A 57671-nucleotide genomic window follows, 5' to 3' on the forward strand; every position below is an offset into this window, starting at 1 on the left:
TGACAATGATGGCTGGAGTAATGTCGGTGCATAAACGCTCCATCCTAGAAATTTTCTCATTTTTCGAAAGCTCTTGGAAAAAAGACAATTCCGTTTTTCCTAAAAGCTGAATCCGTTCTGCCGGATAAAATTCGAAATAACCGGCCATTTCAATTCCTGGACGGGATATATCACTCGTGGTAATCGGACGGTTGATTCCTTCCTCACCACTCACCAATTCAAGATTAAATTTTTCCAATATATCTTTCGTACGTACTTTTGGCAAGAAGCTCACTCCTTCAACGGTTGAAAAATTCATTTCCCTCTATTTTAGCATTTTTTGTAGGATAACCATACTTTCGTTCACTAAAAAAAGTACGTACCCATTAAATGGCACGTACTCTATTTTTTAGAAGACCTTGATGGCTCAAGAATGGTTTTGTGAATGATGATATTAACCAGTGACATAATTACGGCAAAAAGGAGTGCCATACCAAAGCCATTAATCTCGAAAGCATCTCCCATCAAATAATCGGTTAGCTCCAGGGTGATAGCATTGATGACAAACAAAAACAACCCCATCGTGATTACCGTGACAGGCAAAGTAAACAAGATCAAGAGCGGTCGCACTAGAACATTTAAGATGGATAATAAAATGCTAGCCTGAATCGCAGCGGTAAACCCTGTTAATTCAAAGCTTTCTTTAAAATATCCTGCGAGCGCCATAAATAAAACTGCATTTATCAAACATCCAATTAGCCATCTCATGTTTAAAATCTCCTATTTACTCGGCAATTGATTTATTAATCGTAATCGAGCCTGTTTTTGTATCAGCATTTATTTTTAACATTGTATCAGGATGGTTGATCGATTGGAAGCGAAGCGATTTTTGAATCATTTCGCTTTTCTCTTCTAAAATTTGCACCCCGACCAGATTGACATGGAAGCCGCCAAGGTTGGTCCTCAATTCTCCGCTGACAGGAGTCCCATCTGGAATGTACAAGTCAATCGGACCGGTGGTCGCTTTCGTCCCGATGAATTCGCACCGGTTACCGGCCAGGGTAAGATTAATAGTGCCGCCAAAGGTCTGAGCTTCCACCTTTTTAAAATCACCATCTAATTTAATGGCACCTGAAATGGTTTCGGCCTCCAGCACTTCCAACTGGCTGTTCTTTACGTTAATTTTTCCGTTTGCCGTTTCCACTTCCGCCCTTTTTCCGTTTATATGGTCGAGCGTTATTTTTCCGTTGGCCGTTTTCATCCGAAGATCCTCGACCTTCAGTTCGCCGCCGGAAATCGAGCCATTGAACAGTCGGATGCGAACCCGCTCATATTGCGCTTTTGGCACGTATACTAACGCTTCGACCTTCATCCATTTTTGCTGGGTGGCAAAGCGCAGCTTATGACCTTCGACCGAAAAGATCACATCCCGTAAAAAGTTTTGCCTTGCCTGATCCTGGTTGTCGACACGGTAAACCTTTGCCTGACACTCTATCCGGACGTCCGGTTGGTCCCAGGGAGCGATTTTCACCGAGCCATTGGCCACATCAATATCCATATCCTTCAGCTCGGCATTGCCATGATGGAAAATGTGAGAAATATCAACGGATTGACCAAAATTCAAATCGAGATCAATTTCTTTAATTTTTTTCAAAGCCGAATCGACGAATTCAAAAATCTTTTCCTTAACTGATTGGTATTTCGCATTGACGGGGTCTTCTTTTTTCGCTTCTTCAAACTGAACGGCCGTAGATAGCTCGGTTATGATTTGTTCCTGCTTTTGCTCCATGGTTTGCTTGGCCTTTTCCAATTCTTCCAGCAAGGTTAACGCTTCATCCACCGACAGTTTGCCCTCTTCAACCATTTTTAAAATTCGCTTCCGTTCCTCTGTCATCGTTTTCCACCTCTTCATATTATTCTCTTTTAATCCTATTCAGCAATTAGGACCTTTACGCCTTTGACAACATTCCATATGAGAACCGCGACCCATAAAATGACTAGGATGGCAATACTAATAATCGTGAAGACAGGGACATCTCCTACCCCTTTTCCAACTTCGTAAACGACTGCAAAAAGGACAATCGGAGTTGGAATCAAAGGTATCAAGTGGGAAAGCAGCGCCTTCTTGGCATGCATTTTGGTCACTTTATCCGAGCTTGCAATTAGGACCACAAGCGGAAACAAAAAGCCCGCGAAAAAAATACTGAAATAACTCAAGCAGGAAAGAACCTTTCTCGAATCCATACTTTATCACCTCTAATCTTTATTTACGAAATTGGAGGTTGAAAGATTCAATATTTCATAAAATTAAAGGTCAGAGCGGAATGTTCGGTATTTTTTTTCAAAAAACTTTTGCAGGCCGTCGGCAAACATGTGACCATCGTGGCGATGAGCCACAAGAGCAATTGGTAGAGGATGGAACGGAAAATCATGGGTCCTTTAAATATTTAAATTTTCCAAATATTACACGAATTTATTGAGAAAAAGATGTAAATATTGGATTTGCGTGTCTGCGGGAGGGGTGTGATACTCGATTTCGCGGGTTTTGTGCATTTTTTCGCGGGTTTATGAATTTATTCCGCGGGTTTTCAAAATAATTCGGGAGCGCTTTCTGTTTTATTCCGCGCACTTTCCATTTTATTTCGCCAAATCAGAAACCCATGCTAACCTGAACAAAAAAAAGAGCCAAACCCAATGGGTTTAGCTCTGTACACTCATTTCTTTTTCTTCAATTTGCTGTTTCATTCGTAAACGGTCACGCTCGAGGATAGGCTTTAGGTATTTACCGGTATAAGACCCCGGAACTTCCGCAACCTTTTCCGGTGTTCCCGAAGCAATGATTGTTCCGCCTTTGTCACCGCCCTCTGGTCCAAGGTCGATAATATAATCGGCGGCTTTGATAACATCGAGGTTGTGCTCGATACATAAAACCGTATCGCCATTTTCGACCAAACGCTGCAGAACTACGAGCAGGCGTGAAATGTCATCGACATGAAGACCGGTCGTCGGTTCATCTAAAATATAGAATGATTTGCCGGTCGAACGGCGATGCAGTTCAGAAGCCAGCTTGACACGCTGGGCTTCCCCGCCTGAAAGAGTTGTCGCCGGCTGGCCAAGTGTGATGTAGCCCAGTCCGACATCTAAAATCGTCTGCAGTTTGCGGCTGATTTTTGGAATGTTTTCGAAAAATTCAACGGCTGCTTCGACAGTCATATCGAGAATATCCGAAATATTTTTCCCTTTATATTTCACTTCTAGTGTTTCACGATTATAGCGTTTGCCATGGCACACTTCACAAGGAACATACACATCAGGTAAAAAGTGCATTTCAATTTTGATGATGCCATCGCCGCGGCAGGCTTCACAGCGTCCGCCCTTGACATTAAAGCTGAAGCGTCCTTTCTTATAACCGCGGACCTTCGCCTCATTGGTGGTCGCAAACACATCGCGGATGTCATCAAAAACGCCTGTATAAGTAGCCGGATTAGAGCGCGGCGTTCTGCCAATCGGTGACTGGTCAATATCGATGACTTTTTCTAAATAGTCGATTCCTTTGATGCTCTTATGCACGCCTGGCCTCGTTTTGGCATGGTGAAGCTTTTGCGCCAGCGATTTATGAAGGATCTCATTAATCAGCGTACTTTTTCCAGAGCCAGATACACCCGTAACCGAAATAAACATGCCAAGTGGAATTTTCACATTCACATTTTTCAAGTTATTTTCCGATGCACCCTTGATTTCAATATAGCGTCCATCAGGCTTGCGGCGTTCAAGCGGCAAAGGAATGAACTTTTTACCGGATAAGTACTGGCCAGTAAGAGAGTTGGGATCCGCCATTACTTCTGATGGAGTTCCAGCTGAAACCACTTCCCCACCGTGGACCCCTGCACCTGGACCGATATCAATTAAATAGTCGGCAGCGAGCATCGTGTCTTCATCATGCTCGACGACAATCAAAGTATTCCCGATATCACGCATGCTTTGCAGCGTTCCAATCAACCGGTCGTTATCACGCTGATGCAGCCCGATCGATGGTTCGTCAAGAATGTATAACACACCTGTTAATCGTGAACCGATTTGTGTCGCCAAACGTATCCGTTGTGCTTCACCTCCAGAAAGCGTTCCCGCTGTTCGGCTCAGCGTTAAATAATCGAGGCCGACATTGATTAGGAAGCCCAGGCGCTCTAGGATTTCACGGAATATCAAATTAGCAATCTGCATTTCTTTTTCCGAAAGCTTTAGTTCAGAAAAAAATTGATGCGCTTCCTCAATCGAGAGGTCCGTTACTTGAGCAATATGGCTGCCATTAATGAGAACTGCCAACGTTTCTTTTTTCAGACGGTACCCTTTGCAGGTTGGACATGGCTGCTGGCCCATGTACTTTTCCATTTGTTCGCGAATGAAGTCAGAGCTTGTTTCTTTATAGCGGCGTTCGACATTACGGATAACGCCTTCGAATTCAATATGGCCCTCACGGATTTGCCCAAAATCGTTCTCGTAACGGAAATAAATTTTCTCCCGGCCGGAACCGTAAAGAACTTTTTCCAAAAGATTTTCGGGAATATCCTTTACAGGGATATCCATGTCGATGCCGAAATGGTTGCATACTGCCTCCAATAGCTGCGGATAATACTGCGAGCTCGTTGGCTCCCACGGGGCAATCGCATGCTGTTTCAAAGAAAGGTCACGGTTAGGAATAACCAGGTCCACATCGACCTCTAGCTTGGAGCCAAGGCCGTCACATTCCGGACAAGCGCCAAATGGGCTGTTAAAGGAAAACATCCGCGGCTCAAGCTCACCAATAGAAAAACCACAAAGGGGACAGGCATGGTTTTCACTGAATAAAAGCTCTTCTTCACCGATAACATCGACGATGACCTTACCTTCGCCAAGTTTCAACGCTGTCTCAAGGGAGTCAGCGATCCTTGCCGAAATCCCGTCTTTGACGACAATCCGATCGACAACCACTTCAATCGAGTGCTTTTTATTTTTCTCTAGTTCAATCTCATCACCAAGATCCATCATTTCTCCATCCACACGAACGCGGACAAAGCCTTGCTTTTTAATATCTTCGAATACCTTTACATGTGTACCTTTTCTCCCAGAAACAACGGGAGCAAGGATCTGCATCTTGGTGCGTTCTGGATATTCAAGAATCCGGTCAACCATCTGCTCAATCGTTTGCGAGGAGATTTCAATATTGTGATTAGGGCAGGTTGGATGCCCGACCCGCGCAAATAATAATCGTAAATAATCATAAATCTCTGTTACAGTTCCAACCGTGGAACGTGGGTTTCGGCTTGTTGTTTTTTGATCGATCGAAATTGCCGGGGAAAGCCCCTCTATCGCATCGACGTCCGGCTTATCCATCTGGCCAAGGAATTGGCGGGCATAGGCAGATAAAGATTCCACATAGCGGCGCTGTCCTTCTGCATATATCGTATCAAACGCGAGCGAGGACTTTCCTGAACCGGAAAGCCCCGTCAACACCACAAGTTTATCTCTAGGAATCGTAACATCAATATTTTTTAAATTGTGGGCTCTGGCGCCTTTCACAATCAATTTTTCCATTGCCATGTTAAAGTTATCCTTCCGCTTTTAGTTCTAATAATAGATCACGAAGCTCGGCAGCACGTTCGAAGTTGAGAGCCTTTGCTTCTTCCTTCATTTCTTTTTCCATTGTTGCAATCAACTTTTCTCTTTCCTTCTTGTTCATCTTGCTAAAGGATGCTGCTGGAGTGTACTCTTCCTGTTCTTCTGCTGCATGGGTGGCACGAATGACATCCCGAATCGCTTTTTGGATCGTCTGTGGTGTTATGCCATGCTTCATATTATATTCCTCTTGAATCGCTCGGCGCCGTTTCGTTTCACTAATCGCTAATTCCATCGAATTTGTGATCCGATCCGCATACATGATGACGTGTCCATTGGCATTACGGGCTGCCCGGCCGATTGTCTGGATTAAGGATCGTTCCGAACGGAGGAATCCTTCTTTATCGGCATCAAGAATGGTGACAAGCGACACCTCTGGAATATCAAGCCCCTCCCGCAGGAGGTTAATTCCGACAAGAACATCATATTTGCCAAGACGGAGCTCACGGATAATCTCAATCCGTTCAAGCGTTTTGACTTCGGAATGGAGGTATTGGACCTTTATCCCGATTTCCTTCAAATAGTCTGTTAAATCTTCGGACATTTTTTTCGTTAAGGTTGTCACGAGGACACGTTCATTCTTCTTAACACGGTCCTGAATTTCCCCAATCAGGTCATCGATTTGACCTTCAATTGGCCGTACGTCAATAGTTGGGTCAAGCAACCCTGTTGGACGGATGATTTGTTCGATCATTTCCGGTGTATGCTCAAGCTCGTATGGTCCAGGAGTTGCTGAAACAAAGATGGCATTGTGAACATGCTTTTCAAATTCATCGAAGGTTAATGGCCTGTTATCAAGCGCGGATGGCAGGCGGAAACCGTGGTCGACAAGCACTTGTTTCCGAGCTTTGTCACCATTAAACATTCCGCGAACCTGCGGCAGGGTCACGTGCGACTCATCGATGACCATCAGAAAATCGTCTGGAAAATAATCGAGCAGGGTATACGGTGTAGAACCTGCCGGCCTGAGTGTTAGATGGCGTGAGTAATTTTCGATTCCGGAGCAAAAGCCCATTTCCCTCATCATTTCGAGGTCGTACCGTGTGCGCTGTTCAATCCGCTGGGCCTCGAGTAATTTATTGTCTTCGCGCAATTCTTCGAGACGGACTTCAAGCTCTTTTTCGATATTCTCAATAGCTACCCGCATCTTTTCTTCTCTTGTGACGAAGTGGGAAGCTGGGAAAATCGCGACATGGTCACGTTCGCCAATAATTTCCCCTGTCAGGGCATCCACTTCACGGATCCGATCGATTTCATCGCCGAAAAATTCGACCCGCATGCAATGTTCATCACGGGAAACTGGGAAAATCTCGACAACATCTCCGCGGACACGGAAGGTTCCCCGCTTGAAATCAATATCGTTTCGCTCATATTGGATATCGACTAACCGATGAAGCAGCTGATTACGCTCGATTTCCATGCCGGTTCTTAATGAAAGTACCATCTCCCGGTACTCTTCCGGCGAACCGAGACCGTATATACAGGAAACACTGGCAATAATGATGACATCCTTGCGTTCGAATAGTGAAGATGTCGCCGAGTGTCTTAGTTTATCAATTTCGTCGTTGATACTGGCATCTTTTTCAATGAAGGTATCTGTTTGTGGAACATAGGCTTCCGGCTGATAGTAATCATAGTAACTAACAAAATATTCAACCGCATTGTTCGGGAAAAATTCCTTGAACTCACTATAAAGTTGGCCGGCCAGCGTTTTATTATGGGCAATCACCAAGGTCGGTTTGTTTACTTCTTTTATTACGTTTGAAACCGTAAAGGTCTTACCCGTTCCTGTCGCCCCGAGCAAAGTCTGGTGGCGCTTGTTGTTTTTGATGCCTTCGACAAGCTGCCGGATGGCTTCGGGCTGATCCCCTTGCGGCGAGTACTTCGAAACCAATTCAAATTGATCCTTCACAAATGTTCCCTCCCTTTTTTAATAATCTGAGTCTATTACCGTTATCACTTTCAGCATGAATCGCGTTACCGAATCGGGATGGTACTGGAAAGTGTATCCTCTAAATTTCATATTAACATTCTACCACAATCCCACAAAAACAAACCAACAATATGCGAACTAATATTCGTTTTTTTATTTAAATCTCTTATTTAAAAAGGTCTCACTGCACCTATGTAAAAAAGCCAATCCAAAAGGGTTGGCTTTCTCCACTTATTTAATAAAGCAAATATTTCTCACGTACGTCCATAAATTTTTCCAAGGATGGCTGCCATTCTGCTTTCATTTCTTCTATTGATTTGCCTGCTTCGATGCCCGCTCGGATGGAGCCATTCCCAGTAAGGTTATCGAAGAAGGAGATTCCGTTGCTTCCTGGTGTTCTAAACTGAAAGTCGTTTGGATACATATCATGGATGGTTTTGACAATATATAATCCTGTTTCAAACGGCTTATAGGAATTGCGGTCGGTCACGTGAATCTGAATTCCATTACTTAGTTTATTGACAAACTTCGAGGTTGAAGGCGTAAAGGAAGCTGCACGGAATGCGACCCCTGGCAAATGATACGAATTTAGCTTTGCTGCCAGGTCATCGCTATTAATAAATGGTGCGCCAATTAATTCAAATGGCCGTGTCGTACCGCGGCCCTCGGAAATATTTGTTCCTTCAATCAGGCAGGCACCCGGATAAACTAAAGCAGTATCCAAAGTTGGCATATTAGGTGATGGCATCACGAAATCTAATGGTGTTTCATCATAATACATGTTCCGTTTCCAGCCATCCATTTTCACAACCGTTAAATCGGCGCCGATCCCGAATTCCTTGTTAAATAACTGAGCCAATTCCCCTACCGTCATCCCATGTCGAACTGGAATGGCATATTCCCCTACAAAAGAAGAGTATTTATCTTCAAGAACCGGCCCTTCTACTTTTGTCCCACTGAGTGGATTCGGACGGTCTAAAACAATAATAGGGATATTGTTCTCCTTAGCCGCTTCCATCGCTAAGGCCATTGTGTAAATATAGGTGTAATAACGCGTCCCAACATCCTGGATATCAAATAATAATACATCGACATTGCTCAGCATTTCTGGTGTGGGCTTTTTTGTATTTCCATACAAGCTGTAAACCGGAACCCCCGTTTTTTCATCAATATAGGACTCAACATACTGTCCTGCCTGTGCGCTGCCCCGGACACCATGCTCCGGACCATATAAAGCAGTCAGATTGACATTCGGGTTGTTATCAAGCAAATCTACGATACTATTAAGCTTTTGGTCGACTCCGGTTGGATTGGTAATCAATCCTACCCGTTTACCTTTTATTAAATCGATTTTATCCTGTAATAGCACTTCCACACCCAAACGAAACTTTTCATTTTTCTTCTCTTTATCGTTTTTTGCAATGGCGGCCGTCACCGTCGAAAGGACCAGTATTAGAACAAGAATACTGGTAAACCATTTTTTCTTCATCCAAACCCCTCCCTTTCATTTTTTGAAAAATTAATACCCTAACCCATGGTCAAATCCGTATAATACACTTCCATCGTGGTTGTAGATGGTAACTGGAAGTTTCCCTGTCGGCGCATTATCCCCGAAAATAGTGTCTGCTGCTGCTTCAAAACTGGCTGGTCTGAATCCATATTGAACAAGTGAAGCATCCACATTTGGATAGGACATGACGTCATATGGATTTCTGATTCCTAGAGCGATTACCGGTGCATCAGTTTCATTAATCAGCTGGTTGGTCATTAGCATTTGACCTGCACCTGGTGCCCTGCCACTAACGGAGGATGTATAGGTTCCAACAATAATAAATTTTGCATCTTTTATTTGATTAAGCTGGTCGGCGGTTAGTGTTGTAGAAGTATTGATATACGTAACATTTTCATGATGCTTTTTCACCTCGGCAAAAAGGGAATCAACATAATAGCCTGAATAGCCGACTACAGCAATCTTATCTTCCTCCGCTGCATGTAACGGAAGAACTCCATCATTTTTCAATAGCGTAATGGATTTAGCTGCGGCTTTTTTTTCGACCTGTTTATGTTCAGCAGACCCAACAACATTGATCGCATTAGCCACCTTCTCATCCAGGCTTTTTTCAGACTCTGCCTTAACAATGCCTCGATTCAATTTCAGCGTTAAAATACGCTCAACCGATTGTTCAATCCTATTCACCGGAATATCATCGGATCTTACTGAATTGTAAAGACCACTTGCTACCTCTTGGATTCCAACCGGCATTAACAGAATATCAGCGCCTGCTTTCACAGCACGAATGGCTGCATCAACCGGACCAAAATGCTCAGCAATTGCTCCCATATTCATCGCATCCGTCACAATGACACCCTTATAGCCCATATCTTCACGCATAAGGCCAGTTAATATTTTGTGAGAAAGCGTCCCTGGGACTGCAATTTCAGTGCCGTCTTTTTTCGAAATGGCTTTCGTATCGTCAATTTTCGGGAAAGTTACATGGGCAGACATAATCGCATCAATTCCGGCATCCATTGCCTGTTGGAACGGATATAGTTCTACCCTTTTCAAACGATCCATATCATGTGGAACTTCTGGCAAGCCTAAATGCGAATCCACGGCTGTATCACCATGACCAGGAAAATGCTTCGCAGTAGCTGCTATACCAGCTTCGTGCAAGCCATTAAGATAGGCTTTTCCTAATTTGGCAACAAGCTCTGGATTTTCCCCGAAGGAGCGGACTCCAATAACCGGGTTATCAGGATTAATGTTTACATCCAATACAGGTCCAAAGTTCATGTTAATGCCCTCTGCCTTCAACTCTTCACCAATGGCCTTGCCTACTTTCTCAGCCAGTTCTTCAGACCGTGCAGCTCCAAGCGCCATGTTCCCTGGAAAATCTGTCCCCGTCTGCAGGCGTGTCACTATTCCGCCTTCTTGGTCAATGGAAACCAGCATTCCATATTTCTCGGAAGCTTCCTGATAGGCATTGACAAGTTTCGTTGTCTGTTCAGCAGTTACCGTATTTTCACGGAATAATATTACACCGCCAAGATGATAGTCTTTTACCAGCTGGGCAATTTCCGGCTGCATCTCGGTTACGTTTTGGCCCTTCCAAGTACGGAAGTCCGGCATCAGCATCTGACCGACTTTTTCTTCGAGTGACATATGATTTATGGCGTTGCCAATAAGGTCATAGCGGCTTCCTTTCTCTTTATTAACAACGATGTCCTTTTGATTTCCTTTGAATTGGATTGAAATCTTGTCACTATAGTGGCCATCCTCGACAGAAATGAACGTTTTACCGTTGTGGCCGGATAAAGTAACATGGCCTTCCTGATTGACGGATGCTACGTTTTTGTTTGATGATTTCCAATGAAGATTGTTAGATGCCAGCATGAAATGGCCATCATCATATAGATGGAGCGCATTCAAATCTAGTTTGTTATCTTTGACCTCCCTGGAAACCTGTGGAACATTAAGGTCAATGATGAGATCCTGAGTGCCTGAAACAGCCTCCGCTTTTCCTGCTCCTAAAAGGGGTGCTCCGGACAAAACCAGGACCAATATCAAAAGCGAGTGAAAAAAAATCTTTGGTACTTTACGCATGCAGCTCTCCCCTTTTTTAATAGTCTCTTAAATTCCAGTCATTGTTAGTAAGTTTCAGCGCCGCTGAATTAAGTTCAGGATTCAAGACATACCAGCCTCGACCGTTTGTCGTTGAATCGGTTTTGTAAATAAAACGTACTTTTTCAGCTTCTTTTGGGACGGTCAGGGCTTTTTTCTCCCAGCCGTTGCTGGCTCCGGTAAATTCCCCTATTTTTTCCCATGAACCATCTTTAAAAACCTCTACATTTCCGAAATCCCAGCCATCCTCAATCCTGTGCCAGGTTGAGAAAGTCAGTTTTGCATCCTCTTTGAGATGGAGATCAGCCTCCATTACTCTGCTTAGTTTATCGCCATATCCCGCAAACCAAGCTGATTGGTTACCAGAAATTGAAACAGGAATGGAGTCAGCTACCTGCCTCGCAAACAATCTTCTCGTTTGATTCGTTGACACAGTATTCCTTGATGGATGTACACGGTTTGTCAATAAAATCGCAATCGTTTTATTTTTCGGACTTACGACTATCGATGTACCGGTATAGCCTGTGTGTCCAAATGAATAGGTGCCTTCTGACAGGGCGTCCATGTACCAGCCTTGACCAAGCTCCCAACCAAGCCCGTGGTCATCTCCAGGAAACGCTTCGTTTTGATTTTCAAGTAAAAGTTTAACCGTTTCTGGCTTTAGGATTCTGGCTCCGCCATATTTTCCATCATTCAAGAAAAGATGGGCCAGTTTTGCAAGGTCCTCTGCGGTTGAAAATACCCCAGCATGTCCTGCCACCCCATCAAGCGACCAGGCATTTTCATCATGAACCTCGCCCCATACGAGACCGCGATTAGGAGTCGATTGGAATTCTGTAGCCGCAATCCGATTTTTCAAGGAGGCAGGCGGATTGTACATCGTATCTTTCATGCCTAATGGATCGGTAATATTCTCCTTGACGAAAACATCTTGACGCATTCCTGACAACCTCTCTACTAATGCTCCTACGGTAATCATGTTTAGATCACTGTATTCATAAGTGGTCCCAGGCAGATTCTTAAGTGGCTGTTGAAAAACGCTCTTCAACCGTTCTTCTCTTGAATTTCCTTGAGTATATAAAGGAATCCAAGCTGTAAAACCTGATGTATGCGTCAATAGCTGGCGGATTGTAACCTGCTCTTTTCCGTTTTGACCAAATTCTGGTATGTACTTGGCAACCGGATCATCTAGCTGGAATAATCCCTTTTCATAAAGAATCATGGCGGACACAGCCGTGAAAATTTTACTAATGGACGCGAGGTCAAAAATAGTGTCTGTTTTCATTGGAATTGGTTGTTCCATTTCCGTAAACTTGCCATCAGCGTATTGAGCTGAATAACCGTAGGCAGTTTGTTTAACGATTTTTCCTCCGCGTGCCACAAAGGCAACGGCACCCGGCATGACTTTGGATGCAATCGCTTGGTTCATCACTTGATCAATTTCCTCTAGTGGTGCTGAAACCATACCGGCTCCTCTAGCCGATCCAGGATGTAAGACACTTGAATTTGGGATGACATTGGAATCCCACGAAAAAACAGGATGTGGTTTCTGAGTTGGGGAAAGACTTTCTTTTTCTTGTTTTTCAATCGTTGGAACAGGGGTAGTGTCACCACTCGCAAAAACACTGGTAGTCCCCAAAAATACAGTACAGATCGATGAGATGATAAAAGTTTTTTTCGCCATACTTCCTCCCCTTATATGTTGTTTAATTTATTATTATAAGCGCTACCATTATATCTTTAGCAATGGATACGCTTACAATTAATTATAAAAATAAACATATAGGTATAGTTGTCTATACCACTAAAGGCCTATAAACCCCTTTTTCTGAACACTTAAAGTCATCCGTTTATCTATACATCAGTTCATATTTCCTAGTATTCTCTAAAATTAGTTGGATCTGGAAGGAAAATTAGCGAAGACCCTGATCCAAAATAGTCAGGATCTCGCATTCTTTTAAATTTGAGATTTCCGGCCTCCAGAATTTGGCTGTAGCAAAATTCTTAATTTTATTATATAAATTAAAATTTCAAAAAACAATGGATTTTTTTGAATTTTTATTCCAATATACTCTGACTGTTGGAATTTAATGCTTGTATGGCTTTTCCGAGTTTCTGAACTCCTGACTTAATTTCTTCCACACTTAACCCTCCAAAGCCGAGCATAATCGGCTGATCAAAATGAGACGGTCTTTTCAGCCAAAACTTTTCCGTTAAATAAATCCTAATCCCAAATTCTTCAGCCTTCTCCACCAGTTGTATGGCGTCGAGGTCTTTTAACTCAAGTAATAAATGAAGCCCTGCTTTTTGCCCGATGACGTTTACCTTATCACCTAAATGACATTCAATTGCTTTTATCAATGCAGCCTGTTTTCCCTGATAAATTTTTCTCATTTTTCGAATATGGCGTCCAAAATGACCTTCTTTCATGAAAAGATAAAGAGCCTCTTGGATGTGCGGCGACACGGTTTGACTCAAAAAGAAAAGCTTGGAATGATAGCTTTCAACCAGCGGCTCTGGTAAAACGATGTAGGTAACTCTAGCGGCCGGCAGGAATGCCTTTGAAAAAGTCCCTAAGTAGATCACTTTTTCATTTGTATCCAATGATTTTAATGAAGGAATCGGCTGGCCTGCATAACGGAATTCACCGTCATAATCGTCCTCAATAATATAGGTTTGGTTCTTCTCAGCCCATTGCAGCAGTTTCATTCGTTTTTGAATAGGCAAAATCATGCCGATTGGAAACTGATGAGAAGGAGTCACATAAACACATTGGGCTGAGCTTTTCTCCAGTTCGGTTATATTGATTCCATCCTCTTCTAAGGAAATCGGAATGACTTCACACTTTTGGCTTTCAAAAACATACCGAACTCCATCATAACCAGGATTTTCAAGGGCTACTTTAGAGTTTTGCAGCGAGAGCAGTTGAATCAACACATTAACCGCCGTTTGGGTTCCTGCAGAAAGAATGATCTGATCCGGTGAACACCGAACCCCTCTGCCCTGATATAAATAGGAAGCAATTTCAGTTCTTAAGCCATAATGACCTTTTTTATCACCATAGGAAAATACTTCATGGCTGGGAGCATCTATGGCGGCCATCAAACATTTTTTCCAGACCTTTAATGGAAACCGTTCGAGTTCAATATCCCCATATTGAAAATCGATTAAATGATTTGTTTTACCTTCCACATGGTGGAGCTTTAATTCGTGTTGAACCTCTTGTAACATGGGGATCTCATCTAACTCCAAAACATACAAGCCGCTTTTTTCCCTGCTCTCCACATATCCTTCTGCAATAAGCTGCTGATATGCAGTATCAACGGTGTTTCGGCTAATATTTAAACTTTGAGAAAGCTCTCTGATTGAAGGGAGTTTTTTCCCTGTTAAAATCGAACCCCTTTCAATTTCCTCGCGAAAAAACTGATAGAGTTGTAAATAAATCGGAACATTAGTGTCCTTTTTTAAAAATGGAGTAATCTGCAAATGAAACTCCCTTCTGCCCCTGTAAAATTTTTAAAAACTGTCACTTTTTACAGGTACAATTTACTTTTATTATGAGTGTAACATGTTGGAAGAAAGGAAGTCAGCCATATGATACCAATGAGGCAAATGAAGTTAGAATGTACAGATCAACATAAAATAAATCGTTTTCTAGATACAGAGAAAACGGGATTTTTAGGATTGGCCGATGGGGATGCACCTTATACAATTCCACTTAACTTTGTGTGGATGGATGGTGCAATCTATTTTCATGGTGCCAGCGAAGGACGGAAGGTAAATATTATCGAAAAAAATCCAAAGGCCTGCTTTACCGTCAGCGCTGACCTCGGTACGATTTCTGATCCAGTTCCCACCAAGACGGATACGGCCTATATGAGTGTGATTATTTTTGGTGAAGCAGAGAAAGTGAATAATCTGGATGAAGCCGTTTTGGCGATGCAAAAAATGTTAGATAAATATGTTCCGGGTTATTATGATAAAGCACTATCCAGTTCACATGTGGAGAAATACCGCTCCTCTTTAGGAAGCAGGACGGCTGTTTATAAAATAAGAGCTGTGGAATTATCCGCAAAAGAAAACCCTGTTCAACTAGAAAAAATGTTTTATCAAGGGAAAACAGTTAAAGATGAATAAAACGAAAAAGTGAAAACCCTTGGAGGTTTTCACTTTTTACACTTATATTCAAAAACCCAAAATTAAATCCGTAATAGGATTAATTTTGGGTTTTTGATTCATATGGATAATTATCCTTGTTTCATTGGCTTCGGTCTCATTTTTACCGCCAGCCAGAAACCGGCTGTTAACGAAAACGCATCAATTACGATAAGTACAAATGAGTCAGTATAGCCTTTATATACAGAACCGGCAATCAATGCCACAGTTAAAACAAGTCCGATAATCCGATTGTATGTAACCCGTGTAAACAGTAAAACCAATAACCCTGGCAAAATCAAAGCCGAAAGGAATTCAATAAACGTAACCAAAGGGGCCCCCCACCTTATTCGTATCTGTTTATTAATTCTAGAAATTTATTCGTAAAATTGCAACATAAATATGAATCGTTAAAAGGATGAATGAGCTTTTGTTCCCTGCTGGGTAGCAAAGCTTACCACCACAAAGCTGATTAAGGAGAGCACAACCGGCACGACCACGGTATGAAGGCCAAAGGCATTCGGATATAATCGGTCTAATAAAATATAAGAACCCATTCCTAAAACCATTGAGGTGATTGCTCCATATTTATTGCCCTTCCTCCAATATAGCCCCAAAATGACTGGCCAAATAAACACAGACTCCAAGCCGCCAAAGGAAAATAGGTTCAGCCAAACAATTAAATCAGGAGGGGTTAACGCGAAAAAGATAACCAATATCCCAATAATGGCGGTCACACTAAAACTCACTTTTTTAATTTGCCCCTCACTTGCATGAGGCTTAATATAATTCAAATAAATATCCTTCACTATAGCAGAACTTACTAAAATCAGCAGGGCATCTACAGTCGACATAATCGCAGCCATCGGAGCCGCCAAGACAATTCCAGCGACAAAGGGCGGCAGTACTTTCATCGATAACAGCGGCATCACGGTATCGCCAATTTTTACACCTGGGATGACCGGTCTCGCAAAAACACCGATGAGATGCATGCCAAGCATAATAAAACCGACAACGATCGTTCCTATAATAATCGCACTATGCATGGCCTTGGAATTTTTATAGGACATCGCACGGACAGTGATTTGCGGAAGCCCGACAACGCCAACGCCAACCAAAATCCAAAAGGACGAAACATAAGCAGGGGTTAATTCGCGGTTAGCACCGAATGGACTAATTAAATTCGGATTTTCAGCCGCTAAATCGGAGATAATCTTTGGGATTCCCCCGCCCGCTTTGATCGTCGCAACAAGCAGAATCAAGGTTCCCATAAACATGACCACACCCTGAACGGCATCCGTTAACGCCACCGCTCGGAAGCCGCCGACAATCACAAAGAGTAGAACCGACCCTACAAAAATCAGAAGCGCATATGTATACGGAAGGCCTGTCAGAGACTCAACAAGGCGGGCCCCGCCAATCCATTGAGCCGTCATCGAGGAAAAAAGAAAAATGATAATACTTGCCGCCGAGATGAGCACAACAGCTTTACTTTTATAGCGCTCTTTCAGAAAGTCGATTAAGGTGATGGCTTTGTACTGCCTAGCTACTATGGCAAATTTCTTTCCTAAAACCATCAGAACAAAATATCCAGTGGCTAACTGGGCCATCGCCAAAAGTACCCAGCCTAACCCCTTCGTATAGGCGACCCCGGGACCGCCGATAAAACTGCTGGCACTGCCGTATGTGGCTACCATCGTCATCGCCAGGATGAACCCGCCCATTTGCCGTTCTCCTAAAAAATATTCCTCAAGAAATGAATTGGATTTAAGGACAAATTTATTGGACCAAAAGCCGACAGCAAATATAATAAATAGAAAAATAAGCAGTGGTGTGATAACAGCCCAATTCATTTCACGTCCCCCTCTTCGTCTTCAAACGGTACATCTTTAAATAAAAATTTCACCGTAAGGATGACTAGGACAATCATAACGATTGACCCTAAAATACAGCTATAAAAGAACCAGGCAGGCAAACCAAATATATACGAATACTGTTCGACTTTGGCAGAGCCAAGACCGTAACCAAAGCCATACCACCAGATAAAATTAATTACGACTAGAATCACACCGATCCATGCTTCCCTATGAGCAATTCTAAAACGCTTGTCCAACGGTATTCCTCCTCAATCATCGAGTTAAGTTATTTTTAACTAATAACGAATATTTTACCAAATATATTGAATCGGTAAAGGAAATAGCTAGAAAAACCCCATTATGTTATATCCTCGTCTTAACACCCTCTTTCAATTACTTAGAGTAATAAGAATCCATTTAAGTTCCCTTTTTTAGAAATAAAAAAACCCTATTAAAATGTTTACACTTTAGTAAACAAATTTCAATAAGGTTTTTTCATGTTATTTTATCATGGCCCCGCTTGGTCCAAGTTTATAGCCGCCGATTTTGGTGTTGTAGGCCATGGCGCCGCTACTGTAGAAGTAATACCAGGCTTTACCGATTTGTACCCAGCCGGTTTTCATCGCGCCGCCGCCATCAAAGTAATACCAGGTCTTACCAGACTGCAGCCAGCCCGTTTTCATTGCTCCGCTGCTATTGAAATAATACCAAGTCTTTCCCAGTTGCAGCCAGCCCGTTTTCATCGTTCCATTTCCATTAAAATAGTACCAGGTTGTTCCTAATTTCAACCAACCTGTTTTCATGGCTCCGCTGCCTTCAAAGTAGTACCATACATTATTAATTTTTTCCCAGCCAGTTTGCATTTCGCCTTCGTTATCGAAATAGTACTTCACTCCAGCAATGGTTTTCCAGCCTGTTACATAATCACCGATTTCAGGGTCGTAATAGTACCACTTTCCATCATATTTCTCCCAGTTAGAAGCTGTCTTGAACTTGATGACCATATCATTTGCCAGTAGTTGTCCTTCCTTGCCTGATATCGCGTCTTTTTTTATGGTGAGTGTGTAGGTAGTGCTGCCCTTTAGAATGCCCTTAGAGACATATAATACATCGCCTTCCGTCCAGCCGGCAGCAGCCACTGCTCCCTCAGGTCCAGTAATAGAAATTTTCGTATCATCGATTAGGTCAATGCTTTGATCAAACTGAAAACCAAAAAAGCTATCTAACTCTACATCTTGTACTCCATCATAGAAGTCGTCATAGTAATCAAATTCCGCAGTGTCTTCATTCCATGCGAGTGACGCTGCTTGAAGCAATTCCACTGCTTTCGCAGGTTCCGGCGTGCTTGGTGTGCCTGGATCATTCGGAGTTCCTGGGTCACTTGGCGTTCCCGGATCACTCGGTGTTCCCGGATCGCTTGGTGTTCCCGGGTCGCTCGGTGTTCCCGGATCGCTTGGCGTTCCTGGATCACTCGATGTGCCTGTTGTATTCGCTTCTATGCTTTCAATAAAATACCTGCCATTATTATCAAGACAGATAGCCGCTAATTTCCCATTTTGATAGTGAAGTTTTTGAACTTTAAGATCCGTTCTTATCGTGTTAATAAGTTGATTTGTATTAAATTGATAAACATCAATTCCGCCGCTCGTTTTTGCCGCAAAGGTTAATTGGTTTTGTAAATTAAACTCGAAATCATTGTAACTTTTACCTAGACCAACGGATAAAGACAGATCATGGAATTGATCATTGGCTAAACGAAAAACATATCCATTATTATTGTTTAAACTTAAACCATCGGGAGAGATTTTCCCAAAAGATGAGATCGGATAATCTTTACCATACTGAGCAGAGCTATAGTGATTTTTGAATACGCCATTTTCCACTTCGTATGCAACCATTTCTCTTGGGCTTAAATCCGTTGAAATCGAATAAACCCTTGAAGTTTCTGGACTGTAATAGAGATAGGACTTTTCACGAATGGTATTGTGAGATGAATTTAGAATTTCTTCTCCATTTGCTAGGGAGTATACCTTCAAATCCTGCCACTGGCCAGATCCAGGTGCAATATAAGCATAAGCGTTTTGATCAATGACAAGGTCGTAAGGATCCGTATTAATGTCTAGGATTTTCGCTACGGTAAATGTTTGTGTATCAATCTCGGCAATCGCTCCTGAAAAAGTACCAAATGTAGATGAGGTATGACTCATTTTATGCTGCGTCACATATAGCTTGTCTTTATATACCTCCAACCGCTCTGCAGGATATGGCAATGCTAGTGATTTCACTTCTCCCGTGGAAAGATTGGCCGCATAAATCGTCTTACTGCCAAGGCGCGTCATATAGACAACCGGTTTAGTGGGGTCGATTGCCGTATCATTAGGCTTAAACCAAATGTTGCTAATGGTGCCTTTTGGAACTGGAGCAACCGCCGTCCCTGATGTCGGCTGTGTATCAGCAGCAATCGTTTCAACAAAATAATTGCCGCTGCTGTCCAAATTGATGGTCACCAATTTACCATTTTGATAATGAAGCTTTTGAACATTTAGATCTTTTCTCAGCGAGTATAAAAACCTATTGGTGTCGTATTGGTAAACATCGATTCCACCCGAGGTGCTCGCTGCATAGGTGAGATCATGTTCCAGACTGAACTCAAAATCGTTATACTTTTTACCTAAAGCAAATCGGAAACCCATATCTCCAGATTTATAGGTAGTAAGGTCGTAAACCTTCCCATTGGTGTTGTACATGCTTACCCCATCAGGGGAGATTTTCAAATTGCCGCCTAATGAACTATCAGACGGAGCATCATACTGTGTTTGTATAACTCCATTAACCACTTCATAAGCCGAAAGGGATGGACTATCACCATTATAAATGGAGTAAATCTTTGAAGTCCCAGCACTATAAAAGATCTTATTCTTTTCATAGATTCGGGTATCTCCTTTTTGAAGAATCTCTTTTTTATCCTTCATCGAAAATACCCTTACGTTATCCCATTGGCCGGAGCCGGCAGAAATATAAATATAACCCTTTTCATCCACCGCAATATCATATGGATCCTGATCGATATCTAATGTATTACTGACGGTAAAACTATCAGGATCCACCTCGGCAATTGCGCCAGAATAAGGACCAAAATTATACGTATCATGGTTCATTTTGTGCTGCGTTACATAAAGCATATTATTATTAAAGTCTAATCTTTCCGCTGGATATGGCAGGTCTAGCCTTTTAATCTCACTCGTGGAAAAATTAATCGCATAGATCGTTTTGCTTCCCAGTTCTGTCGCATAAATGACAGGTTTGTTAGGATCCATAACCGTGTCATAAGGCTTAAACCCCAGGTTAATTGGCCCATTATTTTCCTCTGCCTGTACTGTTTTCCCGTGTAGGAAAGGGCCTACAGTCGAAAACAACAATAAAAAAATCAAAATATACCGGCTAAAAGTCTTCAAAAAATAATCCTCCTATACTACTAAATTAATACATTTATATTAGCATTTGGAATACAATTAAACTATTACCAAATTCTTGGATATAATAAAAAATTTACTTCAACAAAAAGGAACAAAATAAAAGAGAATTTAATACAAATAAAACACCAGCATTTCACTGGTGTTTCTTTTTAATAGAGTTATTCCTCTTGAATCCTTGCTCCGTCTTCTCCAATTTGGTACCCATCAATCACGGTGTTCGCTGCCATATGCCCGTCGTTGTAGAAGTAGTACCATTTTGCCTCGCTTTCTATCCAGCCAGTTGCCATTGATCCATCCTGGTTAAGGTAATACTTTTTCCTTTCTAACTCCAGCCATCCCGTCAGCATTGCGCCAGTCGTATCAAAGTAATACCATTTTCCTTTAACAGGAGCCCAGCCAGTTCGCATCACACCACTTGCATCGAGGTAATACCACTTTCCGTCGGATGCCAGCCAGCCGGTTTTCATCGCTCCGTTTTTATCAAAGTAATACCTTTTCCCTTTTACTGTTTGCCAGCCCGTTTTCATGGCGCCAGACGCATCGAAATAGTACCAATTTCCTCCATTCCATAACCAACCGGTTTTCATTTCACCGCTAGACAGTAAGTAATACCAGCTGCCCCCCTTACTTAACCAGCCGGTTTTCATCGCACCATTTGCGTTCAAATAGTACCAGGCTGTACCTTGCTTCAACCACCCAGTTTCCATGAGTCCGTTTCTATCGAAATAGTACCAGTCATTGCCCGCTTTTAACCAGCCCGTCCTCATAATGCCATTAGAATCTAAATAATACCAACTGCTTACCAAGTGGAGCCAGCCTGTTTTCTTGACCCCATTATCATCCAAGAAGGTCCATTTATTATTGGTATTCATCCAGCCCGCTTTAGAAGAAGCATCAGCTAACAACTCTTTAAATCGGGATAACGTGATTGAAGGGGTGATTCCCTTTCTGCCAATTTGGAACGGATCGCTCCCGATCATGGCATTCTTGAACACAGTGGTAAAGGCAAATTTATAGCCGGTCGATTGTAACATCGCGATGGTCCGCTGATTATAGGCACCAAATGGATATGCAAAATAATCTGTGTTGTTAAGCAGGGTTCTGCTAGTCTGAAAGTCTTTTAAAATAACTTGTTCGGGCTCGCTTAATAAGGCTGCTACTCCGTTTGTTGAAAAATGAAGCCCATTTGTATGACTGCCAAACTGAAAAACATCCTTCATTTGTCTTACCTCAGGCCAGCTTAAAAACTGTAAACCATCAGGATCAAAGCTAAGCGGAGTATCGGATACGCGGTTTGTAATCAAGAAAGCCGTGGCTTTAAATCCATATTTTTTTAAGACGGGATAAGCATATAAATAATTCGTTTTATGCCCATCATCAAAGGTAATGACCACTGTTTTTGCCGGAAGTTTTTTCGTACCGCGCATGTACGCATCAAATTCCGACATACTGGCAGTATAATAGCCCTGATCCTTTAAATATTTCATTTGTTCTTCAAATGCTTCCAGGCTAATAATACTAGGATTATCAGGGGAATGATTCTCGCTCTTTTTTAAAATATGATGATAAAGGAGAATTGGGGTACCGCCGCTTGAGGCATGGGCCGTTATTTCCTTAGAAACTAAAAAAGCGCTCGCCAAAATGAAAAATAGTAAAATAGTTTTTCCGAATTTCATGATATGAAACCTCTCAATATGTAATTATAAAGTAATAGTGCTTTTTCACTATATCATCACTGCCAAAAATAGTAAATTAGTAAAACACTATTCTTATATTAATATCTATTTTCACTTAAGGGATAATATGCAAAGTTGCTTGTGAATGTGAAAAGAACGAGGAAAAAGAGAAAACCACGATTCAACTTTCGATCGTGGTTTTTGACGAGCTATTATTTTAATTACAGGTCCCATGCGGACTGGGGCAGCCATTGGCTGCTTTTTCTACTTGAATGGTACTGTGTTCAATGTGGAATTCATCATGAAGGATGCGCTGTGATTGGTATAGAATTTCATCATGAACTCCATCATCGGAAATGGTGATATGACAGCTAAGGACTGGATAGCCGGACGTAATCGTCCAGATATGCAAATCATGAACCTCTTTTACAAGAGGGATCTTCCTTAGTGCCTCCTTCACCTTCTTGATATCAATTTGCTCCGGAGCGCCTTCCATTAAAATATGGAAGGAATCCTTCGTCACGCGATACCCGCTTAAAAGAATCAACGCTGCTACGATGACACTCGCAATGGGATCAGCGATGCCCCAGCCAAAAAACATAATCAGGAGAGCGGCGACGATGGCCCCGACCGAACCGAGCATATCACCAAGCACATGTAAGAAGGCGCTTCTGACATTCAGGTTTTCTTCCTTGTCGCCCTTCATTAAAATCCAGGCAGCGACAATGTTCACCACCAAACCGATAATGGAAATCATCAGCATCCCTTTACTTTGAACCTCCGGCGGAGCGAGGAAACGGCCGATCGCTTCATAAAAAATATACACGGAAATGATGATTAAGGTTAATCCGTTTAAGGCAGCGGCGATAATTTCAAAACGTTTATATCCGTAGGTTTTTTCCTGCGACCCCTGCTTTTCTCCAAGTTTTATGGCGAAAAAGCTTAATCCCAGTGCGGCAGCATCACTGAGCATATGACCAGCGTCCGACAATAGCGCCAAGCTATTTGTCACGATGCCCCCGATAACTTCGACGATCATAAAGGCCGCTATTAATAGGAAGGAACTTAATAAAGCTTTTTTGTTGCTTGTATGTGAATGGCCATGTGAGTGACCGTGTGAATGTCCATGATGATGGTGATGATGTCCCATGTTTATCCCCCCAGCTCTCATTGTAGAGTAGCTCTTTCTATTTCTAAAACGAAAAAGTTACGATTAAGGTTATTGTCTCCTTATTTTTCAATCCATACGCTATTCATTGACATTCAAATGTTCGTTTGATTATATCTTATTCAAATAGACGTTTGAATGTCAATGAATTTTTCTTTTTTTGATGGAAATGGCCTCATTTAGAAATCTTCACAATTTCAACACTTAAAATCCATTTTTTCTGCAAATTTTAGCGTTACGATGAAGCTGATAAAAGAAAGGAGTTGGAGAAAAAATGAAAAAGTTTGCGGTGGGAATTGTAAGTGCGGCTTTTATTCTTGGAGCAGGAACGGCTGTATTTGCAGCAGGAACAAACAACTCAGATAATGGTTTTAGCTTTGAAAAAATGCTCCCCTTTATGCAAAAAATGCATCCTGATCAACCAAGCAGGAATTAAAGGATATGTACAAAGCATGCCATGGTAAAGGTGCATGATGGATGACAGCAATCAAAAGGAAATGGGAAACAGTAATATGATGAGCTCCTTCTAAATCAATATGCAGCTAAAAAGGTTTGGAAAGATTTCCAAACCTTTTTAGCTGCGTATTTGTCAATAAAACTTTTTTTGCATTTATAAAGACCAATAGGTTATCGTATCAAAGATTCCTAATAGTAACATCAATATCCCAGCAAGCCTTCCAACCATGGTGCCGAACTTTCTGCTTTTCTTCATTAGAACACCATTGCCGCCAAGATACCAAATGATTGTAATAACGATTAATAGTGGAATGGCTGTCCCGAGTGCAAAGATTGGCGGAAGAATAAATCCATATGGACTGGACAGCACCAAAGGCATTAAGGTGACAAAAAATAAGACAAACATAGTTGGACAAAAAGCTAGGGAAAAACTAAATCCAAGCATAAAAGAACCTAATGGATTTTCATGTTTGTTCACTTTTGGCCCCTTGAATAAATGAAACGTTCCTTTTAATTTAATAACACCAATCATAAACAAGCCAACGACAATCAGTAATGGCCCCATCATTTTTCGCAGCCACGGAAAATAGGATACTAGATTTTGTTCTATTCCTTTACCAAGCAGCCACACTAAAATACCTAATAAGGAAAAGGCAACAATTTTACTACACGTGAACCAGAAAACATCCTTCCAAACAATTTTCTTTTGAACAGAGCGGTTCCCATATAACGTAACAGCACTAATATTTCCAGTTAACTGGCACGGGGCCAAGGAACCCACAAGTCCCAAAATAAAGGCAAAGATGATGGGCCAGGATTCCAGACTATTTGCCATATTAAAAAATGGTTCGCTTAATACTGCACTAATTTTACTTAATATGCCGTACATGTAATCACCCTATTGATTTTTACAAAAGACACCGTCAAACATCGTAACGGTGTCTTCTATAATACAATTATAATTAAACCCTGTGCATCATAGGTAGTGAAAATAAGTAGATATTCGCAACAGCCAGGGCAAACATCAATACATAATAAGGAAGCATGGCTTTAAAAGTCGTCTTTTTACTTTTTCCCATTCTATAAACTACATAACACGTACCGACCAATCCAATTGCAATCACGATATACTGAATCATTTGTACTGTTGGCGTAGAGGCAAGACTTAAACTTGCCGGATTCGAGTCGATTCCAAATAATCTAATGGAGTTGTACCATACCGCTTTGCCTTCCGTAAAGATATGAAATAGGTTATGTGCCAAGTGTCCAGCTAGGTCTAACGGAATAATGGCGTATCCGAAAAGGGTAAAGTTCTTTTTTAATGTTCCTTCCATTCCAAAAAGGGATGCCAGTTTTGCAGTTCCTAATAATAATAAAATCGGAATAGCCATCGCAATGATAAAGGCAACTGTAAAGTTAACATTATAGTTAGTCGTACGAGTAACTATTCCAATTGCATTCAAAATAGTCTGCCAAGGTTCAAGCATCGTAATATTTTGTACGAATACAATACCCATAATAACAGCTGCAAGGGAAGCATTCTCAAGCTTAGGATTTTTCAAACCCCATAACTCTTTTGTCGGAATTCTTGTTGTAATTTTAACGGAATTATTCGGACAGTTTTTCACACAGTTCCCGCAAATATTACAATCCGCACTGGACTCCATTGTCCTGGGAAACTGGAACATTGGGCATCCCTCCACACCCTCGGTTCCTTTATAGCAGGACTGTACTTTACAGGTTTTACAAATATCAGGTGTAGCTTGCACTTTTAAGGCACCGGATCGTGAATAGTTTCCGGCAAGACCGCCTAGGAAACAAAGCGTCTTACAGAAGGTTCTTCTTTCATAGAAAACAGATGTTGCAACCACCATCGTGACGAGCAGCAGCAACAGGTAACCTGAGCCGCGAGGTGACTCTACAATTCCCCAAACGTGGTCGCTGTAAGTAATCGCAATAAAGAATAAGTCGATAAGCCAAATTCCATACTTTCTTAAAAACTTAGGCATTGGACGCTTACTGCCGACAAATTTTCGGACAATATCGCTTAATTTACCGAACGGGCAAATCGCACACCAGAAGCGGCCGGCTACTAAAAATAAAATAGGGATAATCGGCCACCATAACACCCATGTCATCGTCGTACCAAAGTTTTTACTAGGATCTACCGTTCCCATTACTAATTCATATACTATTAATGAAAAAACAGAGATCACGATCCACTGGAATATTCCCGGATACCATTTGCTTTTAACAAACTTTTTTACTACCGGAATGGATAAGAGATCAAAAGGTTCCTTTTCTGGTAATCTATTTTCGGGCATTGCCATTGTTATTCCCCCTTCCTTCTAAACCATTTATTCCAAATACCGACTGCGATGAATGCTAGGTTTACTGCTCCATAAGTTCCTAACACTTTATAGTTTGGCGGTGTTTCAATGACGGGCCCATGACTATGCCCACTTTCATGGTCACTTTCGTTGTTCGTATCCATATCTTCGTGGCCGCTTCCATGATCCATACCTTCCATATTGCTTCCATTACCGTGATTCATATGAGAATGTCCTTCATCGGCAAAGGCCTTTGAATCAAATGAAAAAATAAAAGCAAATGCAAATAAAATGAGAAAAACTTTTTTCAATTTTTCCACCTCCAAAAAGTTAAATAAAGATTCAATGTTTTATAGCTTTAATTTAAAAGGTAAGTTTGCAGATTTTATGCATTTTTATTGGATAATATATGACATGCGTCCCACAAATCATATTTGTTCATACATTTGTAAAAAAATAAAAATTACCACTTCTAGGCCTTCTGCACAGATTCTGCACAAATATGTCGTACTATGAATGAATCACAAAGCTTAAGGAGGCAACAAAAGTGAAAATAAAACGAACTACCCTATCTCTTCTTACCCTGGTCCTTGCCGTATTTTTAGCAGCTTGTTCCAATGGTGATAAGGAAAACCAACATGCAAATATGAATCAGGGGAATAAATCTGAACAAGAAAAGAATTCCAGCACTATGGACCATGAAAGTATGGAGGGCATGAATCATTCTGGTTCTGGTGAAGTGCCAAAAGGTTTAAAAGGGGCCGAAAGCCCAACCTTTAAAATTGGCAGTAAGGCTATTATTAATGCGGATCATATGGAAGGGATGAACGGGGCTGAAGCAACAATTGTTGGTGCATTCGATACTACTGTGTATACAATTTCTTATAATCCAACCACGGGTGGGAAACGAGTAACAAATCACAAATGGATTATTCATGAAGAAATTAAAGACCCCAGCGACAAATCTTATAAACCAGGTGATGAGGTTATTGTAAAGGCAGATCATATGGAAGGGATGAAGGGTGCAACAGCAGTAATTGATTCAGCCGAACAAACAACAGTCTATATGGTTGATTACACGCCAACAACTGGCGGGGAAAAAGTGACTAATCATAAATGGGTAACAGAAAGTGAGCTTTCAGCAAAATAATAAAATGTAGTAAAAAATATAAATCGAAAAAAGCTCTGACACCAGAGCTTTTTTCGATTTATTTATTTTTTCATCAAGAATGTGAGTATACTTTACTGCTTGCATATCTTACGAATACAAGCGGTATGAAGAATGCTAGGAAACTAAGAATAAAATCCATAACTAAATGATCCGTTTGAATGATACCTGAAGTTTTCAAAACGAAATAATAGACAATAAACACAGCCATCATGATAAAATTCCAAAATTGTCGGGCATTCATAATACCTATCAAAGCCAGCATTAAGCTAAATACCAGCGCATTTATACTATTAATCGCTGCACTGTCTCGGTTTAAACGTTCGACCCATTCAACATGAAATGTTTTCGTTTGAAGCAGCCCATAAAGAAGGATATTTAATTGAACATAAATGGCAAAATATAATGAAAACAAAGTTCCATAGGTTAGCCATTTTCCCGGGGTATTATTTAACCTGCCCCACCACACTTTAATGACTGGAAAATAAAAAATCAGTATGGAAAATGTATACCCTATCTTCCACCAGTTAGGTTTATATACACCCCACTCTGTAAACAACAGTTCAATCCCCGCAAAAAGGCCAGCCAAAATAATGCTCCAATACCATTTACCATTACGGGCTGAATACAAAACGGCAAATGATGACAGGACCAATCCATTAACAATGGCACCAAGATGAGTATCGTACCGATTATTAACAATTCCAGAGTGATAAGTATAAGCCTTTCCCCACACATAAATCAGGTAGTCGAAAAACATCGTTACTCCAGAAACGGCAAAAAAGAGGATAAAGATTAGGGAATTTCTCGATTTGTAATAGGCAGAACCTACCGCAAAAATAGTTAATAAAAGAAGAGTAAAATAAGACCATATTCCGATACTCAAATATATTCCCCCATCGTCCTTTAGAAATATTTTCAGTATCTGAAATTCGTTTTATACCACAGTCCTTCATATTAACCTATAATCTGCAATAGTGAACCGCCTACGGCACCTGCGATAACAATTATCCAAGGCGGAACCTTCCAATAAACCAACATAGAAAACAATATAGCTGCAAAAGCAAAATCAATAGGAGATAGAATTGAACTAGTCCAAATCGGATTATAAAAGGCGGCAATTAAAATTCCAACAACGGCGGCATTTACACCCATTAAAGCTCCTTTAATTTTGGGATTACGCCTTAATGTGTTCCAAAAAGGCAAGGTGCCAAATATGAGAAGGAAGGCAGGTAAGAAAATGGCCGCTGTCGCAAGGATTCCACCTTTCCATCCATTGATAATTGTCCCTATGTAAGCAGCAAAGGTAAACAGAGGGCCCGGTACTGCTTGGGCTGCCCCGTATCCAGCAAGGAATTCTTCTTTAGATAACCAATGGGTGGGTACAAATTCTTTTTCCAGTAATGGCAGTACGACATGACCGCCTCCAAAAACTAATGAACCTGATCGATAGAAACTATCAAATAAAACAATCCAATTTGATGATGTAATTGAGCGTACAATTGGTAATATAATTAGCAAACAAAAAAACAGTGATAAACATATTAAGGCAAAACGGTGTGACAGTGGAAAATGAATTGTATTTGGCTCCTCATTATCATCGTGTTGCATATAGATAACAAAACCGGCTATTGCAGCCAATATAATAATACTTACCTGCATGAAGGCACTCTGCCATATTAACGTACTTACCAGAGCAAATAAGGCAATGGTTTTTCTATGAATATCAGGAGTTAGTTTAGAAGCCATTCCAATTATAGCCTGCGCAACGACAGCCACAGCCACGATTTTTAAACCATGGAGCCAGCCTGTGTCATTTATTTGCAAACCTTGAAGGATGATCGCAAAGAGTATTAAGGCGATCATTGAAGGCGCGGTAAATCCAATGAATGCTAATACGCCGCCTAGAACGCCGCCGCGGATAACCCCGACTCCAATCCCGACTTGACTGCTCGCCGGTCCGGGGAGGAACTGACACAAAGCCACTAAATCCGCATAGCTTTTTTCATCGAGCCATTTTTTCCGCTTAACATATTCTTCATAAAAATAACCTAAATGCGCGATGGGGCCGCCAAAGGAGGTTAAACCGAGTCTCGTTGATACCAAAAGGATTTCAAGAAGCGATTTAAAATTTTTGTTGTGGTTCACTATTTTTTTCTCCTATTTTTAGATTCGCCGATAAATTGCTTTTTTTCGCCGATAAAATTCTGTAAGAGTGCCTATTGTCAAAGCATTTACTTTGATTATATTAGAAATTAAATTAATTAAGTTAAGTAATCGTAATATTTGATTATATTTCTGGAAAAACAGCTACTTTGAAGAAAAAGAAGAACCCCCAAGGCTCTTCTTTTTCAAATCCAACTATTTTTTCACTGCATCATCTTTCCCTGCAAGCCAAAAACATGTGGCAATTGCCGCTATCACAATGATAAATGGAGCATAAAAGATAAAAAAGTCAGTCATCATTCAAAACTCTCCTCACGCATGATCATCCCGTTTCCCTTGTACATACTCTTTGTTAAACAAAAACAGTTTCAAAAGCAGGTACAACGACGGCAAAAGTAATCCCAATCCAGCAACAAATGCTATAACTAAGGCAATCGCCATCGATTCATTTGTGAAGCTGTCATAAATGGTCAAATACGGATACATTAAATAAGGATAATGTGACATCCCATAGGCTAAAAATGCGGAAGTAAATTGACCGACCATTAACCAGAAGGCTAATCCATAGGCCTGCCGTTTCCAAATGAAATAAACCGAACCGGCGAAGAAAATAACAGAGAGAGCGAAAAGCCACCATAGGCTGATCAATCCCTTATAATGTTCAGGATTATGAGTCCGCATTTCCACGATAATCCCCGCGGCGGTAATAATCGCGGGTCCCGCCCAGATTAACGCATATTTCCGCAGCAGGTTTGTGGCCTCCCCGTCCTTGGCCTTATGGGCATACCATGTCAAAAATACCGCTGAAATATACAAAACGGCTGTCAGGCTGAGCACCACAATACTCCATGATAATGGGCTCGTGAACAAGCTCCAATAATCAAGGACCGGCCGCGCTTCCTCCATTCTTACAAAGCCGCCCTCGGAGATCGTCAAAACAATCGATAAAGAGGCGGGAATAAATAATCCGGTCAGGCCATACAAAATGGTGTACCTTTTATGTTTGAGTCCCCCGTAGGTGGAAAACGCATAATACGAGCCGCGAATCGCCAGCAGAACGATCGCAATGCTGGCTGGCACCAACAAGGTTGAACCGTAATAGAAAGCTGTTTTTGGAAAAAAACCGACAATCCCGACAAAGAAAAACACTAAAAAAACATTGGTCACTTCCCAAACTGGTGATAAATAACGCTGGATGACCTTGGTCAAAATATGCTGCTTGCCTGTGACCGTACTAAAGGCGTTAAAAAAGCCTGCGCCAAAATCAATCGAAGCCACGATAATATAACCAAAGAGAAACATCCCCAACACGGTGATTCCAAGAATTTCAAGCGTCATACCTGCTCACCTGCCTTCAAGGAAGCTCGATCAGCCAATTCCTGTTCTACCGTATTTTTGCGGAACATCCTTAGCAATACGACTACGCTGCCAATTCCCAATATCAAATATAGTCCAGCAAACAATAGCAGCATGAGATCGACCTGACCACTTGAGGTTGCCGCCTCTTTTGTCCGCATAATCCCACGCAAAATCCATGGCTGCCGCCCCACTTCATCAAGCCACCAGCCCGTTTCAATCGCCAGAACTGAAAGCGGACCGCCAAGTATAAGGAGCCAGCGGAACCATTTCGAAAAAATAAACTGCCACCTAAGCCAAGTCCCCAGTAAATAGATCAATGATAAACCAGTCAGCACCATTCCAATCGTCACCATAGCATCAAACAAATAATGAATATAAAGCGGCGGCACCTCATCTTTAGGAAACTGATCCAGGCCAATCACTTCTGCCTTCGGAAGATCTCTAGCTAAAATACTGAGTGCATATGGCACTTTTATCGCATATTTTACTTTGCCATTATCAAGGACTCCAAACAAAATAAGCGGGGCTCCCTCCTCCGTTTCAAAGTGCCATTCGGCAGCGGCTAATTTTTCAGGCTGATACTCTGCTAAATATTTTCCAGAAAAATCGCCAATTAAAGCGGATGCTACTGAAAAAACAAACCCAAGTTTTAAGGTTAAAAATAACGCTTTTTTATGGTACAAATGATCGGAACCTTTCAGCAGACGGGAGGCGCCGATAGAAGCAAGCACGAACGCCGAGGTCATATAGGCTGTTACCAGCACATGTGCAACCTTTGTCGGCATCGCAGGATTGAACATCGCAACGATTGGGCTGACATTGACAAGCTGTCCGCCCACGATATCAAACCCCTGTGGTGCATTCATAAAGGCATTGACAATGGTAATAAAAACGGCGGAAAAAGATGCCCCGATGGCAACAGGAATCAACAGCAAGAGATGCTTTTTCTGATTCTCAAACCGGTCCCATGTATAGATATAAATGCCTAAGAAGATGGCTTCAAAGAAAAACGCAAAGGTTTCCATAAATAAAGGCAGGGCGATGACGTTGCCCGCCAGCTCCATAAAATGCGGCCACAATAGGGAAAGCTGGAGCCCAATCGCGGTTCCAGTTACAACTCCAACAGCTACGGAAATAACAAAACCGCGCGTCCATCGTCTTGCTAATAATATGTAATGTTCATCCTGTTTTTTTATCCCGACCCATTGAGCAATCATAATCATTAGCGGGATTCCGACTCCAATGGTTGCGTAGATAATATGAAAGGATAACGTTAATTCTGTGAGTATTCGGCTTAATAGAACTGAGTCTTCATTTCCCATTTCACAATTTCCTTTCTTAGCCTGAAAAAATCCTTCCTATTATGGATAGGCCCAAAATAGCAGCGAAAATAAAAGCCAGTAGACTTAGCCTTTGTTCTTGTTTTTTGTAAATAAAAAGTCCCCCTTTTGCGGCTCTTTGTTTATCTTTTCCAATATTTATGTAATTAACAAAAAAAGAAGACCATCAATTGGCCTTCTTTTTTGTCCATAGACTGTTTTCTATTTTCTCATAGAATTCAATTAGTAAATTCATAACTCTGTTTAGTTTCTTAATACGACGCAATAGGTTATGGACTGCAAACGCTGTGCTGGCTCCAATGATCATGCCACCTGTTACATCCAGAGGATAATGGACCCCTGTCCACACCCGGGATAAGGCAATACCTGATGATAAAATCAGCCACAGCCAGCCATCTCTTTTTCGCCAAATCCAGACAGCAGTCGCAATCACGAAGGACGCCGTGGCATGGTCGCTAGGAAACGAGGCATTTTTCACATGGGGAATCAGCCAGTTTACATGATGACTGACAAAAGGACGGTCCCGGTAAAAAAAGTGACCAATCAGTACGTTCATCCCCAAGGCAACACATGCGGCCACAATGGCTTCTGCCACCATTCTTCGATTTTGTGTTCGATTCCGAGGGAAAAACCAATAAAAAATGATTCCGGCAAAGAATAAATACTCTGCTTTTTCCGCTAAAAACATCATGAATGGATTTAAAACTCGCTCACTTACCGCGAGATGATTTATGAATTGAAAGGCTTCATAGTCAAAATGAAACATGATTGTGACCTCCTTTAATTGGCACGAATCTAACTATAAAGCCACAAGCTGAATTTTGACTTAAGGTTTTATTAAAAATGAATTAAGATTTCGGCAAAATCAATTCAACTTCTGTTCCCATACCTTCGGAACTTTTCACTTTAATTTCCCCGTGATGCTGTTTCATGATATTTTTGGCAATCGCAAGGCCAAGTCCTGTTCCACCAGTCTCACGACTCCGGGCCTTGTCCACCCGGTAAAACCGTTCGAAGATATTATCCATTTCATACTCCGGTATCCCAATCCCATAATCCTTCACCTTAATCAAGGTAAATTGATCGGTTTCTGTTAGATAAACATCTATTTTATCTGTACTGTATTTGATAGCATTATCTATTAAAATAATAATCGCCTGTTTCAGCTTGAGTTCATCCGCAGTGGTGGAAATGGCATTATCCTGGTAATGAAGGTCAATTTCGCGCTTATATGCACTTGCAATTTGTTTGAGAATATTCCCACAAAAATGGACTAAATTGATTTCTTTCATTTCTAAAAGATTGCCTGACTCAGTATCGGCTAAATCGAGGAATCTTTCCGTCATTTTTTGAATCCTTGTTGCTTCCGAATGGATTGATTCAATGGCATCACGGGCAACCTCTTCATTTTGCAATCCACGTCTCAACAATAAATCGGCATAGCTTTTGATCACGGTCAGCGGGGTTTTAAGTTCATGTGAGGCATCTGAAATGAATTGCCTTTGTTTTTCAAGATTGTCCTCTAATCTTCCTATCATTCGATTGAACGTGACGGCCATTTTTTGCAGCTCATCCTTCGTTTCATGCTGGATGACGATTTTTTTGGGAATCCCGCTTTGTTCAATATCTTCCATCGTATTAATCATATTGGAGATCGGTCTCATAATCAGATTCGAAAGCCATCTGCCGCCAAGCAGCGCTAAAAGCGCACCTAAAAACGTACAAAAACCTAAAATCGATAGGAGGACGTCTTTCGCTAATTCTAGTCCTGATAATTTTTCTCCGACTTCAAGTGTTCCTCTTCCAGATGGTATTGGCACCCTGACAATTAAGATTTGTTCCTCCTTATCGTTTCGTCTTATCGTCCTTCGTTCCGTCTCCTTTTTGCTGACGAATTTCGGTTTTATTTTTCTGGCCAAGAACTTATCATTTGTTGCCTGATAGGCAATTTGGGAATCGGGCTTTATCGTTCTAATAAAAGAATGGTTGGTTAAATAAGGGGTGAAGATACTCTTCAACTCGGAAGGGTATTCACCTATTTCCATTTCCTTTAACAAATTATTTGCTTTTTGAAGCAGTTCATTGTTCTCCATATTGACTGTTATTTTCATAAAAGAAAAAAAGACAATCGCATTTACTGCTAGTAGGACACAGAGGATCCATGCGGTCGTCATCAAATTAATTTTCGTTGTAATCTTCATTTTGTTAATTCTCCCTTACGGTGTACCCTATTCCTCTAACAGTCTGAATAATCGTTGGATCCGAAAAGCCTTCCTCTATTTTTTTTCTTAAATGTCTGATAAACACATCAATGACATTGGTTTCTCCTTCGTATTCGTATTCCCATACATTAACTAAGATATTTTCCCTTGTGACGACTCTATTTTTATTTGACAATAAATAGACGAGTAAATCGAATTCCTTTGGTGTTAAAGTAATAGAAGTTTCGCCCCGTGTTACCTCTCTCGTATCAAGATTGACGGTTAAATCCTTAAAGGATAAAAGGGGATTTTCCGGCTGTGCAGCTTTAGCAGCAAGGGAATTCTGCCTTAGGCATGACCGAACTCTTGCCAGTAATTCCTCGATTTCAAAGGGTTTTGTAATATAATCGTTCGCTCCTTGATCGAGCCCTGCAACTTTATCCATCGTCATGTTTCTGGCGGTTAATAAAATGACCGGAAGCATGGTATTTTCTTTCCGAATTCTTCTTAGGACCTCTATGCCATTCAGTTCTGGCAGCATGACATCCAGTAAGATCAAATCTAGTTTATCATTCTGGGCCGCCTGCAAGCCTGCCTTTCCATCATAGGCAACGACGACCTCATACCCTTCATACTCGAGTTCGAGCTTTAAGATCTTAGCGATTTGCTTTTCATCCTCTACAACCAAAATGCGCTGTTTCATAGAATCCCTTCTTTTTTCGAAATGACCTGTAAATTGCTCCCCTACAATTTAGCACTTTTTTCTCTTATATTTCATTTTTTCATTGAATTTTAATCAAACATTAAAAAACTCCCTCTATTTAATCAGAAGGAGTTTTCAGGGTGTCAGACACTCTATCAAATTCTTGCAAGGAATGCCGTCTTATCGATAATGCGAGATCGGCAAGGAAGTAGAGGCCCACTGCGCCCCAAATCCAAGCCCAATAGGGTTCAAAGATTCCATATACAGTGACAACCAAGGGATGAATCCCTTTTAAGCAAAGAAACGACAGCACTACCCAGCAGACCGAGAAAGGCAGACAAATATGGCCATGGAGCTGGAGCGGGGTATCGGAGTAATCCCACCACTGCCGCTTGAAGAATTTCAACAGCAGCGCACCGGTCAAGTACTCTACTAAGGTTGGAATAACAAAGCATAGCAGCAGGGCAACTCCCCAATGTGTTTCTGGCCGAATTAAATAAACTAATAGCACAGGTGCTAACCCATACATGGGTTTAAATGGCCCATATAAAAAGTTCTCTTTTAAAAAGCGTTTTTTTGTTAGAAAGTTATAACTGTTCTCCAGCAGCCAGCCTAATAGTGCGTAGACCGTAAAATAAAATAAGATGGCCGCAGCACCTTCGATATTAAAAATCCCGGGATTTTGAACCTCGAAACCATTCAATAAGCTAATTATCATGGCTAAATCACCTTCCATGGATAAGAATTTTCCCACTTTAGGATTAGCCGTAGAAATTTCAAATATGCACAAAAAATTCCAGTTTTCATTTTAAATGTACTAACCTTATTAAAAAAGAGCCACTGGGGCTTTTCTATTCTAATCCTGAAGATTTTTTATTTCAGGAATTGAGGTCAATTTGTGTTTCGGTTCCCATTTTAACTCCTGGCTTTGCAACTGAAGTAAAAATAACCATCATACTTACCAACCCAATCCATACTAAAACAGAAGTCGGGTGGTTCCAGCTTATACCTTTGCTAAAGAAGAATAATTCACGAAGTCCGTCGACCATGAAGCGCATTGGGAGCCACGAATGGATCCAGTCACGATAAAACGAAGGCATAAATTCCGGAGCCATCGCTAGCAGCGGTCCGCCGAAGAATAGAATCAGAACAAAGATTGGAATCCCCTTAATACCCGTCCATGATAGAACAGCTGATATCATTAAGAAAAAGCTGAAACAAGTGAGTGATAAGAATAATGCAATATCACCGAATTGAGGAATATCAACACCGATTTTATCCGCCATCCACGTTAATCCAAAGCCGGCAACAAGGGCAATAACTGCCCCCATCAGTATTTGAGCAACGAGGGCAGCGAGTTTTTCCTTCCGATTTGCAAAAGGTAATTTACTTACCATTAGAAAAAGGATAGCAGCCCCTGCGATACTTGCCATCCAGAGCGGCTGGAATAAGGAGACTGGAGCATTACCATTCATGCTCGCCGTCCCTACTTCATTGACATTCGTTACTTTCTTTGTAATCGGTGATACTAACGCTGCGGCTTGTTTCGTGGTCACAGTACCACCTTGTTTTTCAAAACCCGCAAGTAACTGAGTTCGGACATTATTATTGATATTGTCGACCATTCCGTTTAACACATTGCTTACCATCGTCGATGCAATCGTGTTCATCCCTTGATTGACCAATATCTTCATTTCCGGTGAAGTTGGTGAAGGGCCCATTAAGGATGCTTGTTTCTGTGAGAAATCCTTAGGAATGACGAGCGCTCCGTAATACTCACGGTTGTTTAATCCCTTCTTTGCTTCCTCATTGCTTTTTATAAAAATAAACTTAATGGGCGAATCTTTTTCAGTTTTTGCCTGAATCATTTCAGTAATCGTTTTTCCCATATTCAAATGGCCCTGATTCGGAATTTCTACGCCTTGGTCCTCGTTGACAAAGGCAATTGGTACGTTTTTCGGAGTGGGCTTTACCGATGGCACAAGTGTTAGGCCAAATATAAGCACCACGATTAAAACAATAACAGGCGATAAAATGGCCAATTTATTTTTAAACAAATTCATAATTGAGTACTCCTCCTTTATTAAACAAGCTGTTGATTATTGTTCACACTGTTAATTATAATGGGTCTATCAGGTATAGCAATAAACAATATTGGTCGCAATGTCGAGTAATTAACAGAAATGAATAGCATGTTGATTTTCAAAAAAAATTTTCTGGAGGGCTAAAAAATGTCCGATAAAGTAGCAGATAGACGAGTCATCCGCACCAAACGAATGATTCGTGATGCTCTCACTGAGTTAATGGAGGAAAAAGGCTTTGAAGGGATTACGGTACGCGATTTAACGGAAAAGGCGAGTATTAACCGCGGCACCTTTTATTTGCATTACCGGGATAAATACGATCTCCTAGAGCAAAGTGAAGAAGAGATTATTTCAGGAATTAGGCAGCTAGTAAATAACATCAAGCCAAAAGAGGCGGTAAGCTTTACCAGTCAAGACGAACCTTTTCCCATCATCTTGAAGCTTTTTGAATACTTCCAAGAAAATGCGAGTTTCATGAAGGTCATTTTAGGGCCAAAGGGGGACGCCGCCTTTCAGGGGAAAATGAAGGAATTAATTAAAAAAACCTTTTTTCAAAAAATAGCGGAAGATCTAAAAATCGAAGAAATGCTCGTTCCAGTCGATTATTTGATTTCCTATGTCAGTTCCGCCCACCTTGGAGTCATTCAGCATTGGCTGCAAAGCGGAATGGAAAAATCACCCAGGGAAATGACCTTAATTTTAACAAAAATGACCCTTTATGGGCCGGGACATGTGGCAGGGCTAAAAAAATAAGGTAATCGCCATCTTTTCGAATCTAACCAGTAACAATGAACACTTTCCTCATTATTGTTCATTGTAATTCCACACATGGCATTTTAATATTAAGGTATAGATGGTCAACACAGTGTTCATTACAGTGTTTGATTAGGAGGCGGTTTTTGATGGATTCAACCATTAAAGTGGAGCAGGTTAGCAAGAGCTTCGGAAAAAAGCCCGTTTTAAATGACGTCAATTTGACGATTGAGAAGGGGCAATTATACGGTCTAATCGGTCCATCGGGGGCAGGGAAAACCACATTAGTTAAAATGATCGTTGGCATGGAAAAAGCGGATGCCGGATCGATTCATGTATTAGATGTACGGATGCCAAATCTTGCCCTTCTTCAGGAAATTGGTTACATGGCGCAATCCGATGCCTTGTATGTAGAGCTTACTGGGGAGGAAAATCTTAAATTTTTTGCTTCTTTATATAAGCTTAATAAAGAAGAGCAGAAGAAGCGAATTGCTTATGCTGCGGACTTAGTCAACCTGACGGGTGATCTCAAGAAACGGGTGGCTGCTTATTCTGGCGGGATGAAGCGTCGGCTTTCCCTGGCGATAGCGCTCATCCAAGATCCGAAAATTTTAATCTTAGATGAGCCTACCGTTGGGATTGATCCCGAATTGAAGTTGTCGATTTGGAATGAATTATTACGCTTAAAAAATGAGGATGAAAAAACTATTATTGTGACCACCCACGTGATGGATGAGGCGGTTAAATGTGATTATATCGCCATGGTTCGCGACGGCCGCATTTTAACAAGCGGTACGCCAAGTGAGTTAAAGGCATTATACGGTACGGATGATTTCGATGAAGTGTTCCGGAAAGCCGGGGTGAAACAATCATGAGAACGATGGCGCTAATCAAAAGAATCATAAAGCAAATGGTTCGTGACAAACGAACATTAGCCTTAATGTTTGTTGCTCCTTTGTTGATTTTGACCTTGATGTACTTTTTATTTAATGGGAATACAGTTGAACCGAAATTAGGCGTATCAGGTGTGGATACCAATCTAGTAAAAGCTCTAAAGAATGCCGATATAAAGGTAAAGGAATATGAGAATGTAACAAAAAATACAGTGGTGGATGATGATCTGAACGGGCTGCTGGTTCAGGAAGAAGGACAAATGAAATTGACACTTCAAAATGATGATCCTACGTCAGCTAGAGGTTTGCAGGCAAAGGTTAATCAAACGATAGCTGCCCTTGCTCAAGCAAAACTGTTGCAGCAAAACCCAGCGCTATCCAATTTGATGCCGCCAAAAATGGAAACAAATTATGTTTATGGAAATAAGGATACGGTCTTTTTTGATGTGTTAAGCCCGATTTTAGTTGGATTCTTTGTCTTCTTCTTTGTATTCATCATTTCAGGAATTGGTTTATTGCGCGAGCGGACGACCGGAACCTTGGAACGGCTATTGTCGACTCCGATTCGCAGGGGAGAAATTGTTACCGCCTACCTTGCAGGGTATGGCATGTTTGCGGTGATTCAAACATGTATTGTCGTTTTTTATGCGATTAATGTTTTGGATATCGTGCTGGTCGGATCGATTTGGAATGTCCTCTTGATTAATCTGCTGTTAGCATTGGTCGCTCTTTCTTTAGGAACCTTGTTATCAACTTTTGCTGCCTCCGAATTTCAAATGATGCAGTTTATCCCCATCGCGGTTGTTCCACAAATCTTTTTTGCCGGGATATTCCCGCTTGAAGGAATGGCCGATTGGCTGCAGGTGATTGCAAAGCTGTTCCCCATGTTTTATGCCGGGGACGCTTTAAGGGGCGTTATGTATAAGGGATTCAGTTTTAGTGAAATCAGCGGTGATCTCTTGGCTTTGGTCATTTTCGCATTGATTTTTGTCATTTTAAATATCTTATCTATGAAAAAATACCGGAAATTATAATAAAGAGAGGGGATGATTAATGTAATCATCCCCTCAAGGTTTTTTATCGGATTGTTTTTAATGCGCCGCTCCAAGAAACGACTTCGTCAAGCATAGCCGTCACATTTGTAAGGTGTAATTCAGCTGGCTTGAATTCACTTCCGTTTACGAAATCAGTGAATAATGACAATGTTGGATGTGTACGAACATCAGCCACTTTTAATTCTCCTAGGATGCCACGTAAGTGTTCAGCCGCACGCGCCCCTCCAGTTGATCCATAGCTGACGATTCCTGCAGCTTTGTTATTCCAAGCTTCACGAGCAAAATCAAGAGCATTTTTTAATGCACCTGTGATGCTATGGTTGTATTCTTGAACGATGAATACAAAACCATCAAGGTCAGCAAGCTTTTGGTTCCATGCAGCAATGCCTGGTTCAGAACCGTCAGTTGTGCCTAAGAATGGTAAATTGAAATCTGCGATATCGACGATTTCGTAATTAGCATCGCCGCGTTTGTCAGCAATTCCTTTAACCCATTCTCCTACTTGTGGACTTACACGGCCTTGGCGTGTGCTTCCTAAAATAATACCAATGTTTAATTTTTCCACAGTTTTTTCCTCCTCGGATGTTTTTCCAAATAATTTATCTAATAATCCCATTATTAGCACCACCTAAAAGCGAAAATCTCAAATTAAGATATTTTAATTTATCTCATCTCAAATTTAAATATCTTTAATTCAAAATAATAATATAATACATTTACCATTTTGTCAACCATTTTTATCTTATAACAATACTCGGGATTCGCAGTCAAAGAATCCAGTAAAATATTACTTTATATGCTGTTAAGGGTATTTAAAAAAATATAGGGCCGAATCACTGATGATGGATTCTGCCCTCTTATTGATAAGTTATTTTTTCAAATGATAAGGTACGGTGGAAATGACAACATCTTTATGCCTCATTAACCATAAACGAAGCAGTAATGCTGTTTGATTGTGCAATAAGTTATGCCACCATTTTTTAGGAATAAATTGAGGTATAACAATATGGATTTGAGCTTTATATTGTTCTTTTTCTTCAATAATATGAATTAACCTTGTTAGTGGTTCTAATATGGACCGATATTTACTTTTCAATGTAAGTAATCGGCAAGGTGTCCCCCACTCTTCCCACTTGGCTTCCATCCTTTTCATCGACTCATCGTCAAAGCCTACATATACGGCTAATAAATTCTCCTGGTCTAAACTTTTGGCAAAAGATAATGTATTTCGGATCACTCGATGAATTCCCGAAACAAGTACGATGGTTATGACTCTGTTCGTTTCAGGATGTTCCGTTTTAAGGTCTATTCTTAATTCGGCTGCAACAGCGTAATAATGTCGCTGCACATAAATGGAACCGAGAATAAACACAGGTAAAACAACTAAAACAACCCAAGCCCCGCTTGTAAATTTTGTGACTGCAAAAATGACCGCTACAATACTTGTGATACTAGCTCCAACAGTATTTATGGCTAATTTAATTTTCCAATGTGATCCCTTAACCCGTTTCCACCTTTTTACTAAGCCAAATTGGGCTACGGTAAAGGATAAGAAAACCCCAATTGCGTATAAAGGAATTAAAGCGTTCGTATGAGCGTGGAAGGCAAGAATTAGCAGGCTCGCTGTTGCAGCCAAAGCAATAATTCCATTTGAATATCCCAGCCTGTCTCCCCTATTTGTAAGTCCACGCGGTAAATAACCGTCGGCTGCTACGATGGCAGCTAGTTGCGAAAAACCTGTAAAGGTAGAATTGGCTGCCAGTAATAATACGATAAATGTAAACCAGATGATAATTTGATAGACAATCCCATGGCCAAAATAATACTGGGTTAATTGCGATAACATGGTATTATGAGGGTCAGGAGAAATACCTCTAACATACAAATGATACGCAAACCCTAGGAGGGTTACGGAGGTAATCGTCCCTAAGGCAATATACGTTTTGATTGCACTTTTTTGTTGCGGTTCCCTGAAAATTGGAACCGCATTTGAAATGGTCTCGATTCCTGTAAGGGCAGAACATGCGGAACTAAATGCCTTTAATAATAACAGGAGCGTCAATCCGTCAGGAACAGTTCCAAAATGCGGTGTGGCAGGTTGAACAAACCCATGATTAACCTCATCGATAAAACCAAATCCGATCAAAATCAACATACAGCCCATGAATCCCAAGGTTGGCCAGGCAAATATTTTAGCGGATTCTGCCACACCTCGAAGGTTGACAATTAATAAAATAAAAACACAAAAAATAGCAAGGACTGTTTCATAGGGAGCCACAACAGGATAGGCGGATGAGACTGCCTCCAGTGCAGCGGAAACCGAAACCGCCACGGTTAAGATATAATCCACCAGTAATGAACTAGATGCCACTAGAGATATCCAGCGTTGCTTAAAGTTATCCTTTGCAATCGCGTAAGCCCCTCCGCCATTTGGATAGGCAAGGATTCCCATAATATAGGAAACGATCAGGATGGCCAAAAGGATGATGGTCGAAATCGTAATCGGTATGATATACCATTTCGCTTCTGATCCTAAATTAATCAGTTCGGTAATCCCAGATTCGGGTCCGTAGGAAACAGAAGAATACAGATCCGCTGACAATATAGGAAGCGCAATATACCAAAGCAATTTATTGTGCTGGGCGTTTAATTCTGCTGTTCGCATCGGCCTGCCAATTAATATTCGTTTTACACTGCTGAAATTAGTGATGGAAAACCAAATTGCGATTAAAGCGATGGCGGCAAAAATAATTTCTAAGATCTGTGATGGATGTGTCACGGTAAAATCCCTTCTTTTTATGGAATAAATAAAGCGCCGCGGCCCAGCTTAGCAAAAAAAGGCATAATAAAAAGACCACATTTTTTCTTAAGAAGCTTTTTCTGCAAAACAAAAAAAGCCCCCTGAATTAGGCGGTCTTTGACCTCCTTCGCTTTAGCCGACGAAGTTAGCTGACGGGTAGGATGGCGAAAGAGTTTCTCATCCCTTCTGATTTCAGAATTAACCCCAAATAATTGGTTCCTCCGTTCCTGAGATTCCTCAGGATTAAGCCGATTTATTAAATTGATTTGAAGCAATTTTATTCCTTAATGATTTGTATGTAAATGATTAAATTTACTTAAAAAGGTCCGTAATCAGAGGAAATGATATAAAATATAATACTTTCCTTAATTATTCTAAGAAAAGCTCTATTTTTCTCTACACGCTAATCATTTTTTCACTTTTACCGGTTTACCTATAAAAAAAAGAGCTGCCGGAAGCAGCCCTTCTCTATCCAATTTTCTCATCATACTTACGTTCATCATGTACAAAAAGAATACCAAGCTCGTGGTGATCCCCCTCAAATAAAGCACGCTGAACGAAGCGAATTTCGCCATTTGTATCCAGTACATCGAGTTTGCAATGGGCACGATTCTTTTGCAGGGCTTCGTAAAACACTTTTTCATCAAGTACCTGTACTCCGTTGACTTTTGCAATGATTTCTCCGGCCTGAAGTCCCATTTTATCGGCAGGTGATTCCGGTATAATCCCGATAATCATCAGGCCTTGATTTTTTTTCGAAAAATAAAATGGCAGCCCTTCATCCTTTAAATAAGCAAGTAATGCTAAAGACTCACGGCCAATGATAGCAAGCGAAGCAACCACAATGGCTAAAAGCGGACTCCAATAGCCGGCAGTGGAAAGGATCGTAACCAGGCTTCCAAGGAAGATGACTCTCCGGCCATGTAGCTCAACAGCTTCTTTTGGAAGCATTCCTTTAATTTGTTGGTGAAAGCCAATCGCAAAAGGAACAAGGATAAGCGAAAATTCCTTCGCACCGATATGAAAGACTGGCCACCATTCGAATGGAAGATGAAGAGCATCACCTGGAATCAGCAAAAACATTGGGAGCATCCAGATTCGCTTCACTTCATGGACACCGATGCTTTGCCCCCGCTTGCTTTTAGATAGTTTTGGAGAGGTCCCCATAATGCCATTTTTAACAATCATCATCCCTTCCGCGATTAACAAAAGCCCCAATATAATGACCATGGAAGGATACACCTTATTACCAATGGAATGGAAAGCATCCGTAAACGGGGGAATGGACCAGTTATTTTCCGCAAACATAATGATGGCAAAAAAGGCTGAGCCTACCGTATAGGCTGGTGAAACCCAGCGAACATTTGTTGTAAGAGACCACAAAAACGTAAAACCAGCGATTAGCAAGATTGCAGCAAAAGGAACGGCAATCCCTGCCGCGACTACAATAATGGAAAGCACAAGGCCAATTAAAAGGCCAGTTGGAAACAACTGCCGAAGTTCGAAATAAGCATCATATGCCCGAATATGGAAATTTTTCCTTTCACGTTTCACCCTCATGACGCCTAAAATCCCTGCAAGGAAAACGAGATAGTATAAAACAGGATTAAGAAATAACTTGCCTGTCCCTTTAAGAAGCTCTACAAGCCATATTTGCACCAATTCCTGTCACCTGCCTCTATTAAATTTCTAGCATTCTAGTAAAAAAATCTCTTAAAGATTATTTTACCAAATAACAACCATAAAACATATTGCTAGTTTCTAGAAAAATGAAAAAATGTCTTTCTTACTAATTTCGCCAAGCCTACTTGTGTCTTTGCGAGCATCTGTCCCTAATTGTCGCGGACTTTTGCCGGAATTCCGCAGATTTTAAGATTAATTCCACGCACTCGGCTGCTATTTCCGCGGAAATTCTCGATAATTCTGCAAAAAAAGCAGTTTATTCCGCGAATCCACTTAGATATTAGTAAAAAATGACAAAAAAACAGAGGCCAAAAGCCCCTGTTTCCTATTTTGTAATCAACCTTAACGCCGTCTGAAGCTGGAGGTCATTTTTCTCCTTTTTCATTTCTTTAATGGCAATTTCCTCCAGTTTAGCAGCAGTTTTACTGTCAATTTTTCCTGTTGGTGTCAGATTATATTGCTGTTGGAATCCTTTTACTGCAATTTTTGTTTCGGAACTAAAGTATCCGTCTGTCCGGCCTGGAGCAAATCCAAGGGCGTCAAGAATTTCTTGGCCGCTCTTTACTTGCTCATTGTTCATGTCCTCCACAAGCGGCTTCTCAACCTGAAGCGGATGGGTTCCAAAAATGGCTGGCTGCTTGATGGCAACATCCGGTTTAATGCCTTTTTTATGAATCCAATTTCCATCTGGGGTCAGCCATTTAGCTAACGTTAATTTAATATTACTTCCATCCCCCATTGGTACAGCCTGCTGCACCGTTCCTTTGCCAAAGGTAGTTTCACCGACCAACTGGTAACCAGCGGCCTCCTTAAGGGATCCTGCCAAGATTTCCGAAGCTGATGCACTGCCCTTGTTTACCAAAACAATTACTGGATAATCCTTCTTTTGAGAAATAGTAGAGAAATACCGTCTCTTATCACCGTTTCGTTCCTGAATTTGCACATATGGCTTATCCTTCGGTACAAATTCTTTTAAGATTTCACCGACGCTCTCCAAAAATCCACCCGGATTTCCCCGGACATCGATAATCAGGCCTTTGATATGATCGTTCTCCAAAGCCTTTAAATCCTTTTTAAAATCCGCTGCTGTATCTTCTGAAAATGACGTCACTTCAATATAACCGACCTTTTTGCCATCTTGCTTTTTAACAGAAGCGTGGACGGTTTCAAGGGGAATTTCATCACGTTTCACTTCAATAGTAAGCGGTTCTTTTAATCCATTACGGGCTATCTCCAGCTTTACAGTGGTGCCCTTTTTGCCGCGAATTTTTAATGTCGCCTTATTTAGGTCAAGTCCTTCCACACTCTTGCCGTCTACCTTTAGAATTTGATCGTTCGGCTTAATGCCTGCTTTTTCAGCTGGGGAGTCTTTAAAAGGAGAGACGATAACAATTTTGCCATCCACCATGCCGACCTCAGCGCCGATTCCTTCAAAAGATGATTCTAACGATTGGGTGAATTGCTGGGCTGTCTCCTTATTCATATAAACCGAATAAGGGTCCTTTAAAACGGAAAGCATCCCTTGAATGGCCCCTTCAACCAGCTTGTCATTGTCTACTTTTTCAACGTATCGATTTGAAATCAACTCATAGGCTTGTTCGACCTTTCCCAGGTCGGCTGTTTCCGCTGCAGAATTTACGGCTTTATTTTTTGGAGATAATGCTTGCTCAAGGGCGGAGCTTGATTGTTTATTTTCAAAAAACTGCATTCCTGCATATGTGCCCCCCGCTCCCATGAGAAGCGAACCCGTCATTAACAGGGCAATCCATTTTCGATTCATTGAGATCCTCCTCAGCTAAAATGCCTATTTCCTATCTATTTTTATATAAAGGCATCATTTTCCTGCCCGATTATTAACATATATGAAAGATATGGACGAGTTATGAATAGAAATGTGGACGAACCATATGACGGATTAAAAAAGAATATAAAAAAAGAAGAAGCATCAAAGCTTCTCCTATTTATTATTATGGCAGTGGAACAATTCCTACTGGATTGATGGCATTATGCTTATCCTGTGTCCACGGACCTTTATGAAGTTCAAAGTGTAAGTGCTGTCCACGAGAATCACCAGTGTTACCCATGACACCGATTTGCTGGCCTTTCTTCACAACAGCTCCATTACCAACCATCCGAGAGCTCATATGGGCATAGACAGTGGTATAAACTTGTCCATTAATGGAGTGCGAAACGAAAATACAGTTTCCATAACTACTAGACAGATAGGATCGAATAACAACGCCGTCTGCCGCAGCCACAATTGGAACCTGCGTTCGATTGGCAATATCTACACCATAATGGAATTCTGAACCACGTCCGCCGAATCCGGAAGTGAATGTACCGACAGCTGGTTGCGTCCAATAGCCGCTAGATTTGTCTGGTACGGCTCCAGAACTCGCTCCGCCGCCGCTGTTTGAGCTTGAGCTTGAAGAGTTGTTTTTATTGGCCGCTGCCCGTGCTGCTGCCCGTGCTTGTTCTTCTTGTGCTAATTGAATGGCCTTTTGAACCGCTGCCTCTTGTGCTGCCAAGATTTCTTCCTGCTCTTTTAAATCCATTACATGTTCGTGTTCATCTTGTTCCTGCTCGACTAGACTGGCTAATAATTTATCTTTTTCCGCCTTTTGAGCAGCCAGCTGCTTGTTCAATTCTTCTAAGTTTGCCACCATGGTTTGCAGGCTGGCAAGGTCTTTTTCCACTTGTGCTTGCTTTGTTTCAAGTTCCTTTTTATCGGCTTCATGCTGCTTTAAAATATCCCGGTCCGCTTGCATGATGGTGGCGACTGCATTGGCACGGTCAATGAAATCACTAAAGCTTTCGGAGCCCATTAAAACATCGAGATAGTTGACCATTCCGCCATTTTCCTGATAGCTGCGCGCACGGTCCTTTAAGAGTACATTTCTCTTTTTAATTCGATCCTTTAAAACCTTTGTTTCTTCTTCAAGTTTAGTAATTTCAACTTTGGTTTTTTCTATTTTAGCTGTCTCATTATTAATCTTATTGGTTGCGTCTGTGATGGCATAGTCCAGACGCTTCATTTCGTCCTTTACGTCTGCCTGCTGATTTTGCAGGTTACTGATTTTATCATTTGCCGCATTTATTCCTGATTTCACATCGGAACGCTGCTCTTGGATTTTATTTTGGTCGCCTTTTAATTTAGAGATGGATTCTGCGTTTGTCTTTGCCGGAACTCCCGCAAAAATGGTTCCAAACCCCACTGCGGCAACGGTGGCGAGAGTTATAAATGTTTTCCTCATCTCGATTTCTCCTCCCATTTCTCTATGTACAGGTAAATCGTTCTTTATCTGTCTGTTTTTTAACGCGAAAAATCAGGAAGGACTAGGTAATGATCCCTCCCTGATGATTTTTAAACCTTGGGTCTTTTAAAATTAGTAGTTGATTTGCGCTCCAATCAACAGTGCTAAAAATCAACGATGGTCTTTTATACAGCCTAAACCTTTAAAAACTTCCTAACGGACATGACGCTTCCCCATACTCCTATCAATGCCCCCATTAAAATAAGGATGCCGGAAACCTGATAGACGAATGGATCAAATGGCAGAACTTTGATAAACGTTCCCTGAAGCTTCGGTCCGATATAGTCATAAGCACGATAGTAGGCAATTGCGATCAGGATGATCGGTAATATTGAACCAAGTATTCCAAGCCACAGTCCTTCAAGGAAGAATGGCCAGCGAATGAAATTATTGGTAGCCCCTACTAATCTCATAATCTTAATTTCTCTACGTCTAGCAATAATCGTAATTTTAATGGTGTTAGAGATTAAGAATATCGCAGTAAAGAATAAGCCGATAATCAATACAACCCCAACATTTCGGCTTGCCTTGATAAATTTAAATAATTTTTCAACCTTGCCCTGCCCGTATTTTACTTTTGCCACGAAATTGTCTTTTTCAATTTGTTTAGCAACCTTCATGGTATCTGTCGGCTTTTTCGTTTTTACGATAAATACATCGTTTAGCGGATTATCCTGTTCAAATAGCTTAAAGGCCTTTCCTTCTTCACCAAGGCTTTGCACTAAGTCTTTTAATTCTTGTTCCTTTGGCGAGAATTTGACACTTTTTACTTCAGGTATCTTTTCAATCTCACTTTTTAATGCTTGCTGATCTTGTTTGTTGGCAGCAACATCGATGTGAACGCGGATTTGCACGTCCTCTTCAATGGTCTCAGCCACTCTATTAAGATTCATCATAATAACGAAAAAGACGCCGACTAAAATTAATGTAACGGTAACGGCACTAACGGATGCAAAGGTCATCCAGCCATTTCTGCCAATGCTTTTTAAGCTTTCGCGGGCGTGACGGCCAATTGTTCTAATTTTCATAACCGTAATCACCTTTCTGCTCATCACGTACGATTTTTCCGCCTTCGATAGCGATCACGCGATGCCTTAATGTATTAACGATTTCCCTGTTATGGGTTGCCATCACAACTGTTGTTCCTCTTTCATTGATTTCTTCAAAAATCTTCATAATTTCCCATGACGTATCCGGATCCAGGTTTCCAGTAGGCTCGTCTGCAATAACCACTTTCGGTGAGTTGACGATAGAGCGAGCGATGGAAACACGCTGCTGCTCACCACCGGAAAGCTCGGAAGGCAGCATTTTAATCTTATGTTTTAAGTTCACAAGGTCAAGAACTTCCATAACTCGTTTTTTAATATATTTCGGCTGTGCCTCAATTACTTCTAAGGCAAACGCAACATTTTCATAGACTGTTAGAGTAGGAAGCAGCTTGAAGTCTTGGAAAACAACACCTAGATTCCGTCTGAAAAGCGGCACCTTATTCATTTTTAATTTTGCTAAGTTTACACCATTCATCATGATGGTTCCTGAGGTTGGTACCTCCTCCCGGTACATCATTTTAATGAAGGTGGATTTCCCGGCACCACTTGGGCCAACGACATAAACAAATTCGCCCTGGTTGATCCGGACATCTATTCCATTAACGGCCGTTACGCCGTTCGGGTACTTTTTATATACCTCTTGCAGTTCTATCATTTTATATCACCTAGTTTTAATATTATTTTAGAAAATTCGACAAAATTCTTCTTTTATTTTCAAAAACGGCCAAAATCCAAGACAATGTGTGCATAATTGCGCATGATATTATTATAACATCATAAATCGCCAAAAAAAGCGGTAAAAATATTACAGTTTCTTTTCAAAGAATACAAAATCCGCCATGAATATCTAATATTAATGCCTTTTTTTAAAAAAGACCTAGACGGTTTTGTCGATTTTTTTTGCTTGCATATTTATTCGGTAGGCAAGAAGGACTATTCATTTTATAGGGATTCGGGGATTTCGCGGAATTGTTGGTTTATTTCGCGGGTTTGCAATTTTATTCCGCGGAAATTAGAATTTATTTCGCCGATTACCTTAACAATTTCGCGAAAAATGCACATTTCAGATAAAATAAAAAAACGCTCTGGCGATTTCAGAACGTTTTTCAATCCTTTATTTTTTTTCTGCAAGCCATGCAGCTACGGTTTCAGCGTCATCGCCTTCCACTACGTTCGCTGGCATTCCGCCTGACTTACCATTTTTAAGAATGTCTAAAATTTCATCCTTAGAGTATTTAGATCCAATCTTAGTTAAGTCCGGACCCATTGCCCCTTTTAAATCCCCGCCATGGCAGCCTGAGCATTTTTGATCAACAATCTTTGCTGCCTCACCGCCAGAAGCAGTATCCTTGCCATTGTCATCGTCTGAGCCGCCGCCACACGCAGCAAGTCCCATTACTAAAGATGTCCCCATTAATAGCATTAGTAGCTTTTTTTTCATTATTTTTCCCCCTACAGAAAAAAATTCCATTACTATAATAGTATAAACTAGTACTAGGCCCGTTTGAAACCCTCACCTAGCACCTCTGCAGCATCCATAACAACGACAAATGCAGATGGATCAAGGGTTTTAACCAATTGTTTCAATTTTGTGAACTCCGATTGATCGACCACACACATTAACACGGGACGTTCATTATCAGTAAATCCCCCATGTGCAGAAAGCTTGGTCACTCCCCGGTCAACTTTTTTCAAAATACCTTCTCGTACTTCCTCCTGCTTATTGGTAATGATCATCGCCATTTTCGACCGGCCAAATCCAACTTGTATCAAGTCAATTGTTTTACTTGTCACATAGAGAGCGATTAAAGCATACAGCCCTTTTTCGATATCGAATACTATGGCAGCGCTCAGAACAATAATTCCATCAATCAAGACCACACATCTACCCAACGTAAATCCTGTGTATTTATTAATAATCTGGGCGGCTAGATCCGTTCCTCCAGTCGATGCTTTCCCTCTAAAAACAATGCCAAGACCGAGACCGACACCAATTCCGCCAAACAAAGCTCCAAGCAGCGCGTCATGTGTCCATGGTTCTAAATTTTTTGTAGCAAATACAACCATCGGAAGAAAAATCGTTCCAACTAAGGTTTTTACCCCAAATTGCTTTCCTAATAAAATAACCCCGGCAATAAACAGCGGAATATTAAATGCCCACTGTACATATGCCGGCTCCCAGCCAAAGACTGTTTTCAGAATCGTACTTATGCCGCTTACACCCCCAGAGGCGATTTGGTTTGGCAGCAGGAACAAATTAAAGGCAACCGCAATGATTGCAGAGCCGATTAAGACAAATACATAATCAATTGCCACTCTCGTTTTCGGATATGTATCGGTAATATTGCTTAAAATATTCATGATTGCTTTCTCCTCTAAAATTCATCATTTCACTAACCGAGAGTGAGTATAGCACGACCCAATTAGGCTGTAAATGGCATTGGGCTACCGCGATAAAGGATTAAAATTATCATTAGCATTTGCCAAAATTGTGATTTTAATAAAGCTTTCCATAAGGGAATTTTTGTCGGGTTAAATTTTTAATATGCTATAATTTGTAAGAAGGAGGTGAGTAAGGATGGAGCACTTGTTAAAACAAATGATGGAACAAATGAACCGGCAGTTTGAAAAAATCGACAACCGATTTGACACTATTGATAAGCGTTTGGACGGCATGGATCAGCAATTTATGAGCGTGAACAAGCGGCTAGATAGCATCGATCAGCAATTTATGAGTGTGCACAAGCGGCTCGATGGCATGGATCAGCAAATTTTGGGAATCAATCAAAGGTTAGATAACGTTGATAAGAGTATTCAATCTCTAAAGAACACAGTGGAAAACAATGCCTCTGAGTTTAGAAGTCATTTTAGACACATTGAAAATAAATTAGAGGAACATGATAAGATGTTCGAGCTAGTATCGGAAGAGATGAGGCGCGGTAATTGGATGTAATTTAGAATAAACCCCTTAGAAGACTTCAAAAACTCCCTCAAGTTTCTCCAAGATCGGCAAAAATCTCAGGAAAAATAGCCTTTGCCGAACCTATCGACAAAGGCCTTAACATTTGTTATGAAATTCTCGAACGCAAATATGCGTTTATAAACTGATCTAATTCCCCGTCCATTACAGCCTGAACGTTACCACTTTCCGTACTGGTTCGGTGATCCTTTACCATTGAATAAGGATGGAAGACATAAGATCGTATTTGACTTCCCCAGCCGATTTCCTTTTGTTCACCGCGAATTTCCAATAGCTCTTGTTCCTGTCGCTCAATTTCCCGTTGATAGAGCTTGGCTTTTAGCATTTTCATGGCAGCTTCACGGTTTTTAATTTGCGAGCGCTCTGACTGGCACTGCACGACCACACCAGTTGGAAGGTGAGTAATCCGCACCGCTGAATCCGTCGTATTGATATGCTGTCCGCCCGCACCGGTCGCACGATACGTATCAATTTTTAAATCCTCTGTCCGGACTTCGATTTGAATATCATCATTCAATTCAGGCATCACTTCACAGGAGACAAAAGAAGTATGGCGACGGCCTGAGGCATCAAACGGAGAAATCCGCACAAGCCGGTGAACCCCTTTCTCTGCTTTTAAATAGCCATAAGCATTATGACCTTTAATCGACAAAGTCACACTTTTTATCCCCGCTTCATCGCCGGGGAGGTAATCCAATGTCTCCACCTTAAAGCCCTTCTTTTCGGCCCAGCGTGTATACATCCTTAATAGCATTGATCCCCAGTCCTGTGATTCTGTTCCACCGGCTCCAGGATGAAGCTCTAAAATCGCATTATTTTTGTCATACTCTTCACTTAAAAGAAGCTGCAGTTCAAATTGATTTAAGCGTCCGGTTAACTGCAGAAGCTCATCTTCCAGCTCTGCACGCAGTTCGGCATCATTCTCTTCTTTGACCAGCTCATAGGTCAGTTCCAAGTTTTCTAATGAGTCATTCAATTCATTGAACTCATTCACCTGTTCTTTTAAACCGTTAGCTTCACTGATAACCGTTTGTGCAGCCTGCTGATCATTCCAAAAATCAGGATGAAGCATAGCATCCTCTAGCTCTGCGATTCTGGCCTCTTTATTTTCAAGGTCAAAGAGACCCCCTAAAGTCCGCTAATATCTTAGCTGTTTTTTCCAGTTCATTACGAATTTCTGCTAATTCCATTTTCGTCACCTCTATAAAAATAAAAATCATATCCTGTATTTTAGCTTATTCTGAAGGCATCGCTCAGTTCTTATCCATTATAGCGTGATTGCCGTATAAAATTCAAAACTTGACCGCTTGTTAAAAAAATACTTCGTATATTTCATTTATCATCCTGTCAAAAATGGTACTATTAAAATAAGAACAAACTGGACAAAATGCACATAATTTCTATAAGTTTTATACATAAATATTCTCAAAAATCGGGAGATAAAGGAGCGAAGTGAGTTGGAGAAAATAAACCGGAATGATCCTTGCCCTTGCGGCAGCGGGAAAAAGTATAAAAAGTGCTGCGGTGCAAATGAAGCTATTTCTATCTCGGAAATCCTTGAAGGGGAAATTGATGACCTGCAAAAGCAGCTGATTCATTTTGCTGTATATCACTATGGACATGACATCCAAGAGGATTTTGAAGCCTTCGGGACTTTCACTGACATTGATAATGAACAGGAATTGCATTTTTATGAATTGATCCATACCATTTGGTTTTCGCTTTTTGAAGAATTAGAAGATGGAGATACAATAATTAAGAAATTTATTGCTTCGGAAACTGGCAAAATAAAGCGTCCAAAACTGAAGCAAATTTTACAAACCTGGACGAATGCCAGAACCATTGCCGGACAGGTCATTACCCTGGAAAATAACAAAATGACCATTGAAGACGGGTTTACCGGCGAACAAATGGATGCGGTCGTTACAGGCATGCCGGTTACCATTGAGGAAGGCTCCTTCTTTGTTGGACTCTTGGTGCCCTACGAACAAGACTATGTCTTTTTCCCATCTCCATTTGATTTGCCGGACATAGAGCCCGAACATGCCTTCCAATATATTAAAGATGGCAGCAACGGCGCAGATTATGATTCACCACAAGATTACCTGACTGATTTTTTCATGGAGGTTTTGAGTGAACTTCCGATGATTGGCGGCTTGCTTGATATTGACGAAATGGAATGGCCAGCACCGATTTATAAAGAAGTTGCGGATATTTTCAAAAATAGACTTGATGCCTTTGGAGTGCCGACTCCGATTGTCGATACAGGCGTTATTCTTTGGCTGAATTTTTGCCTAAAAAAACAAAAGCGCATCCAAAATCCGTACCTTTATGTAGCTGCCCTTCATTATTTACTTTCTACCATCGCTCCTATGGAAAAAGTGTTTACCCAAAAGGAATTAGCTGAACTTTATGAAGTTTCCCCGGGAGGTATCAGCTCAATTTATTCAGAGCTGGAATCTGCACTATCATCGGAAATTACTGAGCTGATGGGGTTCGTATTCGATGCCGACGAAGATCCGCCCTTTGAGGAAGCAACCGTGATTGAGTTCCCTAAAAGCCGGAGTATAAATGTGGTTGACTCAAATGTGCAGACATTGCCAAGTGCTGAAAAGGCAGCTAAAAAAGGAAAAAGCACTTCGCGAAAGATATCGAGAAGCGCTCAAGAACGAGCTAGAAATATGATCTACGATGCCATGCAGACAGAAGGAAAACATCGGTATAAACTAGCTGAAGAAGCACTAAAGCTTAATCCAAATTGTGCCGATGCCTATGTCATTCTCGCAGAAAAAACAAAGAGCCTTGAAGAAGCAATTCTTCTCTTTGAAAAAGGAATTCAAGCCGGAGAGAGAGAACTAGGCAAAGCCTTTTTCAAAGAAAACTCCGGCTACTTCTGGGGGCTAGTCGAAACAAGACCGTTTATGCGGGCAAAACTCCATTATGCAGAGTCCCTATCTCTATTAGAAAAAATACCTGAGGCAGCCAAGCAGTATGAAGAATTGCTCGAGTTAAATCCTATGGATAATCAAGGTGTTCGTTACTCTTTGTTTGTAGCCTATATCGATTTGGGTGAAATGAATAAGGCAAGGGCTTTGCTTGAACAATACGAAGAGGAATCTGCCCAATATTATTACAATAAGCTGTTGCTCGAACTGCACGATAATGGTTTTACAGCAAATGCAGCTAAGCTCTTGAAGGCTGCGAAAAAAGAGAACAAACATGTCATTGCCTATCTAACGGGACGAAAACGTCTTCCGGCCTACACTCCAGAATTTTTCGGGTTTGGAGATGAAAATGAAGCGATTGTATATGCCGACATGCATTTGCATTTGTGGAGGAAGATTGAGGGGCTGCAGGAGTGGTTGAAAAGTATTAAATAAGTTAAAAAGAGCGGAAAAGTTCCGCTCTTTTTTATGGAATAATCCTTTTAGGTGCATGTGCAGTATCAATAAATGATTTGCTATCGCTATGACATTCTGAGCATGCTTTTGTACTATTCCTATTATGTTCAACAGTAGATGTCAGGCTTATTCCTGTTTCTTTATTATAGATGGCTTTGCCTGTTTCACCATATAATACGGTTTGACCATTGTGGCACGATAAGCAAAATTTGCGCTGCGAATCGATGTCCCAATCACCATCTGTTTTACTAAACCAATTATCATCAAGCTGATCAGTCTTAGGTTTTTCACCTTGCAGCTTTTCGTTTCCAAGCTCTGATCTGAGCATGTTCAGATTAGTTGCTCCGTGTGTTTCATGGCAATCGGCACATGGAAGCTGGCCATTTAACGAACTGCCGCTGTCAATTGTTGCTTGAATATTATGCCCGGATTGGCTTTTAAAGGTCCCGTCTGTATAATACTTTTCAATATTTTTTGCTTTGCTTCCATTGTGACAAGTAAAACATAATGAGAAGTCCATTGACACCCCTGCAGCTGTTCCTGCTTTTTTGTAGCTATATAAAGAACCATTCCCACTCGCCATTCGGTGAATGCTATTTGGATTTTCTTTTGTCCCCGGGTTATGAGGGTCATGACAGCTGGAACATGAAACACTTGTACTCTCAAAATGTTTACTTTGCTGACTATTATCCTCAATCTTTGGTGAACCAGTACCATCGTGACACGACATACACATATCATTTTCATTTGTACCATTTTTACCATTTATGAGAAATTCATTAGTACCATTATGTGTACTATGGCAATATGAACATGCATTGGTAACAACCGAAAACGGTCCATGAACATAGTCGTTATCCCTGTAATTATTCAAATTGTCTCCATTGTCAGCAGGAAATTGATATTCTTCATATTTACCGGCAGTAGTGAATTTTAGGAATCTAGGAATAATAGGAATTTGTGATACTGTAGTGAATTTCGGATTTAAATAAACATTATAAGTAGTTCTTGGAAAAAAATTCTTAACTGGTGTAAATGAATATACATAGGATTTAAGATCATTCGATAATGCGGTCGTTTTTACCAACCTTTCAACTCCTGTAATATCACCAAAAGAAGTTAACAATGGCTGAGTTTTAATATCGATTAATGGATCGGTGCTTCTGATATCTATTAATATCTTATAATCCAAAGGAACACGAGTCATATCCTCTACTGGTAAATAGGTGCTGGGAACGTCTCCATCTGGTATATATTCCTCTGAAGCATCTTTAGGAATCAGATACATTTTTGCCAGGTAAGGTCTTTTTCCTATGGTGTCTTCAGCTAGGACACTGGTTACGTTAGATAGCTGGCCAGTACTTGATTCTGTAGTTGTTGAAGTTTGTCCTGTATCGGCAGCCTGATTTTCAGCTCCTATTTCAGTGCCTGTTGTCTCCTCGGATCCAGACTGATTTACAGTAAAAGTCCGTTCAATAGGCGAACTGCTAATGCCATCCTTATCTGTGATTATAATGGATACCGTATGATTTCCCACACTAAAATCAGTCTTTACATAAGTAAAATCAGCAGAAGGAGCGTTTGGTTTAATCGTCAGCGTTCCTTCATTTGTAATCTCTCTTGGCTGCTGGGTAGCGCTTTGCTGATCAAATACTTTTACAAGAAGGCTTTCAGGCGGAGTATCATCATCTGTAATGGTGCCGGTTAATTCGACTGATGGAGCATCAAACACCGAATCCTCTACAGGGGCGATGATACTTATTTCAGGTACACCCCCAGCCGATAGAACATGGGTATCAGGAGAATAGGAAAGGAGGGAACCAATAATTACGCCCCATATGACAATGCATGAAATTATTTTTCGTTTGAAGTTCATCCTTTTCACGGTATTCATCCTTTTCTCATTGCCTTTTCAAGAAGTAAAGGCTTTTTAATTAATTATATCAACTGATTAAACATTAATTTTCATGGTTAAGTTAAATATTTTTGACAGTTTCTAGTCCAGATGAAATAATAAAAACAAGGCAACAATAGTGATATTGTCACCTTGTTTTTTACTATGATATTTATCAGGGCTAACAAATAGTGAGGCTATTTGTTAGCATTTTTTTATTTTATTAAGTTCTTACCTGAGTAATCTCCACCAGGAACAAAGTACTTGCTAGCATCTGTAGTATTAGGATAATTTGTTGTTCCCGGAGTATTGGCGATTTGGTGTGTAGATTGGTGACAAGCCCAACATACAGCCATATTTGTGAATCTCTTTAAGGAAGAACCTTTTTTACTTACATCTTTCATATAAGCTTTAGCTTGTGCTTCAGTCCACCCTTTTTTAGTTTGTAAATCAGCAATTGTGTTACCAGCTGTATCTCTTAATGTTGTAATATCTGTACCATGTGCATAGTGACATGCCACACAG

Annotated in this window: 49 protein-coding genes and 1 riboswitch (2 of these 50 cut by a window edge); of the genes, 8 read left to right on the forward strand and 41 right to left on the reverse strand. The window is 41.0% G+C overall.

Going from position 1 to position 57671, the window contains the following annotated elements:
* The 10 genes from hprK to pdxR form a co-directional block, all read right to left on the reverse strand.
* A protein-coding gene (gene hprK / locus LC455_RS15530; RefSeq protein WP_223592110.1) for an HPr(Ser) kinase/phosphatase crosses the window boundary here: on the reverse strand, nucleotides 1–265 show its 5' end (the start). 665 nt of this gene lie to the left of the window's left edge; the window shows 265 of its 930 coding nt (coding positions 1–265); the start codon lies at nucleotides 263–265; its stop codon lies off the left edge, out of view.
* 116 nt (nucleotides 266–381) lie between these two features.
* Nucleotides 382–747 carry a phage holin family protein gene (locus LC455_RS15535; RefSeq protein WP_223592112.1) on the reverse strand — a complete coding sequence of 122 codons (366 nt, stop codon included), beginning with the start codon at nucleotides 745–747 and terminating at the stop codon, nucleotides 382–384.
* 16 nt (nucleotides 748–763) lie between these two features.
* Nucleotides 764–1873 carry a DUF4097 family beta strand repeat-containing protein gene (locus LC455_RS15540; protein WP_223592113.1) on the reverse strand — a complete coding sequence of 370 codons (1110 nt, stop codon included), beginning with the start codon at nucleotides 1871–1873 and terminating at the stop codon, nucleotides 764–766.
* Between the two features lie 35 nt (nucleotides 1874–1908).
* Entirely contained in the window at nucleotides 1909–2223 is a 315-nt protein-coding gene (locus LC455_RS15545) for a DUF4870 domain-containing protein (RefSeq protein WP_223592114.1), read from the reverse strand.
* 456 nt (nucleotides 2224–2679) lie between these two features.
* Nucleotides 2680–5556, reverse strand: coding sequence for an excinuclease ABC subunit UvrA (gene uvrA / locus LC455_RS15550; protein WP_223592115.1), 2877 nt, complete (start codon nucleotides 5554–5556; stop codon nucleotides 2680–2682).
* Between the two features lie 7 nt (nucleotides 5557–5563).
* On the reverse strand, nucleotides 5564–7543 hold the full coding sequence (gene uvrB, locus LC455_RS15555) for an excinuclease ABC subunit UvrB (RefSeq protein ID WP_223592116.1): 1980 nt from the start codon (nucleotides 7541–7543) through the stop codon (nucleotides 5564–5566).
* Nucleotides 7544–7799: 256 nt separating this feature from the next.
* Complete coding sequence (locus tag LC455_RS15560) at nucleotides 7800–9053, reverse strand: exo-beta-N-acetylmuramidase NamZ family protein (RefSeq protein ID WP_223592117.1); 1254 nt, start codon at nucleotides 9051–9053, stop codon at nucleotides 7800–7802.
* Nucleotides 9054–9083: 30 nt separating this feature from the next.
* Nucleotides 9084–11168, reverse strand: coding sequence for a glycoside hydrolase family 3 protein (locus LC455_RS15565; protein ID WP_223592118.1), 2085 nt, complete (start codon nucleotides 11166–11168; stop codon nucleotides 9084–9086).
* A 16-nt stretch (nucleotides 11169–11184) separates the two neighbouring features.
* Nucleotides 11185–12870, reverse strand: coding sequence for a serine hydrolase domain-containing protein (locus LC455_RS15570; protein WP_223592119.1), 1686 nt, complete (start codon nucleotides 12868–12870; stop codon nucleotides 11185–11187).
* Between the two features lie 374 nt (nucleotides 12871–13244).
* Nucleotides 13245–14672: a MocR-like pyridoxine biosynthesis transcription factor PdxR gene (gene pdxR / locus LC455_RS15575; RefSeq protein WP_223592121.1), complete on the reverse strand. Its 1428-nt coding sequence runs from the start codon at nucleotides 14670–14672 to the stop codon at nucleotides 13245–13247.
* A gap of 108 nt (nucleotides 14673–14780) precedes the next feature.
* On the opposite strand from pdxR, the gene LC455_RS15580 reads away from it, so the two are divergent.
* A complete protein-coding gene (locus LC455_RS15580) occupies nucleotides 14781–15323 on the forward strand; it encodes a pyridoxamine 5'-phosphate oxidase family protein (RefSeq protein WP_223592123.1) in 543 nt (180 codons plus the stop codon).
* A gap of 110 nt (nucleotides 15324–15433) precedes the next feature.
* Here the strand turns inward: LC455_RS15580 and LC455_RS15585 are convergent, their stop codons facing one another.
* The 6 genes from LC455_RS15585 to LC455_RS15610 all read right to left on the reverse strand — a co-directional run bounded on the left by LC455_RS15585 (nucleotide 15434) and on the right by LC455_RS15610 (nucleotide 23499).
* Nucleotides 15434–15673 (reverse strand): DUF2198 family protein, encoded by a 240-nt coding sequence (locus LC455_RS15585; protein WP_223592124.1) that lies wholly within the window; start codon nucleotides 15671–15673, stop codon nucleotides 15434–15436.
* Nucleotides 15674–15751: 78 nt separating this feature from the next.
* Nucleotides 15752–17194, reverse strand: coding sequence for a sodium/pantothenate symporter (panF, locus tag LC455_RS15590; protein WP_223592126.1), 1443 nt, complete (start codon nucleotides 17192–17194; stop codon nucleotides 15752–15754).
* Complete coding sequence (locus LC455_RS15595; RefSeq protein ID WP_223592128.1) at nucleotides 17191–17454, reverse strand: YhdT family protein; 264 nt, start codon at nucleotides 17452–17454, stop codon at nucleotides 17191–17193. The genes panF and LC455_RS15595 overlap by 4 nt, the downstream gene beginning before the upstream one ends.
* A 243-nt stretch (nucleotides 17455–17697) precedes the next feature.
* Nucleotides 17698–20652: a hypothetical protein gene (locus tag LC455_RS15600; RefSeq protein WP_223592130.1), complete on the reverse strand. Its 2955-nt coding sequence runs from the start codon at nucleotides 20650–20652 to the stop codon at nucleotides 17698–17700.
* Between the two features lie 179 nt (nucleotides 20653–20831).
* Complete coding sequence (locus LC455_RS31715) at nucleotides 20832–22349, reverse strand: polysaccharide deacetylase family protein (RefSeq protein ID WP_317851441.1); 1518 nt, start codon at nucleotides 22347–22349, stop codon at nucleotides 20832–20834.
* A 217-nt stretch (nucleotides 22350–22566) separates the two neighbouring features.
* On the reverse strand, nucleotides 22567–23499 hold the full coding sequence (locus tag LC455_RS15610) for a cation diffusion facilitator family transporter (RefSeq protein ID WP_223592132.1): 933 nt from the start codon (nucleotides 23497–23499) through the stop codon (nucleotides 22567–22569).
* Nucleotides 23500–23791: 292 nt separating this feature from the next.
* Between LC455_RS15610 and LC455_RS15615 the strand changes: the two genes are divergently transcribed.
* Nucleotides 23792–23953: a hypothetical protein gene (locus tag LC455_RS15615; RefSeq protein WP_223592134.1), complete on the forward strand. Its 162-nt coding sequence runs from the start codon at nucleotides 23792–23794 to the stop codon at nucleotides 23951–23953.
* Nucleotides 23954–24127: 174 nt separating this feature from the next.
* On the opposite strand, the gene LC455_RS15620 is transcribed toward LC455_RS15615, so the two are convergent.
* The 3 genes from LC455_RS15620 to LC455_RS15630 form a co-directional block, all read right to left on the reverse strand.
* Nucleotides 24128–24862 (reverse strand): urease accessory protein UreH domain-containing protein, encoded by a 735-nt coding sequence (locus tag LC455_RS15620; RefSeq protein WP_223592136.1) that lies wholly within the window; start codon nucleotides 24860–24862, stop codon nucleotides 24128–24130.
* Between the two features lie 73 nt (nucleotides 24863–24935).
* Nucleotides 24936–26303 carry a 4Fe-4S binding protein gene (locus LC455_RS15625; protein ID WP_223592137.1) on the reverse strand — a complete coding sequence of 456 codons (1368 nt, stop codon included), beginning with the start codon at nucleotides 26301–26303 and terminating at the stop codon, nucleotides 24936–24938.
* 2 nt (nucleotides 26304–26305) lie between these two features.
* Nucleotides 26306–26614, reverse strand: a complete 309-nt coding sequence (locus LC455_RS15630; RefSeq protein ID WP_223592138.1) for a hypothetical protein — start codon at nucleotides 26612–26614, stop codon at nucleotides 26306–26308.
* Between the two features lie 335 nt (nucleotides 26615–26949).
* On the opposite strand from LC455_RS15630, the gene LC455_RS15635 reads away from it, so the two are divergent.
* Complete coding sequence (locus LC455_RS15635) at nucleotides 26950–27453, forward strand: YdhK family protein (RefSeq protein WP_263297811.1); 504 nt, start codon at nucleotides 26950–26952, stop codon at nucleotides 27451–27453.
* 73 nt (nucleotides 27454–27526) lie between these two features.
* Here LC455_RS15635 and LC455_RS15640 read toward each other — a convergent pair whose 3' ends face one another.
* The 10 genes from LC455_RS15640 to LC455_RS15680 all read right to left on the reverse strand — a co-directional run bounded on the left by LC455_RS15640 (nucleotide 27527) and on the right by LC455_RS15680 (nucleotide 37297).
* Nucleotides 27527–28357, reverse strand: coding sequence for a hypothetical protein (locus LC455_RS15640; RefSeq protein WP_223592140.1), 831 nt, complete (start codon nucleotides 28355–28357; stop codon nucleotides 27527–27529).
* Nucleotides 28358–28428: 71 nt separating this feature from the next.
* Nucleotides 28429–29619: a chromate transporter gene (locus LC455_RS15645; RefSeq protein WP_223592141.1), complete on the reverse strand. Its 1191-nt coding sequence runs from the start codon at nucleotides 29617–29619 to the stop codon at nucleotides 28429–28431.
* A 213-nt stretch (nucleotides 29620–29832) separates the two neighbouring features.
* Nucleotides 29833–29934: a cytochrome bd oxidase small subunit CydS gene (gene cydS / locus LC455_RS32085; RefSeq protein WP_440446405.1), complete on the reverse strand. Its 102-nt coding sequence runs from the start codon at nucleotides 29932–29934 to the stop codon at nucleotides 29833–29835.
* A 15-nt stretch (nucleotides 29935–29949) separates the two neighbouring features.
* On the reverse strand, nucleotides 29950–30975 hold the full coding sequence (locus LC455_RS15650; protein ID WP_223592142.1) for a cytochrome d ubiquinol oxidase subunit II: 1026 nt from the start codon (nucleotides 30973–30975) through the stop codon (nucleotides 29950–29952).
* A complete protein-coding gene (locus tag LC455_RS15655; protein WP_223592144.1) occupies nucleotides 30972–32318 on the reverse strand; it encodes a cytochrome ubiquinol oxidase subunit I in 1347 nt (448 codons plus the stop codon). Before LC455_RS15655 ends, LC455_RS15650 begins: the two co-directional genes overlap by 4 nt.
* Nucleotides 32319–32502: 184 nt before the next feature.
* Nucleotides 32503–33102, reverse strand: coding sequence for an undecaprenyl-diphosphatase (locus LC455_RS15660; RefSeq protein ID WP_223592145.1), 600 nt, complete (start codon nucleotides 33100–33102; stop codon nucleotides 32503–32505).
* 82 nt (nucleotides 33103–33184) lie between these two features.
* Nucleotides 33185–34537: a sensor histidine kinase gene (locus LC455_RS15665; RefSeq protein ID WP_223592147.1), complete on the reverse strand. Its 1353-nt coding sequence runs from the start codon at nucleotides 34535–34537 to the stop codon at nucleotides 33185–33187.
* A 4-nt stretch (nucleotides 34538–34541) separates the two neighbouring features.
* The gene (locus LC455_RS15670; RefSeq protein ID WP_223592148.1) at nucleotides 34542–35240 is read right to left on the reverse strand and encodes a response regulator transcription factor; all 699 of its coding nucleotides are present in this window, start codon (nucleotides 35238–35240) and stop codon (nucleotides 34542–34544) included.
* Nucleotides 35241–35358: 118 nt separating this feature from the next.
* Nucleotides 35359–35958, reverse strand: a complete 600-nt coding sequence (locus LC455_RS15675) for a putative ABC transporter permease (protein ID WP_223592150.1) — start codon at nucleotides 35956–35958, stop codon at nucleotides 35359–35361.
* Nucleotides 35959–36118: 160 nt separating this feature from the next.
* On the reverse strand, nucleotides 36119–37297 hold the full coding sequence (locus LC455_RS15680; protein WP_223592271.1) for a YhgE/Pip domain-containing protein: 1179 nt from the start codon (nucleotides 37295–37297) through the stop codon (nucleotides 36119–36121).
* 174 nt (nucleotides 37298–37471) lie between these two features.
* Here LC455_RS15680 and LC455_RS15685 point away from each other — a divergent pair, with 174 nt between their 5' ends.
* The 3 genes from LC455_RS15685 to LC455_RS15695 all read left to right on the forward strand — a co-directional run bounded on the left by LC455_RS15685 (nucleotide 37472) and on the right by LC455_RS15695 (nucleotide 40004).
* Complete coding sequence (locus LC455_RS15685) at nucleotides 37472–38077, forward strand: TetR/AcrR family transcriptional regulator (protein ID WP_223592151.1); 606 nt, start codon at nucleotides 37472–37474, stop codon at nucleotides 38075–38077.
* A gap of 149 nt (nucleotides 38078–38226) precedes the next feature.
* Complete coding sequence (locus tag LC455_RS15690) at nucleotides 38227–38952, forward strand: ABC transporter ATP-binding protein (protein ID WP_223592152.1); 726 nt, start codon at nucleotides 38227–38229, stop codon at nucleotides 38950–38952.
* Entirely contained in the window at nucleotides 38949–40004 is a 1056-nt protein-coding gene (locus tag LC455_RS15695; protein WP_223592153.1) for an ABC transporter permease, read from the forward strand. Before LC455_RS15690 ends, LC455_RS15695 begins: the two co-directional genes overlap by 4 nt.
* A 43-nt stretch (nucleotides 40005–40047) precedes the next feature.
* Here LC455_RS15695 and LC455_RS15700 read toward each other — a convergent pair whose 3' ends face one another.
* From LC455_RS15700 to LC455_RS15740, 9 genes are all read right to left on the reverse strand, one after another.
* Nucleotides 40048–40641, reverse strand: a complete 594-nt coding sequence (locus LC455_RS15700) for an NADPH-dependent FMN reductase (RefSeq protein WP_223592154.1) — start codon at nucleotides 40639–40641, stop codon at nucleotides 40048–40050.
* 252 nt (nucleotides 40642–40893) lie between these two features.
* Complete coding sequence (locus LC455_RS15705; protein ID WP_223592155.1) at nucleotides 40894–42804, reverse strand: APC family permease; 1911 nt, start codon at nucleotides 42802–42804, stop codon at nucleotides 40894–40896.
* 140 nt (nucleotides 42805–42944) lie between these two features.
* A riboswitch (cyclic di-AMP (ydaO/yuaA leader) is annotated at nucleotides 42945–43085 on the reverse strand.
* A gap of 208 nt (nucleotides 43086–43293) precedes the next feature.
* A complete protein-coding gene (locus LC455_RS15710) occupies nucleotides 43294–44487 on the reverse strand; it encodes a PDZ domain-containing protein (protein WP_223592156.1) in 1194 nt (397 codons plus the stop codon).
* A gap of 346 nt (nucleotides 44488–44833) precedes the next feature.
* Complete coding sequence (locus LC455_RS15715; protein ID WP_223592157.1) at nucleotides 44834–46288, reverse strand: S41 family peptidase; 1455 nt, start codon at nucleotides 46286–46288, stop codon at nucleotides 44834–44836.
* 187 nt (nucleotides 46289–46475) lie between these two features.
* Nucleotides 46476–47762, reverse strand: coding sequence for a murein hydrolase activator EnvC family protein (locus LC455_RS15720; RefSeq protein WP_223592158.1), 1287 nt, complete (start codon nucleotides 47760–47762; stop codon nucleotides 46476–46478).
* Between the two features lie 194 nt (nucleotides 47763–47956).
* Nucleotides 47957–48850: a permease-like cell division protein FtsX gene (gene ftsX / locus LC455_RS15725; protein WP_223592160.1), complete on the reverse strand. Its 894-nt coding sequence runs from the start codon at nucleotides 48848–48850 to the stop codon at nucleotides 47957–47959.
* Nucleotides 48840–49526 carry a cell division ATP-binding protein FtsE gene (gene ftsE, locus LC455_RS15730; protein ID WP_223592162.1) on the reverse strand — a complete coding sequence of 229 codons (687 nt, stop codon included), beginning with the start codon at nucleotides 49524–49526 and terminating at the stop codon, nucleotides 48840–48842. Before ftsE ends, ftsX begins: the two co-directional genes overlap by 11 nt.
* A gap of 459 nt (nucleotides 49527–49985) precedes the next feature.
* Nucleotides 49986–50312, reverse strand: coding sequence for a cytochrome c551 (cccB, locus tag LC455_RS15735; RefSeq protein ID WP_223592163.1), 327 nt, complete (start codon nucleotides 50310–50312; stop codon nucleotides 49986–49988).
* 53 nt (nucleotides 50313–50365) lie between these two features.
* Complete coding sequence (locus tag LC455_RS15740; protein ID WP_223592164.1) at nucleotides 50366–51232, reverse strand: YitT family protein; 867 nt, start codon at nucleotides 51230–51232, stop codon at nucleotides 50366–50368.
* 217 nt (nucleotides 51233–51449) lie between these two features.
* On the opposite strand from LC455_RS15740, the gene LC455_RS15745 reads away from it, so the two are divergent.
* Nucleotides 51450–51824, forward strand: a complete 375-nt coding sequence (locus tag LC455_RS15745) for a hypothetical protein (protein ID WP_223592165.1) — start codon at nucleotides 51450–51452, stop codon at nucleotides 51822–51824.
* Nucleotides 51825–51939: 115 nt separating this feature from the next.
* On the opposite strand, the gene prfB is transcribed toward LC455_RS15745, so the two are convergent.
* A protein-coding gene (gene prfB, locus LC455_RS15750) for a peptide chain release factor 2 (protein ID WP_223592166.1) occupies nucleotides 51940–53041 on the reverse strand; the annotation gives its coding sequence in 2 pieces (ribosomal slippage) (nucleotides 51940–52968 and nucleotides 52970–53041; 1101 coding nt in all).
* Between the two features lie 267 nt (nucleotides 53042–53308).
* On the opposite strand from prfB, the gene LC455_RS15755 reads away from it, so the two are divergent.
* Nucleotides 53309–55231, forward strand: a complete 1923-nt coding sequence (locus tag LC455_RS15755; protein ID WP_223592167.1) for an SEC-C metal-binding domain-containing protein — start codon at nucleotides 53309–53311, stop codon at nucleotides 55229–55231.
* A 31-nt stretch (nucleotides 55232–55262) separates the two neighbouring features.
* On the opposite strand, the gene LC455_RS15760 is transcribed toward LC455_RS15755, so the two are convergent.
* Both LC455_RS15760 and LC455_RS15765 read right to left on the reverse strand, forming a co-directional pair.
* Nucleotides 55263–57128 carry a cytochrome c3 family protein gene (locus tag LC455_RS15760; protein WP_223592273.1) on the reverse strand — a complete coding sequence of 622 codons (1866 nt, stop codon included), beginning with the start codon at nucleotides 57126–57128 and terminating at the stop codon, nucleotides 55263–55265.
* Between the two features lie 233 nt (nucleotides 57129–57361).
* On the reverse strand, nucleotides 57362–57671 hold the 3' end of the coding sequence (locus LC455_RS15765) for a cytochrome c3 family protein (protein ID WP_223592168.1). 842 nt of this gene lie beyond the right edge of the window; the window shows 310 of its 1152 coding nt (coding positions 843–1152); its start codon lies beyond the right edge, outside the window; it ends in the stop codon at nucleotides 57362–57364.

The organism is Neobacillus bataviensis (assembly GCF_019969725.1).

Bases quoted from the DNA above. Each gene is read 5' to 3' on its own strand.
- LC455_RS15535 (WP_223592112.1), bottom strand. From the start codon at position 747: ATGAGATGGCTAATTGGATGTTTGATAAATGCAGTTTTATTTATGGCG.
- LC455_RS15540 (WP_223592113.1), bottom strand. From the start codon at position 1,873: ATGACAGAGGAACGGAAGCGAATTTTAAAAATGGTTGAAGAGGGCAAA.
- LC455_RS15545 (WP_223592114.1), bottom strand. From the start codon at position 2,223: ATGGATTCGAGAAAGGTTCTTTCCTGCTTGAGTTATTTCAGTATTTTT.
- uvrA (WP_223592115.1), bottom strand. From the start codon at position 5,556: ATGGCAATGGAAAAATTGATTGTGAAAGGCGCCAGAGCCCACAATTTA.
- LC455_RS15560 (WP_223592117.1), bottom strand. From the start codon at position 9,053: ATGAAGAAAAAATGGTTTACCAGTATTCTTGTTCTAATACTGGTCCTT.
- LC455_RS15565 (WP_223592118.1), bottom strand. From the start codon at position 11,168: ATGCGTAAAGTACCAAAGATTTTTTTTCACTCGCTTTTGATATTGGTC.
- LC455_RS15570 (WP_223592119.1), bottom strand. From the start codon at position 12,870: ATGGCGAAAAAAACTTTTATCATCTCATCGATCTGTACTGTATTTTTG.
- LC455_RS15580 (WP_223592123.1), top strand. From the start codon at position 14,781: ATGATACCAATGAGGCAAATGAAGTTAGAATGTACAGATCAACATAAA.
- panF (WP_223592126.1), bottom strand. From the start codon at position 17,194: ATGAATTGGGCTGTTATCACACCACTGCTTATTTTTCTATTTATTATA.
- LC455_RS31715 (WP_317851441.1), bottom strand. From the start codon at position 22,349: ATGAAATTCGGAAAAACTATTTTACTATTTTTCATTTTGGCGAGCGCT.
- LC455_RS15610 (WP_223592132.1), bottom strand. From the start codon at position 23,499: ATGGGACATCATCACCATCATCATGGACATTCACACGGTCACTCACAT.
- LC455_RS15615 (WP_223592134.1), top strand. From the start codon at position 23,792: ATGAAAAAGTTTGCGGTGGGAATTGTAAGTGCGGCTTTTATTCTTGGA.
- LC455_RS15620 (WP_223592136.1), bottom strand. From the start codon at position 24,862: ATGTACGGCATATTAAGTAAAATTAGTGCAGTATTAAGCGAACCATTT.
- LC455_RS15625 (WP_223592137.1), bottom strand. From the start codon at position 26,303: ATGGCAATGCCCGAAAATAGATTACCAGAAAAGGAACCTTTTGATCTC.
- LC455_RS15635 (WP_263297811.1), top strand. From the start codon at position 26,950: ATGAATCAGGGGAATAAATCTGAACAAGAAAAGAATTCCAGCACTATG.
- cydS (WP_440446405.1), bottom strand. From the start codon at position 29,934: ATGACTGACTTTTTTATCTTTTATGCTCCATTTATCATTGTGATAGCG.
- LC455_RS15650 (WP_223592142.1), bottom strand. From the start codon at position 30,975: ATGACGCTTGAAATTCTTGGAATCACCGTGTTGGGGATGTTTCTCTTT.
- LC455_RS15655 (WP_223592144.1), bottom strand. From the start codon at position 32,318: ATGGGAAATGAAGACTCAGTTCTATTAAGCCGAATACTCACAGAATTA.
- LC455_RS15660 (WP_223592145.1), bottom strand. From the start codon at position 33,102: ATGTTTCATTTTGACTATGAAGCCTTTCAATTCATAAATCATCTCGCG.
- LC455_RS15665 (WP_223592147.1), bottom strand. From the start codon at position 34,537: ATGAAGATTACAACGAAAATTAATTTGATGACGACCGCATGGATCCTC.
- LC455_RS15670 (WP_223592148.1), bottom strand. From the start codon at position 35,240: ATGAAACAGCGCATTTTGGTTGTAGAGGATGAAAAGCAAATCGCTAAG.
- LC455_RS15675 (WP_223592150.1), bottom strand. From the start codon at position 35,958: ATGATAATTAGCTTATTGAATGGTTTCGAGGTTCAAAATCCCGGGATT.
- LC455_RS15685 (WP_223592151.1), top strand. From the start codon at position 37,472: ATGTCCGATAAAGTAGCAGATAGACGAGTCATCCGCACCAAACGAATG.
- LC455_RS15690 (WP_223592152.1), top strand. From the start codon at position 38,227: ATGGATTCAACCATTAAAGTGGAGCAGGTTAGCAAGAGCTTCGGAAAA.
- LC455_RS15695 (WP_223592153.1), top strand. From the start codon at position 38,949: ATGAGAACGATGGCGCTAATCAAAAGAATCATAAAGCAAATGGTTCGT.
- LC455_RS15700 (WP_223592154.1), bottom strand. From the start codon at position 40,641: ATGGGATTATTAGATAAATTATTTGGAAAAACATCCGAGGAGGAAAAA.
- LC455_RS15715 (WP_223592157.1), bottom strand. From the start codon at position 46,288: ATGAATCGAAAATGGATTGCCCTGTTAATGACGGGTTCGCTTCTCATG.
- LC455_RS15720 (WP_223592158.1), bottom strand. From the start codon at position 47,762: ATGAGGAAAACATTTATAACTCTCGCCACCGTTGCCGCAGTGGGGTTT.
- ftsX (WP_223592160.1), bottom strand. From the start codon at position 48,850: ATGAAAATTAGAACAATTGGCCGTCACGCCCGCGAAAGCTTAAAAAGC.
- ftsE (WP_223592162.1), bottom strand. From the start codon at position 49,526: ATGATAGAACTGCAAGAGGTATATAAAAAGTACCCGAACGGCGTAACG.
- cccB (WP_223592163.1), bottom strand. From the start codon at position 50,312: ATGAAAAAAAAGCTACTAATGCTATTAATGGGGACATCTTTAGTAATG.
- LC455_RS15740 (WP_223592164.1), bottom strand. From the start codon at position 51,232: ATGAATATTTTAAGCAATATTACCGATACATATCCGAAAACGAGAGTG.
- LC455_RS15745 (WP_223592165.1), top strand. From the start codon at position 51,450: ATGGAGCACTTGTTAAAACAAATGATGGAACAAATGAACCGGCAGTTT.
- LC455_RS15760 (WP_223592273.1), bottom strand. From the start codon at position 57,128: ATGAACTTCAAACGAAAAATAATTTCATGCATTGTCATATGGGGCGTA.